This is a genomic window from Pseudomonas sp. CCC4.1, assembly GCF_035019225.1.
Classification (GTDB): domain Bacteria; phylum Pseudomonadota; class Gammaproteobacteria; order Pseudomonadales; family Pseudomonadaceae; genus Aquipseudomonas; species Aquipseudomonas bubulae.
In genome coordinates, this window is the sequence record NZ_JASJWL010000036.1 from 1 (window position 1) to 43,172 (window position 43,172).

Below are 43,172 nucleotides of genomic sequence, written 5' to 3' on the forward strand. Positions count from 1 at the left end.
ATATAGGCCAAGGCAGAGTCTCGCTCTATTGGACTGATGCCAAGGCTGCGGAGCAGGTCATTATAGAGTGCAAGTTCATACGTGAAGATGAACCCTATACGTGTGATCAAAAGTGGATTAACGATGGTATCGGCTCGACGGTGAGTATTTGAAGGTGTTGAAAAGTCAAATTGAAGACGAACAGCTGGAAGTAGTTCGGGACATTAATTATCAAGAAGTTTGGAAGTTTCATAGTGATGTATTTATCTCTGCTGGCTACACAGCAGATGCATGGACGCTTAACTCCGTATTTACTATTTTGCCGGAGGGTAAACGCGAAGAATATTGGCAGCGGGTGCTGGACTCGGCCGGTAATACTCAGGCCGAGTTGGAGCTTGCGGCAGAGACTTATATGTTTATGCATATTGCGTCTATTTCAGCTTCCAGTGAGGGCCGACAAATGGCTGCTCGTTGGATCAGACGCATTGAGTCTATTGAAAACTCTGGCGCCATCGTTAAGTTAGGATCAGCCAAACTGGTTAAGATTTTTGGCGGCTCGATAACACAAGTTAAGGAGTATATTTTTGGCAAGCCAGTGGTTCCCTATTACCCCGCACCTGCCCCCACCTCTCCTCCTCCAAAGATTGTAATGCCATTACCTCCTGTCCAGATGCCAACACAACCACCTGCCCGCCGTCGAAGACGCCGCGGAGGTGGCGGACGGCCACCAACTACAGCCGCCGGGTACGACAATGGCGGACATTACAGTGGCGGTGGGGGGCGACTGAGGATTGATCCTTGAGCCCTGAAAATATGAAATGAGCATGCGTGAGTTGGGGCGGCGGTTTTGCTGATGTTTTGCTTGATGTCATCCGGCATTTGCCTGGATTTGAAATTTTTTTCACGGCCATAAAATCTTTCTCCTTCAACCACCCCCGCCTCCCCTGATAGCCCCACGCTATAACGGCTGAACGATGATCATGGCCATGTGTCATACCTTGCCATGAGCTAACGTATCAGGCGTGCAGCTGCGGGCAGCGATTAGTGCTGAAAGGCCATCCATGTTTAACTTGAATGCTTGTTCAAGTTAAACCGGTGGTCCGCTGCCCGCTCACAACAGGAGGCTAACCCTTGCCGAATCCGCTCTTTTTGATCCCGTTTTACCTCTATAAGGTGCACATCCAATGAGTGTACCGATCACGTCCGAGACGTCCTCGATCCGCATGAACCCGCCGGTGTTCTACTTTGCCGCCGCGTTTATCCTGATCTTCGGTGTGGTGGTCATCGCCATGCCTGCCGCTGCCGGCGAATGGCTGCTGGCCGCACAAAACTGGGCGGCCAACACGGTCGGCTGGTACTACATGTTAGCGATGACCCTGTATCTGATCTTCGTGGTCGTCACCGCCTTGTCCGGCTACGGCAAGATCAAGCTCGGTGCCGACCACGACGAACCCGAGTTCAGTTACCTGTCCTGGGCGGGCATGTTGTTCGCCGCCGGGATCAGCATCACGCTATTTTTCTTCTGTGTGTCCGAACCCCTCACCCATATGCTCAACCCGCCGCAGGGCCCGGCCGGCAATGCCGAGGCTGCGCGCCAGGGCATGCAGCTGCTGTTCCTGCACTGGGGCCTGCACGGCTGGGGTGTGTTCGCGTTCGTCGGCATGGCACTGGCCTACTTCGCCTACCGGCATAACCTGCCGCTGGCGCTGCGCTCGGCGCTCTACCCGCTGATCGGCAAGCGCATCAACGGCCCCATCGGTTATGCGGTGGATGGTTTCGGCATTATCGCTACGGTATTCGGCCTGGGTGCCGACATGGGCTTTGGGGTGCTGCACCTCAACTCCGGCCTCGACTACCTGTTCGGCATGCCCCATACCCAATGGGTGCAAGTGGGCCTGATCACGTTGATGATGGGCGCCGCGATTCTGGTGGCGATTGCCGGTGTCGACAAGGGCGTGCGGGTGATGTCCGACATCAACATGCTGCTGGCCTGTGCCCTGCTGCTGTTTGTGTTGTTCGCCGGCCCCACCCAGCACTTGCTCAACACTCTGGTGCAGAACATCGGTGACTACCTGGGTGCACTGCCCACCAAGAGTTTCGATGTGTATGCCTACGACAAGCCAAGTGACTGGCTGGGCGGCTGGACCGTGTTCTATTGGGCCTGGTGGATCGCATGGTCGCCCTTTGTAGGCCTGTTTATTGCGCGTATTTCCCGTGGCCGGACCATCCGCGAGTTCGTGTTCGGCGTGCTGCTTATTCCGCTGGGCTTTACCCTGGCGTGGATGTCTATTTTCGGCAACAGCGCCATCGACCAGGTGCTCAACCACGGCATGGTAGCCCTTGGCCAGTCGGCTATCGATGACCCGTCGCGTACGCTGTACCTGCTGCTTGAGACCTACCCGTGGAGCAAGACCGTTATCGCGGTGACGGTGTTTATCAGCTTCGTGTTCTTCGTGACCTCGGCTGACTCCGGTACTGTGGTGCTGTCCACCCTCTCGGCCCGTGGCAATAACGCGGACGAAGACGGCCCGAAATGGCTGCGGGTGTTCTGGGGCGCGATGACTGCGCTGGTCACCAGTGCGCTGCTGTTCTCGGGCAGTATCGATGCGCTCAAGTCAGCGGTAGTGCTGACCTCGTTACCGTTCTCGCTGATTTTGCTGCTGATGATGTGGGGCCTGCACAAGGCGTTCTACCTTGAGTCGCAGAAGAAGATTGCGCAGACCCACTCCCTGGCGCCGGTTTCTCACTCGCGTCGTGGTGGCTGGCGCCAGCGTTTGAGCCAGGCCGTGCACTTCCCGTCGCGGGACGAGGTGTACCGCTTTATGGACACCACCGTGCGCCCGGCGATTGAAGAAGTGAGTGCGGTGTTCCGGGAGAAAGGCCTTAACGTTGTCACCCAGCCAGACCCGGCCAACGACAACGTGAGCCTGGAAATCGGTCATGGGGATGAACATCCGTTTATCTATCAGGTGCAGATGCGTGGCTACTTCACGCCGTCCTTCGCCCGGGGTGGCTTTGGCAAAAAGGAGCAACTGCGTAATCGCCGTTACTACCGTGCTGAAGTGCATCTGGCCGAAGGCAGCCAGGACTACGACCTGACGGGCTACACCAAAGAGCAGATCATCAACGATATCCTCGACCAGTACGAACGCCATCTGCAGTTTTTGCATTTGGTGCGCTGATTGGTTTGGTGGTGATTCAGGCTGCTGTGATGGCCTGAGTCACCGGGCTGATGCCATCGCGAGCAAGCCCGCTCCCACAGGTTTTGGGTGTTCTCACAATGTGTGGATGCTCGTCAAACCTGTGGGAGCGGGCTTGCTCGCGATGCAGGCGCTGCGATTTCTACAGACCTTTCGCGCACTTATGTGGGATCGGGCTTTCACCCGCGTTACCCCATTGTGATGCCCCAGGCGGGCTGCCTATAGTCCGCTCCATCGCTGAACATCAGCGATCAGGCGTGCAAGCCTAATTATTGGATTTCAACTTTCCATATCGCTTGGTAGGCTCAGCGCCTGCAATCGGCGTTATGGCGGTTGTGCGCGGGAGATCTTCGGGTCTGCCGGGTTATCTGGGACCGGTCTTGCACACCCGCGCTCAATTGCTACCCTCTTTCTGCGTGCAAGCTGATTGAGGTGGCTCCTTTTCTTAGGAGTTAAAGCATGTCCCAGTACGTTCCCCAAACCGACAATCCCGTCGGTTCCCACGTTTTATTGATCGATCCCCGCGCCTCTGTATCTGCCCTGCTGGCCTGTGCCGAGCAGCGCATTCAGGCGGCCAAGAATTTGTTGCGCTGTTTATCGCTGATGAGCGGCCACAGCCATGACCCCCAAGATTTGAGGGCGATTTTCAGGCACAAAAAACCCCGAAGGGCTTACGCCGTTCGGGGCTGTGAATCACCCATGATTTACAACTTGGCGATGGACACTTCAGTGGATTTTACGAACGCGATCACTTCGCTACCGACCACCAGCTCCAGCTCCTTCACCGAGCGGGTGGTGATCACCGAAGTCACGATGCCCGACGCCGTTTGTACGTCGATTTCCGACAGCACGTCGCCCAGTACGATTTCCTTGATGTGGCCTTTGAACTGGTTGCGAACGTTGATGGCTTTAATGGTCATGGTGTCGATTCCTGTCTTGGGATAGAAAGTGGGTTTATTGCGCCCAGCGCAGTTGCGTAGGCAGCGGTGCAACGGGTTCCGGCTCAGGTGGCGAGCCAGGCAGTGCAAGAACACGGTTCAGTACTTCGGTTTCCAGTGCCGCCAGGCGATGCGAGCCGCGTAGCCGCGGGCGTTGCAGGTCGACCGTGAGGTCCAGCCCTACCTGGCCTTCTTCAATCAAAATGACACGGTCGGCAATCGCGACGGCTTCGCTCACGTCATGGGTCACCAGCAATACGGTAAAACCATGCTGGCGCCACAGGCGTTCAATCAGTTGCTGCATTTCGATGCGGGTCAGGGCATCCAGCGCGCCCAGCGGCTCGTCAAGCAGCAGCAGGCGCGGTTGGTGGATCAGGGCGCGGGCCAGGGCCACGCGCTGCTTCTGACCGCCCGAGAGTGCTGCCGGCCATTCATTGGCGCGCTCGGCCAGGCCGACTTCTTCCAGTGCCTTGAGCGCCTTTGGCCGCCAGTCGCCTTTAAGGCCCAGGCCCACGTTGTCGATGACTTTTTTCCAGGGCAGTAAACGCGCTTCCTGAAACATCAGGCGCGTGTCTTCACGGGCCTCTTGCAGGGGCGCACTACCGGCCAGCAACTGGCCTGCAGTGGGCTGATCCAGGCCGGCCAGCAAACGCATCAGGGTGCTTTTACCGCACCCGCTGCGGCCTACGATGGCGACAAACTGACCTGCCGGGATATGCAGGTTGATATCACGTAGCACCAGGCGCTCACCGAAGGCCTTCTGCAAGCCGTTGATGGCCAGCGGTATGCCCTGGCGCAAACGTGGAGGTTGTTGAGCTGTCATGCTGCACCGCCTTTAACCACTTGATACGCCGGGTGCCAGCGCAACCAGATGCGCTCCAGCCCCCGGGCTGCGGTGTCGGCCAGTTTGCCGAGCACTGCGTACAAAACAATCGCCAGCACCACCACGTCGGTTTGCAGGAACTCCCGGGCGTTCATCGCCAGGTAGCCAATACCGGAGCTGGCGGAGATGGTTTCGGCCACGATCAACGTCAGCCACATAAAGCCCAGGGCAAAGCGCACACCCACCAGGATCGACGGCAGCGCGCCCGGCAAGATCACCTGCCAGAACAGGCTGAAACCGGACAGGCCATAGTTGCGCGCCATTTCCACCAGCGCCGGGTCAACGTTGCGGATGCCGTGGTAAGTGTTGAGGTAGATCGGGAATAAAGTCCCCAGCGCCACCAGAAAAATCTTCGCTGACTCGTCGATGCCGAACCACAGGATGACCAGCGGAATCAGCGCCAGATGCGGCACGTTGCGGATCATTTGCACCGAGCTGTCGAGCAGGCGTTCACCCCATTTCGACAGGCCGGTGATAAAGCCCAGCGCCAGACCGATGCTGCCACCGATCACAAAGCCGAGCCCGGCGCGCCAGCCGCTGATGGCCAGGTGTTTCCAGATTTCGCCACTGCGCACCAGCTCGACGCCGGCCGTGATCACGGCACTGGGGGCGGGCAGGATGCGTGTCGACAGCCAGCCCGCTGACACGGACAGCTGCCACACTGCCAGCAGCAAGACCGGCAAGGCCCAGGGCGCCAGGGTGTGACCGATGTTTTTGAGGCCCGAGGCCTTGCCTGAACTCATGGCGACCTCAGCTCTGCGACGCGGCTTTAGGAAGGATGTCATTGGCGACCATTTCGCCAAACGGGCTCACGTAGCCTGCACTTTTTGGCAGTTCCGGGCGTTCGATATCCAGGTGCGGGAACAACAACTCGGCCACACGGTAGGACTCTTCCAGGTGCGGGTAACCGGAGAAAATAAAGGTGTCGATGCCCAGGTCGGCGTATTCCTGAACCCGTGCGGCCACGGTCGGGCCATCCCCGACCAGCGCCGTACCAGCGCCGCCCCGTACCAGGCCCACGCCTGCCCACAGGTTAGGGCTGACTTCGAGGTTGTCGCGGCTGCCGCCGTGCAGGGCGGCCATACGCTGCTGGCCCACCGAGTCAAAGCGCGACAGCGAGGCCTGGGCACGGGCGATGGTGTCGTCGTCCAGATGCGAGATCAGTTTGTCGGCGGCCTTCCAAGCCTCCTCGTTGGTTTCACGCACAATTACGTGCAAACGAATGCCGAAACGTACGGTGCGGCCCAATTTGGCGGCCTTGGCGCGCACCTGTTCGATTTTTTCTGCAACGGCAGCCGGTGGCTCGCCCCAGGTCAGAACCATTTCCACTTGTTCGGCGGCCAGATCCTGTGCGGCTTCCGAAGACCCGCCGAAATACAGCGGTGGACGCGGTTGCTGAATCGGCGGGTAAAGCAGCTTGGCGCCTTTGACGGTGATGTGTTCACCATCGTAGTCCACGGTTTCGCCTTCAAGCACACGGCGCCAGATGCGGGTGAACTCTACCGAGGCCTGATAACGCTCTTCGTGGCTGAGGAACAAACCATCACCGGCCAGCTCTTCCGGGTCGCCGCCGGTGACCAGGTTGAACAGGGCGCGGCCACCGGACAAACGGTCCAGGGTCGCGGCCTGACGCGCTGCAACGGTGGGCGACACAATGCCCGGGCGCAGGGCTACGAGAAATTTCAGGCGCTGGGTTACCGGAATCAGCGATGCCGCCACCAGCCATGAGTCTTCGCACGAACGACCTGTAGGAATCAGTACCCCGCCAAAGCCCAGGCGGTCAGCAGCCTGCGCGACTTGTTGCAGGTAACCGTAGTCAACGGCGCGGGCGCCTTCGGAGGTGCCAAGGTAATGGCCATCACCGTGGGTAGGCAGGAACCAGAAAATATTGAGGCTCATGGAGTGGTCTCCTAATTAGGGGCAGCAAGCGTTAGTTGGCTTTGGCCAGATTGGCCGGGGGCGTCCAGATCACGTCTTTCACAACCAGCGGCTTGGGGATCAGCTTGAGCTGGTAAAAACTGTCGGCGATTTTTTGCTGCGCGTTGACCACTTCCGGGGTCAGAAACTGTGCGCCGTAGCCTTGGCGTTTGACCGCCGTGAGGGTGATCTCAGGAGACAGGCCCAGCAGTGGTGCGACTTGTTTTGTCACGTCCTCGGGGTGGGCCTTGGCCCATTCGCCAATAGTGCGTACTTCATCGACCAGGGTTTCGATCACCTTGGGGTGCTGTTCGGCATAAGGCTTGGTAGCCAGATAGAACTGATGGTTGTCAGCGATGCCACTGGCGTCACGCAGGGTGCGCGCTTGCAGCTGTTGTTCGGCGGCTGCCTGGTACGGGTCCCAGATTACCCAGGCATCGACACTGCCGCGTTCAAAGGCAGCACGGGCATCGGCGGGTGGCAGGAACACGGTCTGGATATCGGTGTATTTAAGGCCGGCGTCTTCAAGGGCGCGCACCAGCAGGTAGTGCACGTTGGAGCCTTTGTTGAGGACGACTTTTTTGCCTTTGAGGTCTTTGACCGAGGTGATGGTCGAATCCTTGGGCACCAGAATCGCTTCGCTGGTGGGGGCTGGTGGCTCGTAGGCGACGTAGAGCAAGTCGGCGCCAGCGGCCTGGGCGAACACGGGCGGGGTTTCGCCGGTCACGCCGAAGTCGATGGAGCCCACGTTCAGGCCTTCAAGCAATTGCGGGCCACCGGGGAATTCGGTCCATTGCACGTCAACGCCCTGCTCGGCCAGGCGCTTGTCCAGCGTGCCTTTGGCCTTGAGCAGCATCAGCGTGCCGTATTTCTGATAACCGATGCGCAGGGTATCGGCTTGAGCCTGGGTAACAGCACCGAAGGACACAGCCGCAGCTAAGAGTGCGACCAGACCACGACGCAAAATGACAGGGCGCATGGCGCTCTCCTTTTTTGTTGTTCGGGATTCGGGTAGCACCTGCTGGGCCGTTAGCGGATCAGTAAGGTGGTGGAGCTTTTATCGGTGGGAAAAATGCTGTTTCAGATACTCCAGCGAGCCGTCACCAGACGCTCGTTGAGGATGCTCGGGTCCAGAGGCTTGGGGCGTCGCGCCAGGGCGCTGTAGAACTGTTCGAGTGACTCTTGCAGGCGCTGTTCCAGAATCGGCACCAGTTGCGCTTGTGCGCCGCCTTCGCCGTAAGCAATCTGGCTGTCTTCGGCAAAAATGCCCTGAAGCATTTCCTGGGCCTTGAGTGCCGACAGTACTGGCTTGAGGGCGTAGTCCACGGCCAGCATGTGGGCGATGCTGCCACCGGTGGCGATAGGCAGTACCACTTTGTGGCTCAGGGCGCGTTCGGGCAGCAGGTCGAGCACGGTTTTCAGGGCGCCGCTGAACGAGGCTTTGTACACCGGGGTGGCAATCACCAGGCCATCGGCGTTTTCGATCTGTTGCAGCAGGTCGATGATTTTCGGGCTGTCGAAGCGTGCGTGCAGCAAGTCCTCGGCCGGAAAGTCGCGTACCTGATAGCTCACCACTTCAACGCCTTGCTGGTTGAGCCAGCGTTTGGCGTGGTCCAGCAACACTCCTGAGCGGGAACGTTGGCTTGGGCTTCCTCCGAGTGTCACGACCAGCATCTAGACGTTTCCTTGAATGAATATGTGCAATTCGCTGTCAGCGTTTTCGCTTGAGTGAACAGACCATAACAGGTGATTTATATATCTATAAATCATATTTATTCATTTGTTTATTCTTAAAATGCATATGCCTTTTTGTTAAATCGAAAGCAAAAAAAAGGCCGTCGAAACGGCCAAAAACCCTGTTGAAGACACGGTTGCATGTTTGTGGGAGCAGGCTTGCTCGCGATGGGATCGGCGCGGTGTATCAGAAAAAAACGCGGCGCCATCATCGCGAGCAAGCCCGCTCCCACAGGGTATGAGGTTGGTTTTACTTGTTCGGCTGCGGCGTCAGGCGCAGGTAGGGCTTCACGGCGCGGTAGCCCTTGGGGAAGCGACGCTTGATTTCGTCTTCGTCCTTGAGCGACGGCACGATCACGACCTCGTCACCGTCCTGCCAGTTGGCCGGGGTGGCCACTTTGTGGCTGTCGGTCAGTTGCAACGAGTCGATCACCCGCAAAATTTCGTTGAAGTTGCGACCGGTGCTAGCCGGGTAGGTAATGGTCAGGCGGATTTTTTTGTTCGGATCAATCACGAACAACGAGCGCACGGTCAGGGTGTCGCTGGCATTGGGGTGAATCAGGTCGTAGAGGTCAGACACCTTGCGATCGGCATCGGCCAGGATCGGGAAGTTGACCACGGTATTCTGGGTTTCGTTGATGTCTTCGATCCACTTGTGGTGTGAGTCCACCGGATCTACCGACAGTGCGATGGCTTTGACGCCGCGCTTGGCAAACTCGTCCTTGAGCTTGGCGGTGAAGCCCAGTTCGGTGGTGCACACCGGGGTGAAGTCCGCCGGGTGCGAAAACAACACGCCCCAGCTGTCGCCCAGCCATTCATGGAAACGGATCTTGCCGGCGCTGGAATCCTGTTCGAAATCGGGGGCGATGTCGCCGAGTCTGAGGCTCATGGTGCAGCTCCTTTTTATTGGCAATGGCGGGGCGTGTTGGAGCCACTCTGCCTGCCTCTGGAGCTAATTAAAAAGAATAAATATCGATTTGGTTAGAACCAAAAGAGATATTAAAAACTGTTTCATTGGACGCAGCCCAGGCGTGGGGCCACTGTGGGTTCTGGTTTAGGCAAGGGGAGCGGCAGGGAGCTGCGACTATTAATGTGTTGCGAATTGACCGTTGAGGTCTTCGGTAAACACCCTGCCCGGCATTGCGCCGGGCAGGATTTTTCTTACTTTGTACTAAATCACGCTTACAGCAACGGGATCGAGTAGCTCACGATCAGACGGTTTTCGTCCTGGTCGCGCTGGCCAGCAATATCGTTGCGCCACATGGCGTTTTTCCACATGAAGCCCAGATTTTTCAGCGTGCCTTCCTGGATCACGTAAGCCACGGTGATATCGCGTTCCCACTCGGAAGAGCCATTGCTGGTTTGCACATTTTTGCTGTTGTAGGTGTCGATATTGTCGCCACGCAGGTAAACCGCGCCCGCCGTCAGGCCAGGTACGCCGACTTTGGCGAAGTCATACGAGTAACGCGCCTGCCAGGTACGCTCGCCAGCACGGGCGAACTTCGAGATCTGCATATCGGTAGGGATGTACGCCGATGCACCGTCGCCCTGGTTCAGGAACGGGAAGTCGCTGCTGCCGTTACTCACCTGATAACCGCCACCAAAGGTGTGACCTTCAACGGTGTACAGGAACAGGCCGCTGATCAGGTTGTTGTCGACCTTGCCCTTGCCGCTACCTGCAGAGCTGTTGGCGTAATCACCGGTGGTGTAATACGCAGAGTCGTGGCCGTTCTTGCCGTCGTCGGTGCTGTTGAAGTAGCGCAGGTCAGATTTCAAAACGCCCGGACCGATGGACCAGTTGTGAACCAGGCCCAGGAAGTTTTGTTTGTAGAAATCTTCCAGGTTGCCGTAGTAGTACTGCAGCAACAGGTCTTTGTTGACCTTGTAGTCCACACCGCCGTAGTAGAACTTGTTAACGAACTTGCCCGTAATGGAATTGTTCGCGCCGGCAATCGACAGGCCTTCGTTGTTGCTCGAGTTACGGCCCTTGGCGTGCTCGATCTGGCCGCCGGTGAAGGTCAGGTCCTTGAACTCGCTGGAAGTGATCTGGCCACCCTGGAAGGTTTGCGGCAGCATGCGACCGTCGTTGCTAACGATAACCGGCAGTTTAGGCTGCAGGGTACCGATGCGCAGTTCGGTCTGGGACACCTTGGCTTTTGCGGTCAGGCCCAGGCTGGAGAAATCGTCTACAGCGTGGTTGCCATCGCTTGGGAACACCGAACCGCCATAGTTTGCGCCGTTAGGGTTGCCGTGTTTGCCAGCACTGGAGTCGAGCTTGACGCCCAACAGGCCAATGGCATCAATACCGAAACCGACTGTGCCCTGGGTGAAGCCCGAAGTGAAGTCCAGCTGGAAGCCCTGGCCCCATTCTTCAGTCTTGCTTTGCGCACCGGCAGCTTTGGTGCCCGAGTCACGGTTATCGTTATTGATATAGAAGTTACGCAGCTTCAGCGTGGCCTTGCTGTCTTCGATAAAGCCGGCAGCGCTGGCTTGTTGTGCCAACAATCCTACGGCCACAGCGATGGCCAAGGTGGACTTGTGCATTGTGTTGCTCCTTTGCGTTTCTAATTTTTGTAGTTCCTCAGCCCCGGATCTGATGCCTGGGTGCTGCAGATGCGCGATTAGCGCCAGACGGTGACCGGCAAGTCAATCGCAACCCATCATGGCTACGACCTTTGTCTAATCATTCGTCGTTTGTGCGCAGGTTAATGACTATTTAATAAACCTAAAAAGAATTGTTTCTGATCTTTTCAGATCAAATAGGCATATAGCAGGGTTTCTCCTACACGCGCGCGTGGGAATGCTATCGGTCTTTTGTCTAATTTCTAAACATAATTTCATGAATCTTTTAATAGCCTTTGGTTATTAAACACTCGACCTAATCACCCGCTGGCTAAAACGCCCTGGCAGTTAGGGCGCGGGTGCGCGCCTGTATGTTGCGTAACTACATAAGCTAATGCTTAAAAGTTATTTATTTACTGATTCTTAGATCATTTAACCTCGCATCCAGCCGATATCCGGCCACCTGCCGAGGAGCTACCTGATGAAACTGCACTCTCCCCTACGCCTTTTGGCTGCTTTGTCTCTGGCGGGTGCCAGCTTCTTCGCGCAGGCTGCCAGCTCGGATGTCACCGTGGCTTACCAAACCACCGTTGACCCGGCCAAAGTCGCCCAGGCCGACGGTGCTTACGAAAAAGCCACCGACGCCAAGATCAACTGGCGCAAATTCGATAACGGCGCAGACATCATTGCGGCCATTGCCTCGGGTGATGTGCAGATTGCCTACCTGGGTTCGAGCCCGCTCACCGCCGCCGTGACCCGTAACGTACCGGTCGAAACCTTTTTGATCGCCACTCAGTTGGGCGGTTCTGAAGCCCTGGTCGCCCGCAACGGCTCCGGTATCAACGGCCCGCAGGACCTGGTCGGCAAAAAAGTAGCCGTGCCGTTTGTGTCCACCGGTCACTACAGCCTGCTGGCTGCATTGAAGCACTGGAACATCGACCCTTCGAAAGTACAGATTCTGAATCTCGCACCGCCTGCCATTGTCGCGGCCTGGAAGCGTGGCGATATTGACGCCACCTATGTATGGGACCCGGCTTTGGGCACTGCCAAAGAGAACGGCAAAGTGCTGATCACTTCCGGTGAGCTGGGCAAGCTCGGTGCGCCGACTTTTGATGCCTGGATCGTGCGCAAGGACTACGCCGCCAAGCACCCGGAAGTCGTTAAGCAGTTCGCCAAAGTGACTCTGGATGCCTACGCCGACTACCACAAGGACCCTAAAGCCTGGCTGGCCAATCAGGGCAATATCGACAAGGTTGTGAAGCTCTCGGGCGCCAAGGCGGCCGATATCCCGCTGCTGCTGCAAGGCAACGTCTACCCGTTGGCGGCTGATCAGGTGGTATTGCTGGGCGCACCGACTACCAAAGCCCTGGCCGACACTGCTGCCTTCCTGAAAGAGCAGAAAAAAGTCGACGCTGTACTGCCGGACTACGCGCCGTCGGTCAACGCCACTTTTGTTACTCAATAATCAACGCCGCTGAGGAGTCGACCGTCATGGCCTTGTTAACACTGGAGCGCATCAGCGCACAGTACCCGGGCGCCGCTGAGCCGGTGCTGTCGGATATTTCCGTCAGCCTCGGGCCACAGCAACTGCTGGTCGCACTTGGCCCGTCGGGCAGCGGCAAGACCTCCTTGTTGAACCTGATCGCTGGCTTCGTCGAGCCCAGCGCTGGTCGAATTACCCTCGACAACGTACCCGTCCACGGCCCGAGTGCCGAGCGCGGTGTGGTGTTTCAGGATGATGTGTTGCTGCCCTGGCAAGACGTACTGGCCAACGTGGCTTTCGGCCTTGAACTGGCCGGTGTGCCACGGGACAAGCGCGAAGCCCGTGCCCGTGAAATGCTTTCGCTGGTGGATTTGTCCGGCTTTGAAAAGCGCCGCGTATGGGAGTTGTCTGGCGGTCAAAAACAGCGGGTGGGCCTGGCCCGCGCGCTGGCTGCCGACCCTCGCGTATTGCTGATGGATGAGCCCTTCGGTGCCCTCGATGCGTTCACCCGTGAGCAGATGCAGGAACTGTTGCTGCAAGTGTGCCGACGTACCGACAAGCCGGTATTTCTGATTACCCACGACATTGAAGAAGCGGTGTTTCTGGCCACTGACCTGATTTTGCTGGCGCCCAACCCCGGCCGCATTGTTGAGCGTCTGAGCCTGGATTTTGGCCAGCGCTACAACGCTGGCGAATCGGCACGTTCGATCAAGTCCGACCCTCGCTTTATTGAAACCCGTGAGCACGTGCTTGATCGCGTGTTTTCACAACGCGGTGCCGCCCAGCGGCAGGAGCGCGCATGAGCAGTTATGAAGCAGTCGCCGCCAACCCGGTTGCCGCGCCCCACACCCCACGCCCGGTCAAGCGCAGCCTGAGCACACGCTGGATCAGCGTGCTGACCCTCGTCACCCTGATCGCCGTATGGTGGGCCGTTACCGCTGCCGGGCTGATTGAACCCCTGTTTCTGCCGCCGCCCTCTGCCGTGTTGCAAAAAGGCTGGCTGCTGGCGACCACGGGCTATATGGATTCCACCCTGTGGCAGCACCTGGGCGCGAGCTTGAGCCGTATCGGCCTGGGTCTGGGCTTTGCGATTCTGACAGCAGTGCCGGTGGGCATCGCCATTGGCCACAACCGCATTGCGCGGGGGATTTTCGATCCGCTGATCGAGTTCTATCGCCCAATCCCGCCATTGGCCTATTTGCCACTGATCGTGATCTGGTGCGGTATTGGCGAGCTGTCGAAAGTGCTGCTGATTTACCTGGCGATTTTCGCCCCGATCGCGATTGCCACCGCCACCGGCGTGCGTACCGTTGACCCGGCCAAGGTCCGTGCTGCGCAGTCGTTGGGTGCGACGCGCTGGCAGTTGATTCGCCATGTGATTTTGCCGAGCGCCTTGCCGGATATCTTGACCGGTGTGCGTATCGGTCTGGGCGTGGGCTGGTCGACGCTGGTGGCCGCCGAACTGATCGCCGCCACCAGTGGCCTGGGTTTTATGGTGCAGTCCGCCGCGCAGTTCCTGGTGACCGATGTGGTGGTACTGGGGATTCTGGTGATAGCCATCATCGCCTTTGCCATGGAAATGGGCCTGCGCGCCCTGCAACGCAAGCTGGTGCCGTGGCACGGCCAGGCTCACTAACAACAGAACTCGACGCTGATTAATCGGCGCGCTGATTAAGAGAGAGATCATGAGCCTGACCATTACCCCGATTAGCTCTGCCCTGGGCGCCCAGATTGAGGGTGTCGACCTGACTCAACCGCTGAGCCTTGAGCACCGTGATGCCATCGAGCAAGCCTTGCTTGAGCATCATGTGGTGTTTTTCAAGAACCAGTCGATTACACCGCAGCAGCAGGCCCGTTTTGCCGCCAATTTTGGCGACCTGCATATTCACCCGATCTACCCCAACGTGCCTGGCCAGCCGGAAGTGCTGGTGCTGGACACCGCCGTGACCGACGTGCGTGACAACGCGGTATGGCACACCGACGTGACCTTTTTGCCAACCCCGGCCATGGGCGCGGTATTGAGTGCCAAGCAACTGCCGGCTTTTGGTGGTGACACTTTGTGGGCAGCCGGTATTGCCGCTTTTGAAGGGTTGTCGAAACCGTTGCAGGTGCTGCTCGATGGACTGACCGCAACCCACGATTTCACCAAGTCATTCCCGCTGGAGCGCTTTGGTTCGACCCCGGAAGATTTGGCACGCTGGGAACAGACCCGCAAAAATAACCCGCCGCTGTCGCACCCGGTAATCCGCACCCACCCGGTAAGCGGGCGCAAGTCGTTGTTCGTCAACGAAGGTTTCACCACGCGCATCAATGAACTGTCTGAAGCAGAGAGCGAAGCGATCCTGAAGTTGCTGTTTGCCCATGCCACCCGCCCGGAATACACCATTCGCTGGCGCTGGCAGGAGAACGATGTGGCGTTTTGGGATAACCGCGTAACCCAGCATTACGCCGTGGACGATTACCGTCCGAACCGCCGTGTGATGCACCGTGCAACGATTTTGGGTGATGCTCCGTTCTGATGAGCGCGGGATGACGTGTAGCCGCTGACGAGCGCAGCGGCATGAACACTGCAACTGTGGGAGCGAGCCTGCTCGCTCCCACAATAGGGCTTGACCTGCAACAGAGTATCTACAGGTTTACCGTCGGGCTCTTGCGTTTCGGCAAAAACGGCGGCAAATACAACCCCAGATAAGCATCCACCACGCGCATGCCTTCTTCGGCCATACGCGGGGTGATGCTGTCGTGCAGCTGGATGGAGCGTGCATACACGCGGTCGCCCAGCTCCATCGCCAGGGCAAACACGTCCACGTCCTGTGGCAGTGCTGGCAATTCAAAGTGGCGCATAAACAGCGCGTGCATCAATTGCCCCAGCTCAAGGTCGTGCTGGCGGTCGGCTTGTGTGACTTCGGTAAGGCCATGCTGGGCGAGAATTAACTGCCGGGCGGCTGCATCTTCGTTGTAGATCGTCAGCATCCGGTGTTCAACAATGTGCGAAAGATCACGCCAGTCTTTCAACGCATCATGCTCGATCGGCGCCTGCAGACAGGCGCGGAAGGCTGCGTGAATATCACCGGTCAGCGCCTCAAGGAGCGCGGGTACGCCCGCGAAAAAGTGATAGACCGACGACGGCGGGATTTGTGCGTGCTCTGCCACGTTGTAAATCGACAGGCTGGATACGCCCTGCGCCGTCAGCAGCCTGCGGGCAGCGTCAAGTATCGTGTCGATGCGGCCCTGGCTGCGAGCGCGTGGCTTTCGGGGTGTGGCGCGGCTGGACATCAGCGTCTCCTCAAGGGCAGCCGGCATTGTAGACCTGTGAGCATGAAAAAACGCCGCGGGCTGTAAGGCCGGCGGCGTTTTTCGTGGACTGCAATCGCTTACACGGTATGCAAGTACCAGTTGTATTCGAGATCGGAGATGGAGTGTTCAAACTCTTCCAGCTCGCTCTCTTTACAGGCGACAAAAATATCGATGTATTTCGGGTCGATATATTTGGCCATCACTTCGCTGTCATCCAGCTCACGCAATGCATCGCGCAGGTTGTTCGGCAGGCTTTGCTCGTTTTGCTCGTAGCTGTTGCCTTCGACGGGTGCGCCCGGTTCGATCTTGTTGGTCAGACCGTGGTGAACACCGGCCAGCACAGAGGCCATCAACAGATACGGGTTGGCATCGGCACCGGCAACCCGGTGTTCGATCCGTACCGAGTCGGCCGAGCCGGTCGGAACGCGAATGGCCACGGTACGGTTGTCCAGGCCCCAGCACGGCGAGTTGGGCACATAGAACTGTGCGCCGAAACGACGGTAGGAGTTCACGTTGGGGCAAAGGAACGCCATCTGTGCCGGTAGGGTCTCGAGCACACCGCCGATCGCGTGACGCAATGCGGCGTTCTGCTCGGGATCCTCGCTGGCAAAAATATTTTTGCCGTCTTTGTCCAGAATCGAAATATGAACGTGTAGCCCGTTGCCCGCCTGGCCCGGATAAGGCTTGGCCATGAATGTGGTGTCCATCTCATGGTCGTAGGCGATGTTTTTGATCAGACGCTTGAGCAGTACCGCGTAGTCGCAGGCCTTGATGGGGTCGGCAACGTGGTGCAGGTTCACTTCGAACTGCGCCGGGGCACTTTCTTTAACGATTGCGTCAGCCGGGATGCCTTGCTCTTTGGCACCTTCCAGAATGTCCTGGAGGCAGTCGACGTATTCATCGAGGTCGTCGATCAGGTAAACCTGAGTCGAATGCGGGCGTTTGCCGGAGATCGGCGAACGTGGCGGCTGCGGGCGACCGTTAACGTTCTCCTGGTCGATCAGGTAGAACTCCAGCTCGAAAGCGGCGCAAATGGTCAGGCCCAGCTCGTCAAATTTGGTAACAACTTGACGCAGTACTTCGCGAGGGTCGGCGAAGAAAGGTTCACCTTCAAGTTCGTGCATCGTCATCAGCAGTTGCGCGGTAGGGCGCTTTTGCCAGGGTTCGTTGCACAGGGTGTCGGGGATGGGATAACAGATTCTGTCTGCGTCACCGATATCCAGACCCAGGCCGGTGCTTTCCACCGTTGAGCCATTGATATCCAGTGCAAACAGAGAGGCAGGCAGGTTGATGCCTTTCTCGTAAACCTTGTGCAGGCTGGTGCGTTCGATGCGCTTGCCGCGCACCACACCATTCATATCCGCAATGAGAAGGTCTACGTACAGAACCTCAGGATGATCCTTAAGGAACGCGTTCGCTTCGTTAAGCTGAACGGCACGCGGGGGTACCGACATGATGCAACACCTTTGTTGTTAAAAATATCAATCATTGAGCGCTACGGGATTCAGTCAACCCGAACGGCATACCGAAGTCAAGCAGCCTCTTTTTTGCCCTGAAAAAGCGCCGGAAGGCCATTTTTGACGCTTTTTGGGGCGTATTTGTTCTGTTTTGACGGGTGGCGCCCGCAGGCTTGAGCGGGCCGTGTTGTATTTTTTACGGGGGTGTTGTGTAAAAAAATGAACAAGGCTAAGCTCGATTCAAACCCATAACAGCAATAATACCGGGGTGTTACATGTCACGCCTGCCGTTAATCGGCGTCACCGCCTGCACCAAGCAGATCGGTTTGCATCCTTATCACATCACTGGCGATAAGTACGTGCGAGCAGTTGCAGTGGCCGCCAAAGGCTTGCCCCTGATCATTCCGTCACTGGCGGAACTGATTGATCCGACCGATATTATTGACGGTCTGGACGGCCTGCTCTTTACCGGGTCGCCTTCCAATATTGAACCCCACTTGTATCACGGCCCCGCCAGCGCACCAGACACGCTGCATGATCCCGAGCGTGATCGCACCACCCTTCCGCTGATTCGTGCTGCATTGGCAGCGGGCGTTCCGGTGCTCGGCATTTGCCGCGGCTTTCAGGAGTTGAATGTAGCTCTGGGTGGCTCACTTCACCAGAAATTGCATGAAGTCGAAGGTTTTATCGAACATCGCGAAGACCCCAGTGCCCCTGTTGAGGTGCAATATGCACCGAGCCACGCCATGCACGTCCAGCCGGGCGGAGTGTTGGCAGCTTTGGGCTTGCCCACTGAGTTCGAGGTCAACTCGATTCATACCCAGGGTATCGATCGCCTGGCCCCCGGTTTACGCGCAGAAGCCCTTGCACCGGACGGTCTGGTCGAAGCCGTGTCGGTCAAAGACGGCAAGGCTTTTGCTTTGGCGGTTCAGTGGCACCCCGAATGGCAGGTAAGCTCCAACCCGATTTACCTCGCCATCTTCCAGGCATTTGGAGATGCCTGCAGACGGCGCGCAACACAACGCGACGCAGATGCGTCAGTAAACGCCTGACTTATTCAAGTCAGGACACTCAGCCCAGAGGCATTTATGAGTAACAACCTCGACCAGCTCACCGATTGGTTGAAAGACCACAAGATCACAGAAGTCGAATGCATGATCGCCGACCTTACCGGGATTACTCGCGGCAAGATCTCGCCGACCAACAAGTTCATTGCCGAAAAGGGCATGCGCCTGCCCGAGAGCGTATTGCTGCAAACCGTAACGGGCGACTATGTCGAAGACGACATCTATTACGAACTCCTCGATCCGGCCGACATCGACATGGTCTGCCGTCCCGATCAGAACGCAGTCTTTGTGGTGCCGTGGGCAATTGAGCCAACTGCTCAGGTGATTCACGACACCTACGACAAGCAGGGCAACCCGATCGAGCTGTCGCCGCGCAACGTGCTTAAAAAGGTCCTCAAACTCTACGCCGACCATGGCTGGCAGCCGATCGTGGCGCCGGAGATGGAGTTTTACCTGACCAAGCGCAGTGACGACCCGGATTACCCGTTGCAGCCGCCTGTGGGCCGCTCCGGCCGCCCGGAAACCGGTCGTCAGTCCTTCTCCATTGAAGCGGCCAACGAATTCGACCCGTTGTTCGAAGACGTATACGACTGGTGCGAACTGCAAAAGCTGGATCTGGACACGTTGATCCACGAAGACGGCACGGCGCAGATGGAAATCAACTTCCGTCACGGCGACGCACTGTCCCTGGCCGACCAGATTCTGGTGTTCAAGCGCACCATGCGCGAAGCCGCGCTCAAGCACGATGTCGCCGCCACGTTCATGGCCAAACCCATGACCGGCGAGCCTGGCAGTGCCATGCATTTGCACCAGAGCATCATCGATATCAACACCGGCAAAAACATCTTCTCCAATGAAGATGGAACCATGAGCGACCTGTTCCTGAACCACATCGGCGGGCTGCAGAAGTTCATTCCAGAGCTGTTGCCGCTGTTTGCTCCGAATGTGAACTCGTTCCGCCGTTTCTTGCCTGATACCTCGGCGCCGGTAAACGTGGAGTGGGGCGAGGAGAACCGTACCGTGGGTTTGCGCGTACCGGATGCCGGGCCGCAGAACCGTCGTGTCGAAAACCGCCTGCCGGGCGCCGATGCCAACCCGTACCTGGCCATTGCCGCCAGCCTGCTGTGTGGCTACATCGGCATGGTCGAAGGCATCAACCCGAGTGCGCCGGTAGTGGGCCGTGGGTACGAGCGCCGCAACCTGCGCTTGCCGTTGACCATTGAAGACGCCCTGGAGCGTATGGAAAACAGCAAGACGGTCGAGAAGTACCTGGGCACCAAGTTCATCACCGGCTACGTGGCAGTCAAACGTGCCGAACATGAAAACTTCAAGCGCGTCATCAGTTCGTGGGAGCGGGAATTCCTGCTGTTCGCCGTCTGACACGCTGGAGGGGCGAGCCAGGAAGGCGCCGCCCCTCCTCTACTGACTAAAGGAGAGCCGTATGACCAACAAGAACCCGCAAACCCTCGAATGGCAACAACTGAGCAACGATCACCACCTGGCACCGTTCAGTGACTTCAAACAGTTGAAAGAAGTCGGCCCACGCATCATCACTCACGCCAAGGGCGTGTACCTGTGGGACAGCGAAGGCCACAAGATTCTCGACGGCATGGCCGGCCTGTGGTGTGTTGCCATCGGCTATGGCCGTGACGAGCTGGCTGAAGCGGCCAGCAAGCAAATGCGTGAACTGCCGTACTACAACCTGTTTTTCATGACCGCCCACCCGCCGGTCCTTGAACTGTCAAAAGCCATCGCCGAGATCGCACCTGAAGGCATGAACCATGTGTTCTTCACCGGCTCAGGCTCTGAGGGCAACGACACGATGCTGCGCATGGTTCGCCATTACTGGGCGATCAAGGGCCAGCCGAATAAAAAGACCATCATCAGCCGCAAAAACGGCTACCACGGTTCTACCGTGGCCGGTGCCAGCCTGGGCGGCATGACCTACATGCACGAACAGGGCGATTTGCCGATTCCGGGCATTACCCACATCCCGCAGCCGTACTGGTTCGGAGAAGGGGGCGATATGTCCCCGGAAGAGTTCGGCATCTGGGCGGCCAATCAGCTCGAAGAAAAAATCCTCGAACTGGGCGTCGACACTGTCGGTGCCTTTATTGCCGAGCCGATCCAGGGCGCGGGCGGTGTGATTGTGCCGCCAGCCACCTACTGGCCACGCATCAAGGAAATTCTGGCCAAGTACGACATCCTGTTCGTGGCCGATGAAGTGATTTGTGGTTTTGGTCGCACCGGCGAGTGGTTCGGCAGTGATTTCTACGACCTCAAGCCGGACATGATGACCATCGCCAAGGGCCTGACCTCGGGCTACATCCCGATGGGCGGCCTGATCGTGCGCGACGAAGTGGTGGCGGTGCTGAATGAGGGCGGCGATTTCAACCACGGCTTCACCTACTCGGGTCACCCGGTAGCCGCCGCCGTGGCACTGGAAAACATCCGCATCCTGCGCGAAGAAAAAATTGTCGAGAAGGTGCATGCCGAAACGGCACCGTATTTGCAAAAGCGTCTGCGTGAACTGAACGATCACCCGTTGGTGGGCGAAGTGCGTGGTGTGGGCATGCTGGGTGCCATTGAGCTGGTACAGGACAAAGCCACACGCAAGCGTTACGAAGGCCGTGGTGTCGGCATGATCTGCCGGCAGTTCTGTTTTGATAACGGTCTGATCATGCGTGCCGTGGGTGACACCATGATCATCTCGCCGCCATTGGTGATCAGCAAGGACGAGATCGACGAGCTGGTGACCAAGGCGCGTAAGTGCCTGGATCTGACCTTGGAAACTTTGCAAGGTTAACTGCTAGGCTTTGAGCGCAGGAGAACTGCTGTTTTAAAGCAGGCAATTGCGCTCAGAGCCTTAAGAATCAAGGCTCTTCCCTTGAAAGCCTGCCCCGGATCTTGCCAGACTAGCCGCCGGCTTTAGTCACCTTGAGATCAGGTCGCTGAATCGGTGGTTTAAAAGAACAATTGGAGCATTACAGATGAAGGCATCAGGTTTTAAAAAAGCTGGCAAGACCCTTCTCGCCCTCTCCTTGATGGGTGTGATGGCCGGGGCAGCTCAAGCAGCAGACAAGGTTCTGCACATCTACAACTGGTCCGATTACATCGCACCGGACACGGTTAAAAAATTCGAAGACCAGACCGGTATCAAGGTGGTCTACGACGTGTTCGACAGCAACGAGACCCTTGAGGCCAAGCTGCTGGCGGGCAAGTCCGGCTACGACATCGTCGTGCCTTCCAACAATTTCCTGGCCAAGCAGATCAAGGCCGGGGTTTACCAGGAGCTGGACAAGTCCAAGCTGCCCAACTGGAAAAACCTCGACCCGGCGTTGCTCAAGGCCGTTGGCGATGCCAGCGACAAAGACAACAAACATGCGTTCCCGTACATGTGGGGCACCATCGGCATCGGCTACAACCCGGAGAAGGTCAAGGCCGCGCTGGGCGTGGACACCATCGATTCCTGGGACGTGCTGTTCAAGCCGGAGAACGCTGCCAAGCTTAAAAGCTGCGGCATAAGCTTCCTCGACTCGCCGACCGAAATGATCCCGGCCGCCCTGCACTACCTGGGCTACCCGACCGATTCGCAAGACAAGAAACAACTGGCTGAAGCCGAAGCGCTGTTCCTGAAGATTCGCCCTTCGGTCGGCTACTTCCATTCCTCCAAGTACATCTCCGACCTGGCCAACGGCAACATCTGCGTGGCCGTGGGTTACTCGGGTGACCTTGAACAGTCCATTTCCCGCGCCAAAGAGGCCGGTGACAAGGTCAAGCTCAAGTACGCGATCCCTAAAGAAGGTGCCGGCAGCTTCTATGACATGGTCGCCATTCCCAAGGATGCCGAGAACGTCGACGCCGCCTATGCCTGGATGAATTATCTGATGCAGCCTGAAGTGATGGCCGAAATCACCAACAGCGTGCGTTTCCCCAACGGTAACAAGGCTGCAACGCCGCTGGTGAATAAAGATATCTCGGGCGACCCGAGCATTTACCCGTCCGATGAAGTGAAGGCCAAGCTCTACGCTATCAGCGATTTGCCACCGACCACCCTGCGGTTGCTGACGCGCAGCTGGACCAAAATCAAGTCCGGTAAATAACGCCTCGCCCCTTGTAGCCGCTGCCGAAGGCTGCGATTGAGACCGGAGGGCTGATGCCTTCCGGTTTCACAAAAACCGGCGCAATGGTCGGAAAAACAAGGTGTTAGGGCAATTATTCGCGGAAAACTTTGCTGTGCAGGTTTATCGAGGGTAAGTTGCGCGCCGGTTTTGTCTTTGGCGGTTCGACTGCCGTATGACGCGGGCAACTCAGGCCCAACTATTTAGAGGACCATCACGTGTCTATATCTCTGTTTCGCAAGACCTTGCTGGTCGGAGCTGGTTTGACGCTTGCCGTCAGCGTACAAGCGGCACCCACGGTGCACATTTACAACTGGTCGGACTATATCGCGCCGAACACGCTGGCTGATTTTGAAGCCGCGACCGGCATCAAGCCGATTTATGATGTCTTTGATTCCAACGAAACCCTGGAAGGCAAACTGCTGGCCGGGCGTACCGGTTATGACGTGGTCGTTCCGTCTAACCACTTCCTGGGCAAGCAGATCAAGGCGGGTGCGTTCCAGAAGCTCGACCTTGCGCAGTTGCCGAATTATTCCAACCTCGACCCGGCCCTGCTCAAGCGCCTGCAGGCCAATGACCCGGGCAATCAATATGCCGTGCCTTACCTGTGGGGCACCAACGGCATTGGCTACAACGTCGATAAAGTCAAAGAAGTGCTGGGCGTCGACAGTATCGACTCCTGGGATGCGGTGTTCAAACCCGAGAACATGAAGAAGCTCACCAAGTGCGGCGTGGCTTTCCTGGATTCGGCGGATGAAATGCTGCCTACCGTACTCAACTACCTGGGCCTGGATGCCAACAGCACCAACCCCAAGGACTACAAGAAAGCTGAAGAAGTCCTGATGTCGGTGCGTCCATACGTCACCTACTTCCACTCTTCCAAATACATCTCCGACCTGGCCAACGGCAACATCTGCGTTGCGATTGGTTTTTCCGGTGATGTATTCCAGGCCAAGGCGCGTGCCGAGGATGCAAAAAAAGGCGTGAACATCGCCTATATCGTGCCCAAGGAAGGCGGCGCCCTGTGGTTTGACATGCTGGCCATCCCCAAGGATTCCAGCAACGTCAAGGAGGCCCACACATTCATCAACTACCTGCTCAAGCCTGAAGTGATCGCTCAGGTCAGTGACTATGTCGGTTATGCCAACCCTAACCCGGCGGCCGACAAGGTGATGGATGAGTCCATTCGTACCGACGAAGCGGTTTACCCAACCCAGGCGGTGCTGGACAAGACATACGTCTCAACCGAGCTGCCCCCGAAAATACAGCGTCTGATGACGCGTACGTGGACCAAGGTCAAGACGGGCAAGTAATCTCGCCAGACCACCTATCCAAGGCCCGGCCATCAAGGCCGGGCTGCTAAATTTGTTGGGAGTTACGTAATGGCTGTTGCCTCCGGCGCCTATAAGAAAGCCCTCGAGGGCGACCAGACACCTAAGCAGGTGCTGGTCAAAATCGACCGGGTCACGAAGAAATTCGACGAGACGATTGCCGTGGACGATGTGTCCCTGGAAATCAACAAGGGCGAAATCTTCGCCCTGCTCGGCGGATCGGGATCGGGCAAATCCACTTTGCTGCGCATGCTCGCCGGTTTCGAGCGCCCAACAGAGGGTCGTATCTTCCTTGACGGTGTTGATATCACCGACCTGCCGCCCTATGAGCGGCCGATCAATATGATGTTCCAGTCCTATGCCCTGTTCCCGCATATGACCGTGGCGCAGAACATCGCCTTCGGCCTCAAGCAGGACAAGATGTCGACCGCCGAGATCGATGCCCGCGTGGGCGAGATGCTCAAGCTGGTCCACATGAGCCAGTACGCCAAGCGCAAGCCCCATCAGTTGTCCGGTGGCCAGCGCCAGCGTGTTGCCCTGGCCCGTTCGCTGGCCAAGCGCCCGAAGTTGCTGCTGCTGGATGAGCCAATGGGCGCATTGGACAAAAAACTGCGTTCGCAGATGCAGCTGGAACTGGTTGAGATCATCGAGCGCGTGGGCGTGACCTGCGTGATGGTGACCCACGACCAGGAAGAGGCCATGACCATGGCCCAGCGTATTGCGATCATGCATTTGGGCTGGATTGCCCAGATCGGCAGCCCGATCGACATTTACGAAACCCCGGTCAGCCGCCTGGTGTGTGAATTTATCGGCAACGTCAACCTGTTCGACGGTGAAGTGGTCGATGACGCCGAAGGCTATGCGCGGATCAAGTGCCCGGAGCTGGAGAACGACATCTACGTCGGTCACGGCGTCAGCACCTCGGTGGAAGACAAGCACACCACCTACGCGATTCGCCCGGAAAAAATGCTCGTCACCACCGAAAAGCCGACCTGCGAATACAACTGGTCGCGCGGCAAGGTGCATGACATCGCTTACCTGGGCGGGCACTCGGTGTTCTACGTCGAGCTGCCGAGCGGCAAGCTGGTGCAGTCGTTTGTGGCCAACGCCGAACGCCGTGGCGCCCGCCCGACCTGGGACGACGAAGTCTACGTGTGGTGGGAAGACGACAGCGGCGTGGTATTGCGCTCATGAACATGCGAAAACTCAAACGCCGACTGCAACGAATAACCCCCGGTGGCCGCCATATGGTCATCGGGATTCCATTCCTGTGGCTGTTTTTGTTCTTCATGCTGCCGTTCTTCATCGTCCTGAAGATCAGCTTTGCCGAAGCGGACGTCGCGATTCCGCCGTATACCGAGATCTATAGCTACGTTGACCAGAAAATCCAGGTACTGCTGAACCTGGGCAACTACGCCATGCTCGGCGACGATGAACTGTATATCGCCGCGTATCTGGGCTCCCTGAAGATGGCTTTCTTCAGCACCCTGCTGTGCCTGCTGATCGGTTATCCGATGGCCTATGCCATCGCCAATGCCCGCAAAGAGATGCAGACCGTGCTGGTACTGCTGATCATGATGCCGACCTGGACCGCGATCCTGATCCGCGTCTACGCGTGGATGGGCATTCTCAGCAACAACGGCCTGCTCAATGGCTTCTTGATGTCGATGGGCTGGATCAGTGAACCCCTGCAGATCCTCAACACCAATATCGCGGTGTATATCGGCATTGTGTATTCGTACCTGCCATTCATGATCCTGCCGCTGTATGCCAACCTGGTGAAACACGACACCAGCTTGCTGGAAGCCGCGTCAGACCTGGGGTCGAGCACCTTCAACAGCTTCTGGAAGATCACCGTGCCGCTGTCCAAAAACGGCATTATCGCCGGCTGCATGCTGGTGTTTATCCCGGTGGTGGGCGAGTTCGTGATCCCGGAACTGCTGGGCGGCCCGGAAACCCTGATGATCGGTAAAGTGCTGTGGCAAGAGTTCTTCAATAACCGTGACTGGCCGGTGGCGTCTGCGCTTGCCGTGGTCATGCTGGCGATCCTGATCGTGCCCATCATTCTGTTCAACCGCAGCCAGGCTAAAGAGCTGGAGGGCAAGATATGAATCGCTTCCGTTTTTCTAGCTTTATGTTGGTCGCGGGGTTGTTGTTCATCTACCTGCCGATGCTGATTCTGGTGATCTACTCGTTCAACGCCTCCAAGCTGGTGACGGTGTGGGGCGGCTGGTCGTTGAAGTGGTACGTGGGCCTGCTGGACAACACGCAACTGATGGGTTCGGTGATGCGCTCGCTGGAAATCGCCCTGTACACGGCGATTGCAGCGGTGGCACTGGGTACGTTGGCGGCATTTGTGCTGACGCGTATCAGCCGCTTCAAGGGTCGCACGCTGTTTGGCGGCCTGGTGACGGCGCCGCTGGTCATGCCAGAGGTGATTACCGGTCTGTCGCTGTTGCTGCTGTTCGTGGCGATGGCGCAGATGATTGGCTGGCCGCAAGAACGTGGCCTGGTGACCATCTGGATCGCGCACACGACGTTCTGCTCGGCCTATGTGGCGGTGGTGGTGTCGTCGCGCTTGCGTGAGCTGGATCTGTCGATCGAAGAAGCGGCCATGGACCTGGGTGCCAAGCCGTGGAAGGTGTTCTTTTTGATCACCATTCCCATGATTGCGCCCTCCCTGGCGGCCGGCGCAATGATGTCCTTTGCCCTGTCGCTGGATGACCTGGTACTGGCCAGTTTTGTGTCGGGGCCGGGGTCGACGACCTTGCCGATGGAAGTGTTTTCGGCGGTGCGCCTGGGGGTCAAACCTGAGATCAACGCCGTGGCCAGCCTGATTTTGCTGGCAGTGTCACTGGTGACCTTCATGGTGTGGTTCTTCAGCCGCCGCGCTGAAGAGCACCGCAAAAAGGCGATTCAGCAGGCTATCGATGAGTCTGCGGCGGAATCGTGGAAGCAGCCGGACGTGCGTCGTCCGCAGTCGACCAGCGCGGTTTAAGACAGCGTCATAAAAAACCTCGCCCCCTGTGACAGGGAGGCGAGGTTTTTTTTGCCTGAGATCAAGACCCCTCACCCCAGCCCTCTCCCGGAGGGAGAGGGAGCCGATCTTCAGTGAGGCGTACATCTGCTTTTGCTTTTAGTCCCCTCTCCCATTGGGAGAGGGTCAGGGTGAGGGTTTTTTTGATCTTCCTATGGCTTGGCCACCTTCCACGCCCCGTCCATTTTACCGTCACCGGTCATGTCACCGGCTTTCTTGTCCATCACGAAGGTGTACAGCGGTTTGCCGTCATAGGCCCATTGCATGTGGCCGTCATCGCGTTTGATGGCCGTCCACTTGCCCATGTCCATGGCTGTGCTCTCGGCTGCCAGCGGCGGCCAGTTGGCGGCGCACTTGTCATTGCACATCGATTTGCCGCCCGCATCCTTGGCGAAGGTGTAGAGGGTCATGCCTTTGTGGTCAACGAGCATGCCGTCCTTGGTCATCGCCGGTTCAGCCGCATACGCCAACCCGGGCAAGGTGAAGGCTACGGCCAGCAGCAATGTCTTTAGGGAAAACGAGCTAGATGTCATTGGAATCGTCCTTTTTGTGGTTGTACGATTTGAGACTAAAGCGTAGTTCACGAACCGTTAGCGCGCGCCCATCCCCAAAGCTGTCACACGACTGCAATAATTGCGTTATCTAATGCGCCACAAGACAGTTTAATGACGAGAGGATTACGGCATGGTTGGCAGGAGCATTTTGATCGTTGATGACGAGGCGCCGATCCGCGAGATGATCGCCGTGGCCCTGGAAATGGCGGGCTACGATTGCCTTGAAGCCGATAATGCCCAGGATGCCCATGCCATTATCGTGGACCGTAAACCGGACCTGATCCTGCTCGACTGGATGCTGCCCGGCGGTACGTCGGGCATTGAGCTGGCCCGACGCCTCAAGCGCGAAGAGCTGACCGGCGATATTCCCATCATCATGCTCACGGCCAAGGGTGAAGAGGACAACAAGATTCAGGGCCTGGAAGTGGGCGCGGATGACTACATCACCAAACCATTCTCCCCCCGTGAGCTGGTCGCCCGCCTCAAGGCCGTGCTGCGCCGCGCCGGCCCGGCCGATGCCGAATCGCCCATCGAGATCGGCGGCCTGCTGCTCGACCCCATCAGCCACCGCGTGACCATCGACGGCACCCCTGCCGAAATGGGCCCCACTGAATACCGCCTGCTGCAATTTTTCATGACCCACCAGGAGCGCGCCTACACCCGGGGCCAGTTGCTGGACCAGGTCTGGGGCGGCAACGTGTATGTGGAGGAGCGCACTGTGGACGTGCATATCCGCCGCTTGCGCAAAGCGCTCGGTGAGGCTTACGAAAATCTGGTACAAACCGTGCGTGGTACCGGTTACCGGTTTTCCACCAAGGCCTGATACCGGCTCTCACTGATCCAGCGGCAAGCAAGGACTCGCGCGACGTGAATCAAAACTGGCATGGCACTCTGATCCGTCATTTGTTGCTTTTGGTCACTGGCTGCCTGCTGGTCGGGCTGATCAGTGGCTATTACGGCTGGAGCCTGGCCATTGGCCTAGCGTTCTATCTGGGCTGGACCCTCAAGCAGTTGCTGCGCCTGCACGAGTGGCTGCGCCAGCACAAACCCGACGAAGCACCGCCCGATGGCTACGGTTTGTGGGGCGAGGTGTTCGACAGCATCTACCACCTGCAGCGCCGTGACCAGCGCGTACGCGGGCGACTGCAAGCGGTGATCGATCGCGTGCAAGAGTCTACGGCGGCGCTCAAGGACGCGGTGATCATGCTAGACAGTGACGGCAACCTGGAGTGGTGGAACCTCGCCGCAGAGACCCTGCTGGGTCTCAAGACGCCACAGGACAGCGGCCAGCCAGTGACCAACCTGGTACGCCACCCGCGCTTCAAGGAATACTTCGAGCAAGGTAATTATGGCGAACCGCTGGATATCCCCTCGCCGGTCAACGATCACTTGCGCATCCAGCTCTATATCACCCGCTACGGCAACAACGAACACCTGATGCTGGTGCGCGACGTGACGCGCATTCATCAACTGGAGCAGATGCGCAAAGACTTTATCGCCAACGTATCCCATGAACTGCGTACGCCGTTGACGGTGATCTGTGGCTATCTTGAAACCCTGCTCGATAACGTCGACGACGTAAACCCGCGCTGGAAGCGCCCCCTGTCGCAAATGCAGCAACAGGGTGAACGCATGCAGACCCTGCTCAACGACCTGCTGTTGCTGGCCAAGCTGGAGGCCACGGATTACCCCTCGGATAACCAGCCGGTGGCCATCGACAGCTTGCTGCGTTCGATCAAGAGCGACGCCCAGGCGTTGTCCGGTCAGCGCAACCAGACGATCACCCTGGACGTGGAAGCCGATTGCGCGCTCAAGGGCAGCGAAGCCGAATTGCGCAGCGCGTTCTCCAACCTGGTGTTCAACGCCGTCAAATACACCCCCGATGGCGGCAGCGTACGCATTCGCTGGTGGGCAGACAGCGCGGGCGCCCACTTGAGCGTGCAGGACTCGGGCGTGGGTATCGACAACAAGCATTTGCCGCGCCTGACGGAACGCTTCTACCGTGTCGATTCCAGCCGCAACGCCAGCACCGGCGGCACCGGGCTGGGCCTGGCGATCGTCAAGCATGTGTTGCTGCGCCACCGCGCGCGCCTGGAGATCAGCAGCGTATTGGGACACGGCAGCACCTTCACCTGCCATTTCGCACCGGGCCAGGTGACAAAACCCCAGCCAAAGACACTTATTGACTAGGCCCTGTAGCCCTTTCCCACTAGGCAAGGGCTACATCAGCCGTTACATTGTTTGGCCATACCTCCCTATCTGTAACGACGGAACCCGTAAAACTCCATCATGGACCCTTCCCCTGGCTTGACCCTCGCGACACTCTTCGCCGACTTCGGCATGATTCTTTTTGCTTTGATCCTGGTTTTGCTCAACGGTTTTTTCGTTGCGGCCGAATTTGCCATGGTCAAATTGCGCTCCACCCGGGTTGAGGCGATAGCCGAAGACAACGGCTGGCGCGGGCAGATCCTGCGCACCGTGCATAACCAGCTCGACGCCTACCTGTCTGCCTGCCAGCTGGGTATCACCTTGGCCTCGCTGGGCCTGGGCTGGGTCGGCGAGCCGGCGTTCGCCCATATCCTGGAGCCGCTGCTGGGCGCCATCGGCGTCTCGTCGCCTGAAGTGATCAAGGGCGTATCGTTCTTTACCGCCTTCTTTATCATTTCCTACCTGCACATCGTGGTCGGTGAGCTGGCGCCCAAGTCCTGGGCCATCCGCAAGCCAGAGACCCTGTCGCTGTGGACCGCCGTGCCGCTGTACCTGTTCTACTGGGCCATGTACCCGGCGATTTACCTGCTCAACGCCAGTGCCAACGCGATTTTGCGTATTGCCGGCCAGGGTGAGCCCGGTGCCCATCACGATCACGCTTACAGCCGTGAAGAACTCAAGCTGATCCTGCACTCCAGCCGTGGCCAGGATCCGAGCGACCAGGGCATGCGCGTGCTGGCTTCTGCCGTGGAAATGGGCGAGCTGGAAGTGGTCGACTGGGCCAACTCCCGCGAAGACCTGGTGACCCTGGATTCCAAGGCGCCGCTCAAGGACATCCTGGCGCTGTTCCGTCGCCACAAATTCAGCCGCTACCCGGTCTATGATGCCGACACCAACACCTTCGTCGGTTTGCTGCACATCAAGGATCTGCTGCTGGAACTGGCCGACCTGGACCACTTGCCCGAAACCTTCAACCTTGAAGAACTGACCCGACCGCTGGAGCGGGTGTCGCGGCATATGCCGCTGAGTCAGTTGCTTGAGCAGTTCCGCAAGGGCGGCGCGCACTTTGCCCTGGTTGAAGAAGCTGACGGCAAGGTGGTGGGCTACCTGACCATGGAGGACGTGCTGGAAGTGCTGGTAGGTGATATCCAGGACGAACACCGCAAGGCCGAGCGCGGCATTCTGTCGTATCAGCCTGGCAAGCTGCTGGTGCGCGGCGACACGCCGTTGTTCAAGATTGAACGCTTGCTGGGTGTGGACCTTGACCACGTTGAAGCCGAAACCGTCGCGGGCCTGATCTACGACACCCTCAAGCGGGTTCCGGCCGAAGAAGAACAACTGGAAGTCGAAGGCCTGCGCATCATCATCAAAAAGATGAAAGGTCCGAAAATCGTCCTGGCCAAAGTCCTCAAGCTGGATTAAAGCCCGCTCTTTGTAGCAGCTGCCTCGTACCTTCGGCAGCTGCTGCAAGGATTTATGCAACTCTCCCTTCTGTAAGAACTTTTGCCAGCGAAAGCTGGCTGAAAGCTTCCCTCTCTAGCATCGAGTCATTACCGGCAACAGACCGGTTGGCCTGCCACGCGTACAACCCGCGGTCAGCGCCTTACTACAACAATAAGGGTGACTTTCATGCTGACCTTCCTTGGCTTTGCCATGGTCATTACATTCATGTACCTGATCATGACCAAGCGTCTTTCCGCCCTGATCGCCCTGATTCTGGTGCCCATCCTGTTTGCCGTTTTCGGCGGTTTTGCCCCGAAAATCGGCCCGATGATGCTCGAAGGCATCACCAAGCTGGCCCCTACCGGGGTGATGCTGATGTTCGCCATCCTCTACTTTGCCCTGATGATCGACTCCGGTCTGTTTGACCCGGCAGTGCGCAAGATCCTCAAGCTGGTCAAGGGTGATCCGCTGAAAATCTCGGTGGGCACGGCGGTGCTGGCGCTGGTGGTGTCCCTGGATGGCGACGGCGCGACCACCTACATGATTTGCGTGGCGGCCATGCTGCCGCTCTACAGCCGTATCGGGATGAGCCCGCGGATCATGGCCGGCCTGATCATCCTGGCCGGCGGCGTGATGAACATGACGCCCTGGGGCGGCCCGACAGCACGGGCGGCCAGTGCGCTGCACGTCGATCCTTCGGATATTTTTGTACCGATGATCCCGGCAATGCTCGCCGGCTGCGCAGCGATCCTGGTCATCGCCTGGTTCTACGGCAAGCGCGAGCGTGCGCGTCTGGGCGAATTGCACCTGCACGGCGATGAAGTCGACCACAGCGAAATCAGCGTGTCGCAGTATCCGGATGCACGTCGACCTAAACTGATCTGGTTCAACGGTGCATTGACCCTGGCGCTGATGATCGCGCTGATTGCCGGCCTGCTGCCTCTGCCCGTGTTGTTTATGGTCGCGTTCAGTATCGCGATGATCGTCAACTATCCTTGCCTGCAACAGCAAAAAGACCGTGTAGCGGCCCATGCTGGCAGTGTCCTGGCAGTGGTTGGGCTGATTTTTGCCGCGGGTATCTTCACTGGCATCCTGTCGGGCACCGGGATGGTCGATGCCATGTCCAAAAGCCTGTTGGCCGTGATTCCGCCTGCGCTCGGGCCGTATCTGGCGGTGATCACCGCGCTGGTGAGCATGCCCTTCACCTTCTTCATGTCCAACGATGCGTTCTACTACGGGGTACTGCCTGTATTGGCCGAAGCGGCCAGCCACTACGGCATCACTGCCGCCGAAATGGCCCGTGCCTCAATTGTCGGCCAGCCAGTGCATTTGCTCAGCCCACTGGTGCCCTCGACCTACCTGCTGGTAGCCCTGGCCGGTATCGAGTTTGGCGATCACCAGCGTTTCACCCTCAAGTGGGCGATTCTGGTGTGCCTGTGCATCATGGTCGCCGCGCTGCTGCTGGGCACATTCCCGCTGTTCAGTACGCTCTAACACAGCAATCGCGTAGCAGCTGCCGAGGAACGAAGGCTGCGTTCGAGCGCGAAGCGGTCGTAAAGTCTGAGCCTATGGTGTGCCTGACACACCGCAATCGCCGATTTTACGACTGCTGCGCAGCCGGACGCAGCCTTCGTTCCTCGGCAGCTGCTACGAGGTATTAATCTTTCAACCCTGCCCCTGCTATGCGATGCTGGCGCTCTGCTCAATTGCCGACTACATCTTAAGAAACATCTGTAGGAACGGCCCGCAGCTATCTGATCCTTAGACACATCTACCACAGGGAGCCAGCATGCTGACCCTGCTCAATCTGCTTTCCGCCGTGGCCTTGCTCATCTGGGGCACGCATATCGTCCGTACCGGCATCTTGCGGGTCTACGGTACCAACCTGCGCCATGTCATCGGGCAAAACGTCTCCAGGCGCATGTTTGCCTTTGTCGCGGGGATCGTGGTTACCGCCATGGTGCAGAGCAGCAACGCCACGGCCATGCTGGTCACTTCCTTTGTCGGCCAGGGGCTGATGGCGCTCACTCCCGCGCTGGCGACCATGCTCGGTGCCGATGTCGGTACGGCCTTGATGGCGCGGGTGCTGACCTTCGACCTGTCGTGGCTGTCGCCGCTGTTGATTTTTCTGGGTGTGATTTTCTTTTTGACCCGCAAGCAAACCCGTGCCGGGCAACTGGGGCGGGTGGGCATTGGCCTGGGCTTGATCATCCTGGCGTTGCAATTGATTGTCGAAGCCGCCACACCCATCACCCATGCTCAGGGCGTGAAGGTGATTTTTGCTTCGTTGACCGGCGATATTCTGCTCGATGCCCTGGTTGGCGCCCTGTTCGCCATGGTGTCTTACTCAAGCCTGGCGGCCGTGCTGCTGACTGCCACATTGGCGGGCGCGGGGGTTATCAGCCTGCATGTGGCCATCGGCCTGGTGATTGGCGCCAATATCGGCAGCGGCATACTGGCGTTTCTCAGTACCAATATGCAGAACGCAGCGGGCCGGCAGGTGGCATTGGGCAGCCTGCTGTACAAGCTGATCGGCCTGTTGTTGATCATGCCCGTGCTCGACCCGCTGGTGGCCTGGATGGACAGCCTGAGCTATAGCGCCCAGGAGTTGGTGATCGGCTTCCATCTGCTCTACAACACCGCCCGCTGTTTCTTGATGTTGCCGACAGTAGGCCTGATGGCGCGCATTTGCGCCTGGCTGCTGCCTGAGCGCGAGCAAACCAACGGTGTCGCCAAACCGCGCCACCTGGACCCCGCCGCCCTCGATACACCGAGCCTGGCGCTAGCCAATGCGGTGCGCGAAACCCTGCGCATTGGCGACCTGATCGACACCATGTTGGTCAATATGCTCGACGTTCTACGCGGCAAGCAAACGGCTATCACCGCGGAAATGCGCACGTTGAGCGATGAAGTCGAAGTGCTCTACAGCGCGGTAAAACTCTATCTGGCACAAATGCCTCGGGAGGATTTAAGCGAGCAGGACAGTCGGCGCTGGGCTGAAATCATCGAACTGGCGATCAACCTCAAACTTGCCAGTGATGTAATCGAACGCATGCTGCGCAAAGTCCAGCAGCAGAAAACCTCCCAGCGCCGGTCATTTTCAGAAACAGGGCTGGAGGAGCTGGTGGGCCTGCAAACCCAGTTAATCGATAATTTGCGTCTTGGGCTGACGGTGTTTCTCAATTCCGACCCGCAGAACGCCAGCCAATTGCTGCGTGAAAAACGCCGCTTTCGCGCCCAGGAGCGGCGTTTGGCCCACGCTCACGTAAGTCGCTTGCAGCGTAAAGTCACACAAAGTATCGAGACCAGTTCTATGCATCTGGAGCTGATCGCGGACATGAAACGCCTTAACTCGTTGTTTTGCGGCAGCGCCTACGTGGTGCTGGAGACCTCTGAAACCGGGGCCCTGGAGCTGGATGACGCAGCCGACACGCAACATTCGCCTTGAACGTTGTACGTCGGGCTGTTGTCAGCCGTTATGCAGCGACTAAGCTGCACGGGCTCAAGGATTCGAGAATTCAGGGATTTTTTATGCGTTGCCTGCTGTTTATCTGCTTGCTGCTTGGCGCTGCCCAAGGCTTTGCCCTGGATCGCTACAGCGTTGAGGGCTATCAACTGCCCAATGGTCTGCAACTGATCCTCAAACCCAACAACGATCGCGATCATGTGGCTATTCGGCTGGTGGTGGGGGTGGGTATGGATGACTTTTCCTGCGCCGATCAGCAATTGCCCCATCTGCTGGAACATTTGCTCTTCAGCGGCATCGACGACACCGGTGAAGGGGGGCTGGAGGAGCGCATGCAAGCGTTGGGGGGCGAATGGAACGCTTTTACCAGCAGCGCCGATACCACCTTTGTGATCGAGGCCCCGGCAAAAAATCAGCGCAAGATTCTCGACCTGCTGCTGGGGTTGCTGACCCGCACCCAGCTGACCGAACAACGTATCAGCGACGCCAAACAGGTGGTCGAGCGCGAAGACGGCGGCCATTATTCGCACTTGCAGCGCTGGCTGGACCGTCAGGATCTGGGCCACAGCGCCAGCAACCAGCTGGCTGTCGAATTGGGCCTGAAGTGCGCCGAGCGGGCCGAAGTGCATGACCTTACCCGCCAGCAACTAGAGGCTGTACGCCAGAAGTGGTACGCGCCCAACAACATGACGCTGATTATCGTCGGCGACCTTGACCGTTTCTTGCCAGCTTATCTCGAGCGAGCCTACGGTGCCCTCGAGCCGGTTGACCCCAGCGAGCACCGTCCCCTGGCCGCCATCGATGCCAAGGCCGACGCAGAGCGCGAGCTGGTGCGCGGTGTGGTGGGCGATACGGCAACCCTGCACTGGTTGCTGCCCGAACCGGTTATCGAAGGGCAATCCGATGAAACCTGGACCCTGCTGCGTGATTATCTGGAGTGGGCGCTGTACAGCGAACTGCGGCTCAAGCACGGCTTGTCTTACGGCCCCTGGGCTGAGCGGGAGGTGTTTGGCGGCGTGAGTTTTCTGAGTCTGAATGCGGATCTTGAACGCGAGAACGTGCCCAGGGCCCGTGAGGTGATGCAGCAACTCACGTCACGGCTGCTCAAGGACGGGCTGGATCCGCAGGTGTTTGCCCGACTCAAGCAAACGGCCATTTCCCGTCAGGCGTGGACGGTGCAAGGCAGCAGTGCGCTGGCTGATTACTACTGGGCCTCGCTGGGAGACTACGATGAAGGCCGTTTTGCCGACCCTGCCCGGCAGTTGCAGGCCATTAACCTGGAGCAGGCAAATGCCGCACTGCGCGAGTTATTTGCCGAGCCCGGGTACATTCGCATCGAAAAGCCGCTATTCAGCTATAACGGCTTGAGCATGGCCATTTTGGGCGGGTTGCTGCTGTTGATCAGCGCCGCGGTGGGTTGGCGCCTCTGGCGCCGGCGTTAAGGCTTGATTGCCGGAGTCGCAAACGTTTTGATACCGTAAAATCATTGCCTATTCGCGGCTGGTTGATCCAGCCGCCAGCGTGCGGAGTATTCATCGTGAGTGATCGTTCCAATCCTTGGCAATTGCAGGCCATCGTCTGCCAACTGCGCGCGGCGCGAAACCAGTGGCGTACGCAAAACGGCCGCGTCAGTGGCGAACAGGGCGGTCGCGAGCTGCCGTCGCGTGCTGCAATGGCCGATATTCTTGAAGCTCTTTGCGGTGCTTTGTTTCCGATGCGTTTGGGCCCGGTGGACCTGCGTGAAGAGAGCGAAGATTTCTACGTGGGCCACACCCTGGACGTAGCCCTCAATGCGTTGCTGACCCAGGCCCGGCTGGAGTTGCGTTATGTCGCGCGTCAGGGCGGGTTGCCGGATGAGGGAGTGGATGCGACGGCGACCTTGCTGATTCAGGACTTTGCCCTGGCTTTGCCGGGTTTGCGCAGCATTCTCGATACTGACGTGCTGGCCGCTTACCACGGTGACCCGGCGGCGCGCAGCGTCGATGAAGTGCTGCTGTGCTACCCGGGAATTCTGGCGGTGATTCATCACCGGTTGGCGCACCACCTGTACCGTGCCGGGTTACCGTTGCTGGCGCGCATCAGCGCAGAAATCGCCCATTCGGCCACGGGGATCGACATTCACCCCGGCGCGCAGATTGGCCGCAGTTTCTTTATCGATCACGGCACGGGCGTGGTGATTGGTGAAACTGCGATTATTGGCGAGCGTGTGCGGATTTATCAGGCGGTGACGTTGGGTGCCAAGCGGTTCCCGGCGGATGAGTCGGGACAGCTGCAAAAAGGCCATCCACGTCATCCGATCGTTGAGGATGATGTGGTGATTTATGCGGGAGCGACGATTTTGGGGCGTATCACCATTGGTCAGGGTTCGACCATTGGTGGCAACGTATGGTTGACCCGCAGCGTACCGGCAGGCAGCAACCTGACCCAGGCTAACCTGCTGCATGATGACGGGACGCAGAAGTAATACTGTGTAAGCCTCTTGCCCTCACCCCAGCCCTCTCCCGGGGGGAGAGGGAGCCGATGTGTGGTGACATCCCCCAATCAGTCCCCTCTCCCTCCGGGAGAGGGGCTCTTGATCTAGCGGGCGCTACGTACACCTTCAGCCAGCGCAGCACACAAACTCAGCACACCATCCACCGCCTGTTCAGGCGTCGCTGCATTCTCGATCTTGTCGATCAGGGCCGAGCCCACCACCACGCCATCGGCCAGGCGGGCAATTGCCGCAGCCTGTTCAGGGGTACGGATACCAAAGCCCACGCTGATCGGCAAATCAGTATGCCGACGCAGACGCTCGATAGCCGCGCTCACCTGTTCCGTGGTGGCCGAACCGGCACCGGTCACGCCCGCCACCGAAACGTAATATACAAAGCCCGAACTGCCAGCCAATACGGTCGGCAGGCGTACGTCGTCCGTGGTTGGCGTGGTCAGGCGGATAAAGTCCAGGCCTGCAGCCTGCGCCGGGTCGCACAGCTCGTTGTTGTGCTCGGGTGGCATGTCGACCACGATCAGGCCGTCTACGCCCGACTCTTTGGCTTCGGCGATAAAACGCGCCACGCCATAGTGGTGGATCGGGTTGAAATAGCCCATCAGCACCAGCGGAGTGTCGTTGTTACCGGTACGAAATTCACGAACCATCTGCAGGGTTTTTGCCAGGTTCTGCTTGGCACCCAACGCACGGATGTTGGCCAGTTGAATCGCCGGGCCGTCGGCCATCGGATCGGTGAAGGGCATGCCCAGTTCGATCACATCGGCGCCTGCTGCCGGCAGGCCCTTGAGGATGGCCAGCGAGGTGTCGTAATCCGGGTCACCGGCGGTGACAAAGGTCACCAGCGCCGCGCGGTTTTGTTCCTTGAGAGCGGTAAAGCGCGTTTGCAGGCGGCTCATCAGTGTTGCTCCTGTTGAGACTGTTCCATGTGGTGCATCACGGTTTGCATGTCTTTGTCGCCGCGACCCGAAAGGTTGACCACCATCAGGTGATCGGCCGGCAGGGTCGGTGCTCGCTTGAACACTTCGGCCAGCGCGTGGGCGCTTTCCAGGGCCGGGATGATGCCTTCAAGGCGGCAGCATTTGTGGAAGGCATCCAGCGCCTCAGCGTCGGTCACCGAGGTGTACTGGACACGACCGATATCGTGCAACCAGGCGTGTTCAGGGCCGATGCCCGGGTAGTCCAGGCCTGCGGAAATCGAATGGGCGTCGATGATCTGGCCATCGTCGTCCTGCAACAGGAAGGTGCGGTTGCCGTGCAACACGCCCGGCTCACCGCCATTGAGGCTGGCCGCGTGCTTGCCGGTTTCGATACCGTAGCCGGCGGCTTCTACGCCGATGATTTCAACGCCGGTGTCATCCAGGAACGGGTGGAACAGGCCCATGGCGTTGGAGCCACCGCCGATGCATGCCACCAGGCTGTCCGGCAGGCGGCCTTCCTGTGCTTGCATCTGGTCGCGGGTTTCCTTGCCGATCACGGCCTGGAAGTCGCGCACCATCGCCGGGTAAGGATGCGGGCCAGCCACGGTGCCGATCAGGTAAAAGGTGCTGTCAACGTTGGTCACCCAGTCACGCAAGGCTTCGTTCATTGCATCTTTGAGGGTGCCGGTGCCTGCCACCACCGGGATCACTTCGGCGCCCAGCAGCTTCATGCGGAACACGTTGGCCTGCTGGCGCTCGATGTCGGTGGTGCCCATGTAGATCACGCACTGCAGGCCAAAGCGCGCAGCCACGGTGGCAGTGGCCACGCCGTGCATGCCGGCGCCGGTCTCGGCGATGATGCGTTTTTTGCCCATGCGCCGTGCCAGCAGGATCTGGCCGATGCAGTTGTTGATCTTGTGGGCGCCGGTGTGGTTCAGCTCTTCGCGCTTGAGGTAGATCTTGGCGCCGCCACAGAACTCGGTCAGCCGCTCGGCGAAGTACAGCGGGCTTGGGCGGCCCACGTAGTCGCGTTGGAAGTAAGCCAGCTCCTTGATGAACTCAGGGTCTTTTTTCGCCAGCTCGTACTCGCGATCCAGGTCAAGGATCAGCGGCATCAGGGTTTCAGCCACATAACGGCCGCCAAATGAGCCAAACAGGCCATTGGCATCAGGGCCGGTACGCAAAGTGGATTGAGTCATGTGACGCTCCAGATAAAAAATGGCGAAGGTCTATGGGCCTGACTGTACCCGTGACAGCCCGGGATGAAAACCGATAAGATCGCCGTAACCTGTCAGGAAAACTCACAGATACCATGAGCCGCGATCTCCCCCCTCTTAATGCCCTGCGTGCCTTTGAAGCCACCGCCCGCCTGAGCAGCGTCAGCCAGGCGGCTGAGCAGCTACACGTCACCCACGGTGCCGTCAGTCGGCAATTGAAAGTGCTGGAAGAGCACCTGGGGGTGAGCCTGTTCGTCAAGGAAGGGCGCGGGCTAAAGCTGACCGAAGCCGGTATCCGCTTGCGGGATGCCAGTAGCGAAGCCTTTGAGCGCTTGAGAAATGTATGCGCTGAACTCACGCAAAGCCAGGTTGACGCTCCGTTCGTGCTCGGCTGTTCAGGCAGTTTGCTGGCGCGCTGGTTTATTCCGCGCCTGGGCCGATTGAATGCCGACTTGCCTGACTTGCGCCTGCACCTGTCGGCCGGTGAAGGCGATCTGGACCCGCGTCGCCCCGGGCTGGATGCATTGCTGGTGTTTGCCGAGCCACCCTGGCCAGCAGACATGCAGGTTTACGAATTAGCCAGCGAGCGCATTGGCCCGGTGGTCAGTCCCCGTTATGCGCGGTACGAACAACTGCGCCATGCCCCGGCCAGCGCCTTGCTCGACGAACCGTTGCTGCACACCACTTCGCGGCCGCAGGCATGGCCGAGCTGGGCGCAAAAAAACGCAATTGAGACGAAGGATTTGCAATACGGGCAGGGGTTTGAACACTTGTATTACTTGCTGGAAGCCGCCGTTGCGGGGCTGGGTGTAGCGATTGCTCCCGAGCCGCTGGTGGCCCAGGACCTGCAAGCAGGACGGCTGGCTGCGCCCTGGGGCTTCAATGAAACCCCGGGGCAACTGACGTTATGGTTGCCCAAGCGCGCCGCAGACGGACGCGCCAGGCAACTTGCGCAATGGCTCAAGGCAGAGCTTGCGCGCAGCGCAGATTAATTGCCGCGCTTGCACAACAGGAAGGCTGCCAGCAGACCCAGTGCGCCGATGGCAACCCCAGCGGTGGCATACGGATGCTCTTGGGCGTATTCACGGGTAGCGATCGCGGTTTCGCGGGTTTTGTCCTTCACTTCTTCCAGCGCATCGCTGAGCAGATGACGTGAATGCTTGAGCGCGTTCTCGGCGTTGTTCTTGAGGATGCCAAGGGTCTTTTTGGACTCGTCCGAAGCGTCGTGCTTGAGGCTTTCAAGAGACTTGAGCAGGCTCTCGATCTCTGCTTCCATGCTTTGCAATGAGGCTTTACGTAAAGAGTTGCTAGCCATTAGGGCTCTCCTGCATTGATGAGTGAGGTGCTTGTTAAGTCGGACTACAGGGGCGTGAGAAAGTGCAGTTAACCTGAACTTTTCCTTTTAGATTGCCTACAAAGTATTTAGCACATTCGCTGCTAGGCTTTGATTTACGACAAAGGAGAACGTTATGTCTGACCATCACACCTACAAGAAAGTCGAATTGGTAGGCTCGTCCCCGACCAGCATAGAAGACGCCATCGGTAATGCACTGGCCGAAGCCAACAAAAGCATCAAGCACCTTGAATGGTTCGAGGTGATCGACACCCGCGGCCATATCAAGGACGGCAAGGTGGCGCACTATCAGGTAACGCTCAAAATCGGCTTCAGGATTGCCAGCAGTTGATTTGAGGCAAGGTTTTGCCCCGTGGACTGGCCGTTTGCCATAAAGTCCGCTACACAGTCTGGGTGCAATGCGGCATGTTCGCATTGCACCCTTTTTGTTTTGACCGGGGAATGTGACCGATGAAAAAGCTTTTATTGGCTGTAGGTTTGCTGAGTCTGGCAGGAACGGCGTTCGCGGCGGGCAAGCCGTGCGAAGAACTGAAAAGCGAAATCGCGGCGAAGATTGAAGCTAACGGCGCCAGACATTATTCGCTGACGGTTGTGGAAAAAGGTGCTGCCGCTGACGGCAAGGTAGTGGGCTCTTGCGAAGCCGGCACCAAAGAAATTGTCTACAAGCGCGGGTAAGTCCAGCGCAGTAGTAGATCTTGTGGGAGCGGGCTTGCTCGCGATGCGCACGCTGCGGTGTTTCAGATCAATCGCGTCGATACCATCGCGAGCAAGCCCGCTCCCACACTTCCCTTTGCGTCAGGCCCCTTTCATCACCTGCGACAGCAATTCATACGAGTGAATGCGGTCTGCGTGTTCGTACAGATCACAGGTAAAAATCAACTCATCGGCCTGGGTCTGCTCGACCAGCACGTCCAGCTTGGCCTTGATCTTCTGCGGGCTGCCGACCATCGCCAGGCCCAGGAAACTCATCACCGCCTCTTTTTCGTGGGGCAGCCACAAACCGTCCATCGTCGCCACCGGCGCGCGCTGCACCAGACTCTGCCCGCGCATCAGCGCCAGGATTCGCTGGTACACCGAGGTGGCCAGGTACTCGGCCTGCTCGTCGGTGTCAGCAGCCACCAGCGGCACGCCCAGCATCACGTAGGGCTTGTCCAGCACGGCAGAAGGCTTGAAGTGGTTGCGATAAACGCGAATCGCTTCATGCATCAACCGTGGTGCGAAATGTGATGCAAAGGCGTAAGGCAAACCCAGTTCACCGGCCAATTGTGCACTGAACAGACTGGAGCCCAGCAGCCAGACCGGCACATTGGTGCCAGTGCCCGGCATGGCGATGATCCGTTGGTCGGGAGTACGTGGGCCCAGATAGCGCATCAGCTCGGCCACATCCTGCGGGAAATCATCGGCACTGCCCGAACGCTCACGACGCAGTGCGCGGGCGGTCATCTGATCCGAGCCGGGCGCGCGGCCAAGGCCCAGGTCAATGCGTCCCGGGTACAGGCTTTCGAGGGTGCCGAACTGCTCGGCGATAACCAGCGGCGCATGGTTGGGCAGCATCACGCCGCCCGATCCGACACGGATGGTTGACGTACCGCTGGCGAGATAACCGATCAACACCGAGGTGGCCGAACTGGCAATCCCATCCATGTTGTGGTGTTCCGCTACCCAGAAACGGTTGTAGCCGAATTTTTCCACATGCTGTGCCAGATCCAGCGAATTACGCAACGACTGGGCTGCACTGCCGTTTTCGCGGACAGGGACCAGGTCGAGGGTCGAGAATTTGATGTCAGACAGTCGTTTCATCAGCCGGCTACTCCAGGTGGGATGCAGGTCAGGGTGCTCGCATAACCTGCCAGTACTTACAGCAATATGGGCATATACCCGAGTTTCAATGGTCGACTGGGAATTGAGCTACTAAAAATGAAGATTGGTCCGACAGGGTGAACTTTGTGGCGCGAACTACCCTCACTAGTTCATTCAAGGCGTGAAACCTTCGCGCCGTTCTTCAGGAGGCACGCATGAGTATTAAAAAGAAAGCATCGGCTCATTGGGCAGGCGACCTTAAAACCGGCATTGGCTCCATCTCCACAGAAACCGGCGTGCTGCGCGAAGCGCCTTATGGCTTCAAGGCGAGGTTCGAAGGCGGTAAGGGCACCAACCCCGAAGAGCTGATCGGCGCAGCCCATGCAGGCTGTTTCTCGATGGCCTTGTCGATGATTCTCGGTGATGCCGGCCTCAAGGCCGACAGTATCGATACCACTGCTGAAGTAACCCTGGATCAAGTGGACGGCGGCTTTGCAATTACGGCCGTGCATCTGGTGCTCAAGGCCAAGGTGCCCGGCGCCACCCAGGCGCAATTCGACGAACTGACCACCAAAGCCAAAGAGGGCTGCCCGGTGTCCAAGGTACTGAACGCCAAAATCACCCTCGACGCGACGCTGGTGAGCTGACACCACCTGTGTGCCCCGCTAACCGCTAGCGGGGCACAATCGATACCCGGCTGCGACAGATCAGTCCTGCGC

40 protein-coding genes are annotated in these 43,172 nt (G+C 58.4%); 25 read left to right on the forward strand and 15 right to left on the reverse strand.

All coding sequences use genetic code 11. The annotated features are described in order from the left end of the window. The first annotated feature begins 148 nt into the window (after nt 1–148). Nucleotides 149–781: a hypothetical protein gene (locus QN377_RS14865; RefSeq protein WP_141232504.1), complete on the forward strand. Its 633-nt coding sequence runs from the start codon at nt 149–151 to the stop codon at nt 779–781. 382 nt (nt 782–1,163) lie between these two features. Further along, the gene (gene betT / locus QN377_RS14870; RefSeq protein WP_094999601.1) at nt 1,164–3,161 is read left to right on the forward strand and encodes a choline transporter BetT; all 1,998 of its coding nucleotides are present in this window, start codon (nt 1,164–1,166) and stop codon (nt 3,159–3,161) included. Nucleotides 3,162–3,883: 722 nt separating this feature from the next. Here the strand turns inward: betT and QN377_RS14875 are convergent. The 8 genes from QN377_RS14875 to QN377_RS14910 form a co-directional block, all read right to left on the reverse strand. Next, nucleotides 3,884–4,099, reverse strand: a complete 216-nt coding sequence (locus QN377_RS14875) for a TOBE domain-containing protein (RefSeq protein WP_003444581.1) — start codon at nt 4,097–4,099, stop codon at nt 3,884–3,886. A 34-nt stretch (nt 4,100–4,133) separates the two neighbouring features. Next, entirely contained in the window at nt 4,134–4,940 is an 807-nt protein-coding gene (gene ssuB / locus QN377_RS14880; RefSeq protein WP_095017916.1) for an aliphatic sulfonates ABC transporter ATP-binding protein, read from the reverse strand. Further along, the gene (ssuC, locus tag QN377_RS14885; RefSeq protein WP_016782831.1) at nt 4,937–5,743 is read right to left on the reverse strand and encodes an aliphatic sulfonate ABC transporter permease SsuC; all 807 of its coding nucleotides are present in this window, start codon (nt 5,741–5,743) and stop codon (nt 4,937–4,939) included. Before ssuC ends, ssuB begins: the two co-directional genes overlap by 4 nt. A 7-nt stretch (nt 5,744–5,750) precedes the next feature. Further along, nucleotides 5,751–6,899 (reverse strand): FMNH2-dependent alkanesulfonate monooxygenase, encoded by a 1,149-nt coding sequence (gene ssuD / locus QN377_RS14890; protein ID WP_016782830.1) that lies wholly within the window; start codon nt 6,897–6,899, stop codon nt 5,751–5,753. 31 nt (nt 6,900–6,930) lie between these two features. Then, entirely contained in the window at nt 6,931–7,896 is a 966-nt protein-coding gene (locus tag QN377_RS14895; protein ID WP_095017915.1) for a sulfonate ABC transporter substrate-binding protein, read from the reverse strand. Between the two features lie 101 nt (nt 7,897–7,997). Further along, nucleotides 7,998–8,591 carry an NADPH-dependent FMN reductase gene (ssuE, locus tag QN377_RS14900; RefSeq protein ID WP_094999605.1) on the reverse strand — a complete coding sequence of 198 codons (594 nt, stop codon included), beginning with the start codon at nt 8,589–8,591 and terminating at the stop codon, nt 7,998–8,000. A 310-nt stretch (nt 8,592–8,901) separates the two neighbouring features. Further along, nucleotides 8,902–9,540, reverse strand: coding sequence for a peroxiredoxin (locus QN377_RS14905; protein WP_083369699.1), 639 nt, complete (start codon nt 9,538–9,540; stop codon nt 8,902–8,904). Nucleotides 9,541–9,833: 293 nt separating this feature from the next. Then, nucleotides 9,834–11,195 carry an OprD family porin gene (locus QN377_RS14910; protein WP_095017914.1) on the reverse strand — a complete coding sequence of 454 codons (1,362 nt, stop codon included), beginning with the start codon at nt 11,193–11,195 and terminating at the stop codon, nt 9,834–9,836. A gap of 499 nt (nt 11,196–11,694) precedes the next feature. On the opposite strand from QN377_RS14910, the gene tauA reads away from it, so the two are divergent. The 4 genes from tauA to tauD are packed head-to-tail and all read left to right on the forward strand — an operon-like array spanning nt 11,695 to nt 15,215. Next, nucleotides 11,695–12,678: a taurine ABC transporter substrate-binding protein gene (tauA, locus tag QN377_RS14915; RefSeq protein WP_094999607.1), complete on the forward strand. Its 984-nt coding sequence runs from the start codon at nt 11,695–11,697 to the stop codon at nt 12,676–12,678. Nucleotides 12,679–12,704: 26 nt separating this feature from the next. Further along, the gene (tauB, locus tag QN377_RS14920; protein WP_094999608.1) at nt 12,705–13,499 is read left to right on the forward strand and encodes a taurine ABC transporter ATP-binding subunit; all 795 of its coding nucleotides are present in this window, start codon (nt 12,705–12,707) and stop codon (nt 13,497–13,499) included. Further along, nucleotides 13,496–14,332, forward strand: a complete 837-nt coding sequence (gene tauC, locus QN377_RS14925) for a taurine ABC transporter permease TauC (RefSeq protein WP_094999609.1) — start codon at nt 13,496–13,498, stop codon at nt 14,330–14,332. Before tauB ends, tauC begins: the two co-directional genes overlap by 4 nt. A gap of 49 nt (nt 14,333–14,381) precedes the next feature. Continuing rightward, nucleotides 14,382–15,215 (forward strand): taurine dioxygenase, encoded by an 834-nt coding sequence (tauD, locus tag QN377_RS14930; RefSeq protein WP_095017913.1) that lies wholly within the window; start codon nt 14,382–14,384, stop codon nt 15,213–15,215. A gap of 109 nt (nt 15,216–15,324) precedes the next feature. On the opposite strand, the gene QN377_RS14935 is transcribed toward tauD, so the two are convergent. Beyond that, the gene (locus QN377_RS14935; RefSeq protein WP_095017912.1) at nt 15,325–15,972 is read right to left on the reverse strand and encodes a TetR/AcrR family transcriptional regulator; all 648 of its coding nucleotides are present in this window, start codon (nt 15,970–15,972) and stop codon (nt 15,325–15,327) included. A gap of 98 nt (nt 15,973–16,070) precedes the next feature. Next, nucleotides 16,071–17,447 carry a glutamine synthetase family protein gene (locus QN377_RS14940; RefSeq protein ID WP_094999612.1) on the reverse strand — a complete coding sequence of 459 codons (1,377 nt, stop codon included), beginning with the start codon at nt 17,445–17,447 and terminating at the stop codon, nt 16,071–16,073. A 278-nt stretch (nt 17,448–17,725) separates the two neighbouring features. Between QN377_RS14940 and QN377_RS14945 the strand changes: the two genes are divergently transcribed. The 8 genes from QN377_RS14945 (at nt 17,726) to QN377_RS14980 (ending at nt 26,967) form a co-directional block, all read left to right on the forward strand. Next, on the forward strand, nt 17,726–18,502 hold the full coding sequence (locus QN377_RS14945; protein WP_095017911.1) for a gamma-glutamyl-gamma-aminobutyrate hydrolase family protein: 777 nt from the start codon (nt 17,726–17,728) through the stop codon (nt 18,500–18,502). Nucleotides 18,503–18,538: 36 nt separating this feature from the next. After that, nucleotides 18,539–19,897 carry a glutamine synthetase family protein gene (locus QN377_RS14950; RefSeq protein WP_094999614.1) on the forward strand — a complete coding sequence of 453 codons (1,359 nt, stop codon included), beginning with the start codon at nt 18,539–18,541 and terminating at the stop codon, nt 19,895–19,897. Nucleotides 19,898–19,958: 61 nt separating this feature from the next. Continuing rightward, on the forward strand, nt 19,959–21,323 hold the full coding sequence (locus tag QN377_RS14955; RefSeq protein ID WP_094999615.1) for an aspartate aminotransferase family protein: 1,365 nt from the start codon (nt 19,959–19,961) through the stop codon (nt 21,321–21,323). 184 nt (nt 21,324–21,507) lie between these two features. Beyond that, complete coding sequence (locus tag QN377_RS14960) at nt 21,508–22,620, forward strand: polyamine ABC transporter substrate-binding protein (RefSeq protein ID WP_095017910.1); 1,113 nt, start codon at nt 21,508–21,510, stop codon at nt 22,618–22,620. Nucleotides 22,621–22,856: 236 nt separating this feature from the next. Then, complete coding sequence (locus QN377_RS14965) at nt 22,857–23,951, forward strand: polyamine ABC transporter substrate-binding protein (protein WP_094999617.1); 1,095 nt, start codon at nt 22,857–22,859, stop codon at nt 23,949–23,951. A 69-nt stretch (nt 23,952–24,020) separates the two neighbouring features. Next, a complete protein-coding gene (locus QN377_RS14970; RefSeq protein ID WP_094999618.1) occupies nt 24,021–25,163 on the forward strand; it encodes an ABC transporter ATP-binding protein in 1,143 nt (380 codons plus the stop codon). Further along, the gene (locus QN377_RS14975; RefSeq protein ID WP_029611643.1) at nt 25,160–26,080 is read left to right on the forward strand and encodes an ABC transporter permease subunit; all 921 of its coding nucleotides are present in this window, start codon (nt 25,160–25,162) and stop codon (nt 26,078–26,080) included. Before QN377_RS14970 ends, QN377_RS14975 begins: the two co-directional genes overlap by 4 nt. Next, nucleotides 26,077–26,967: an ABC transporter permease subunit gene (locus tag QN377_RS14980; RefSeq protein WP_016782811.1), complete on the forward strand. Its 891-nt coding sequence runs from the start codon at nt 26,077–26,079 to the stop codon at nt 26,965–26,967. The genes QN377_RS14975 and QN377_RS14980 overlap by 4 nt, the downstream gene beginning before the upstream one ends. Nucleotides 26,968–27,158: 191 nt before the next feature. Here the strand turns inward: QN377_RS14980 and QN377_RS14985 are convergent, their stop codons facing one another. Further along, on the reverse strand, nt 27,159–27,539 hold the full coding sequence (locus QN377_RS14985; protein WP_094999620.1) for a hypothetical protein: 381 nt from the start codon (nt 27,537–27,539) through the stop codon (nt 27,159–27,161). A 151-nt stretch (nt 27,540–27,690) separates the two neighbouring features. Here QN377_RS14985 and phoB point away from each other — a divergent pair, with 151 nt between their 5' ends. The 7 genes from phoB to epsC all read left to right on the forward strand — a co-directional run bounded on the left by phoB (nt 27,691) and on the right by epsC (nt 37,141). Continuing rightward, a complete protein-coding gene (gene phoB / locus QN377_RS14990) occupies nt 27,691–28,383 on the forward strand; it encodes a phosphate regulon transcriptional regulator PhoB (protein WP_094999621.1) in 693 nt (230 codons plus the stop codon). A gap of 44 nt (nt 28,384–28,427) precedes the next feature. Then, on the forward strand, nt 28,428–29,750 hold the full coding sequence (gene phoR / locus QN377_RS14995) for a phosphate regulon sensor histidine kinase PhoR (RefSeq protein ID WP_094999622.1): 1,323 nt from the start codon (nt 28,428–28,430) through the stop codon (nt 29,748–29,750). A gap of 99 nt (nt 29,751–29,849) precedes the next feature. After that, entirely contained in the window at nt 29,850–31,190 is a 1,341-nt protein-coding gene (locus QN377_RS15000) for a hemolysin family protein (RefSeq protein ID WP_094999623.1), read from the forward strand. Between the two features lie 207 nt (nt 31,191–31,397). After that, nucleotides 31,398–32,705: a CitMHS family transporter gene (locus QN377_RS15005; protein ID WP_094999624.1), complete on the forward strand. Its 1,308-nt coding sequence runs from the start codon at nt 31,398–31,400 to the stop codon at nt 32,703–32,705. A 295-nt stretch (nt 32,706–33,000) separates the two neighbouring features. Next, a complete protein-coding gene (locus tag QN377_RS15010) occupies nt 33,001–34,659 on the forward strand; it encodes a Na/Pi cotransporter family protein (protein ID WP_095017909.1) in 1,659 nt (552 codons plus the stop codon). Nucleotides 34,660–34,742: 83 nt separating this feature from the next. After that, on the forward strand, nt 34,743–36,119 hold the full coding sequence (locus tag QN377_RS15015; RefSeq protein WP_095017908.1) for a M16 family metallopeptidase: 1,377 nt from the start codon (nt 34,743–34,745) through the stop codon (nt 36,117–36,119). A 95-nt stretch (nt 36,120–36,214) separates the two neighbouring features. Further along, nucleotides 36,215–37,141, forward strand: coding sequence for a serine O-acetyltransferase EpsC (gene epsC, locus QN377_RS15020; RefSeq protein ID WP_094999627.1), 927 nt, complete (start codon nt 36,215–36,217; stop codon nt 37,139–37,141). A 113-nt stretch (nt 37,142–37,254) separates the two neighbouring features. On the opposite strand, the gene trpA is transcribed toward epsC, so the two are convergent. Both trpA and trpB read right to left on the reverse strand, forming a co-directional pair. Next, nucleotides 37,255–38,061, reverse strand: a complete 807-nt coding sequence (trpA, locus tag QN377_RS15025) for a tryptophan synthase subunit alpha (RefSeq protein WP_095017907.1) — start codon at nt 38,059–38,061, stop codon at nt 37,255–37,257. Next, nucleotides 38,061–39,281, reverse strand: coding sequence for a tryptophan synthase subunit beta (gene trpB, locus QN377_RS15030; protein WP_094999629.1), 1,221 nt, complete (start codon nt 39,279–39,281; stop codon nt 38,061–38,063). The genes trpA and trpB overlap by 1 nt, the downstream gene beginning before the upstream one ends. A 113-nt stretch (nt 39,282–39,394) precedes the next feature. On the opposite strand from trpB, the gene QN377_RS15035 reads away from it, so the two are divergent. Further along, nucleotides 39,395–40,291, forward strand: coding sequence for a LysR family transcriptional regulator (locus QN377_RS15035; protein ID WP_094999630.1), 897 nt, complete (start codon nt 39,395–39,397; stop codon nt 40,289–40,291). Here QN377_RS15035 and QN377_RS15040 read toward each other — a convergent pair. Then, the gene (locus QN377_RS15040) at nt 40,288–40,614 is read right to left on the reverse strand and encodes a DUF883 family protein (protein ID WP_016782799.1); all 327 of its coding nucleotides are present in this window, start codon (nt 40,612–40,614) and stop codon (nt 40,288–40,290) included. The genes QN377_RS15035 and QN377_RS15040 overlap by 4 nt on opposite strands. Before the next feature lie 154 nt (nt 40,615–40,768). On the opposite strand from QN377_RS15040, the gene QN377_RS15045 reads away from it, so the two are divergent. Next, a complete protein-coding gene (locus tag QN377_RS15045) occupies nt 40,769–40,984 on the forward strand; it encodes a dodecin (RefSeq protein WP_094999631.1) in 216 nt (71 codons plus the stop codon). A gap of 119 nt (nt 40,985–41,103) precedes the next feature. Further along, nucleotides 41,104–41,328 carry a DUF1161 domain-containing protein gene (locus tag QN377_RS15050; protein ID WP_094999632.1) on the forward strand — a complete coding sequence of 75 codons (225 nt, stop codon included), beginning with the start codon at nt 41,104–41,106 and terminating at the stop codon, nt 41,326–41,328. A gap of 120 nt (nt 41,329–41,448) precedes the next feature. Here the strand turns inward: QN377_RS15050 and QN377_RS15055 are convergent, their stop codons facing one another. Continuing rightward, the gene (locus tag QN377_RS15055; RefSeq protein WP_095017906.1) at nt 41,449–42,453 is read right to left on the reverse strand and encodes an LLM class flavin-dependent oxidoreductase; all 1,005 of its coding nucleotides are present in this window, start codon (nt 42,451–42,453) and stop codon (nt 41,449–41,451) included. Nucleotides 42,454–42,668: 215 nt separating this feature from the next. Between QN377_RS15055 and QN377_RS15060 the strand changes: the two genes are divergently transcribed. After that, the gene (locus QN377_RS15060) at nt 42,669–43,100 is read left to right on the forward strand and encodes an OsmC family protein (protein ID WP_094999634.1); all 432 of its coding nucleotides are present in this window, start codon (nt 42,669–42,671) and stop codon (nt 43,098–43,100) included. Nucleotides 43,101–43,172: the final 72 nt, after the last annotated feature.

Coding starts and splice junctions, on each gene's coding strand:
- betT (WP_094999601.1), top strand. CDS start 1,164: ATGAGTGTACCGATCACGTCCGAGACGTCCTCGATCCGCATGAACCCG.
- QN377_RS14875 (WP_003444581.1), bottom strand. CDS start 4,099: ATGACCATTAAAGCCATCAACGTTCGCAACCAGTTCAAAGGCCACATC.
- ssuB (WP_095017916.1), bottom strand. CDS start 4,940: ATGACAGCTCAACAACCTCCACGTTTGCGCCAGGGCATACCGCTGGCC.
- ssuC (WP_016782831.1), bottom strand. CDS start 5,743: ATGAGTTCAGGCAAGGCCTCGGGCCTCAAAAACATCGGTCACACCCTG.
- ssuD (WP_016782830.1), bottom strand. CDS start 6,899: ATGAGCCTCAATATTTTCTGGTTCCTGCCTACCCACGGTGATGGCCAT.
- QN377_RS14895 (WP_095017915.1), bottom strand. CDS start 7,896: ATGCGCCCTGTCATTTTGCGTCGTGGTCTGGTCGCACTCTTAGCTGCG.
- ssuE (WP_094999605.1), bottom strand. CDS start 8,591: ATGCTGGTCGTGACACTCGGAGGAAGCCCAAGCCAACGTTCCCGCTCA.
- QN377_RS14905 (WP_083369699.1), bottom strand. CDS start 9,540: ATGAGCCTCAGACTCGGCGACATCGCCCCCGATTTCGAACAGGATTCC.
- QN377_RS14910 (WP_095017914.1), bottom strand. CDS start 11,195: ATGCACAAGTCCACCTTGGCCATCGCTGTGGCCGTAGGATTGTTGGCA.
- tauA (WP_094999607.1), top strand. CDS start 11,695: ATGAAACTGCACTCTCCCCTACGCCTTTTGGCTGCTTTGTCTCTGGCG.
- tauB (WP_094999608.1), top strand. CDS start 12,705: ATGGCCTTGTTAACACTGGAGCGCATCAGCGCACAGTACCCGGGCGCC.
- tauC (WP_094999609.1), top strand. CDS start 13,496: ATGAGCAGTTATGAAGCAGTCGCCGCCAACCCGGTTGCCGCGCCCCAC.
- tauD (WP_095017913.1), top strand. CDS start 14,382: ATGAGCCTGACCATTACCCCGATTAGCTCTGCCCTGGGCGCCCAGATT.
- QN377_RS14935 (WP_095017912.1), bottom strand. CDS start 15,972: ATGTCCAGCCGCGCCACACCCCGAAAGCCACGCGCTCGCAGCCAGGGC.
- QN377_RS14940 (WP_094999612.1), bottom strand. CDS start 17,447: ATGTCGGTACCCCCGCGTGCCGTTCAGCTTAACGAAGCGAACGCGTTC.
- QN377_RS14945 (WP_095017911.1), top strand. CDS start 17,726: ATGTCACGCCTGCCGTTAATCGGCGTCACCGCCTGCACCAAGCAGATC.
- QN377_RS14950 (WP_094999614.1), top strand. CDS start 18,539: ATGAGTAACAACCTCGACCAGCTCACCGATTGGTTGAAAGACCACAAG.
- QN377_RS14955 (WP_094999615.1), top strand. CDS start 19,959: ATGACCAACAAGAACCCGCAAACCCTCGAATGGCAACAACTGAGCAAC.
- QN377_RS14960 (WP_095017910.1), top strand. CDS start 21,508: ATGAAGGCATCAGGTTTTAAAAAAGCTGGCAAGACCCTTCTCGCCCTC.
- QN377_RS14970 (WP_094999618.1), top strand. CDS start 24,021: ATGGCTGTTGCCTCCGGCGCCTATAAGAAAGCCCTCGAGGGCGACCAG.
- QN377_RS14975 (WP_029611643.1), top strand. CDS start 25,160: ATGAACATGCGAAAACTCAAACGCCGACTGCAACGAATAACCCCCGGT.
- QN377_RS14980 (WP_016782811.1), top strand. CDS start 26,077: ATGAATCGCTTCCGTTTTTCTAGCTTTATGTTGGTCGCGGGGTTGTTG.
- QN377_RS14985 (WP_094999620.1), bottom strand. CDS start 27,539: ATGACATCTAGCTCGTTTTCCCTAAAGACATTGCTGCTGGCCGTAGCC.
- phoB (WP_094999621.1), top strand. CDS start 27,691: ATGGTTGGCAGGAGCATTTTGATCGTTGATGACGAGGCGCCGATCCGC.
- QN377_RS15000 (WP_094999623.1), top strand. CDS start 29,850: ATGGACCCTTCCCCTGGCTTGACCCTCGCGACACTCTTCGCCGACTTC.
- QN377_RS15005 (WP_094999624.1), top strand. CDS start 31,398: ATGCTGACCTTCCTTGGCTTTGCCATGGTCATTACATTCATGTACCTG.
- QN377_RS15010 (WP_095017909.1), top strand. CDS start 33,001: ATGCTGACCCTGCTCAATCTGCTTTCCGCCGTGGCCTTGCTCATCTGG.
- QN377_RS15015 (WP_095017908.1), top strand. CDS start 34,743: ATGCGTTGCCTGCTGTTTATCTGCTTGCTGCTTGGCGCTGCCCAAGGC.
- trpA (WP_095017907.1), bottom strand. CDS start 38,061: ATGAGCCGCCTGCAAACGCGCTTTACCGCTCTCAAGGAACAAAACCGC.
- trpB (WP_094999629.1), bottom strand. CDS start 39,281: ATGACTCAATCCACTTTGCGTACCGGCCCTGATGCCAATGGCCTGTTT.
- QN377_RS15035 (WP_094999630.1), top strand. CDS start 39,395: ATGAGCCGCGATCTCCCCCCTCTTAATGCCCTGCGTGCCTTTGAAGCC.
- QN377_RS15040 (WP_016782799.1), bottom strand. CDS start 40,614: ATGGCTAGCAACTCTTTACGTAAAGCCTCATTGCAAAGCATGGAAGCA.
- QN377_RS15045 (WP_094999631.1), top strand. CDS start 40,769: ATGTCTGACCATCACACCTACAAGAAAGTCGAATTGGTAGGCTCGTCC.
- QN377_RS15050 (WP_094999632.1), top strand. CDS start 41,104: ATGAAAAAGCTTTTATTGGCTGTAGGTTTGCTGAGTCTGGCAGGAACG.
- QN377_RS15055 (WP_095017906.1), bottom strand. CDS start 42,453: ATGAAACGACTGTCTGACATCAAATTCTCGACCCTCGACCTGGTCCCT.
- QN377_RS15060 (WP_094999634.1), top strand. CDS start 42,669: ATGAGTATTAAAAAGAAAGCATCGGCTCATTGGGCAGGCGACCTTAAA.